This is a genomic window from Bacteroides sp. OM05-12, from assembly GCF_003438995.1.
Lineage (GTDB): Bacteria > Bacteroidota > Bacteroidia > Bacteroidales > Bacteroidaceae > Bacteroides.
Genome location: NZ_QSUN01000001.1, coordinates 346,028 through 403,698, shown reverse-complemented (window position 1 = coordinate 403,698; position 57,671 = coordinate 346,028). Strand labels below are relative to the sequence as shown.

Here is a 57,671-nt window from a genome sequence, read left to right as displayed (position 1 = left end):
CGCATTCTTCCCAAAAAGCGAAGCGGAAATAATAGCTGTTCATCCCGGATGGGCGGAGCAGCACCCGGAGGAATGGTGGAAGAATCTAAAGCTGGCAACACAAGCCGTTTTAAGCGAATCCAAAATCAATGTTAACGACATTAAAGGTATCGGTATCTCTTACCAGATGCACGGCTTGATATGCGTAGACAAAGAACAGAAAGTGCTTCGTCCGGCGATTATCTGGTGCGACGCACGCGGCGTACCCTATGGACAAAAAGCATTCGACACATTGGGCAAGACACAATGTCTTTCACACCTGCTAAACTCACCGGGTAATTTTACAGCCACAAAACTGGCTTGGATTAAGGAGAATGAACCGGACATTTTCGAACGGATATATAAAATAATGCTTCCGGGTGATTATATCGCCATGAAATTGAGCGGAGAGATATGTACTACCGTAGAGGGATTGTCCGAAGGTATATTTTGGGATTTCAAAAAGAATCACGTAGCAGACTTTTTGATGGATTATTTCGGATTTAACCCTTCCATCCTTGCCGACATCAAGCCGACTTTCTCCGAGCAAGGACGTGTTAATGCCCAAGCTGCAAAAGAACTGGGATTGGCAGAAGGTACTCCCATTACATACCGTGCCGGCGACCAGCCCAACAACGCCCTGTCGCTCAATGTCTTTAATCCCGGTGAAATAGCTTCCACAGCCGGAACGTCAGGGGTAGTCTACGGAGTAAACGGAGAAATCAACTACGATCCCAAATCACGCGTAAACACATTTGCGCACGTCAACCATACCGACAGCCAAACCCGGTTAGGTGTTTTATTATGTATCAACGGAACGGGTATTCTTAATTCATGGATAAAACGCAACGTTGCTCCCGAAGGCATTTCTTACGCAGATATGAATCTGCTGGCAGCCCAATCGCCCATCGGCAGCAAAGGCCTCAGCATCCTTCCTTTCGGCAATGGCGCGGAACGTATACTCGAAAACCGGGAAGTAGACAGTACAATCTATGGACTAAACTTCAACCAACATGGTAAAAACGATATGATACGTGCCGCACAGGAAGGAATCGTGTTCTCTTTTAAATACGGCATAGATATCATGGAAGAAATCGGTATTCCGGTAAAAAGAATCCATGCCGGACACGCCAATATGTTTCTCAGCCCTATCTTCCGCGAAACATTGGCGGGAGTAACCGGTGCCGTTATCGATTTGTACAACACGGATGGTTCGGTCGGCGCGGCAAAAGGTGCAGGAATCGGAGCAGGGATTTACAAAGATAACAACGAAGCTTTTGCCACTTTAGAGAAACTGGAAGTGATAGAGCCTGCCCACGAACAAGCATACACCGAAGCATATATCCGGTGGAAAACCTGTCTGGAAGAACGGATGAAACAAGATTAAATAATACGAAACAAACATTATCAACATTTATATAAATAGGAATTATGACAACAAAAGAGTTTTTTCCGGGAATAGGAAAGATTAAATTTGAAGGTAAAGAGAGCAGAAACCCGATGGCATTCCGTTACTATGACGCTGAAAAAGTCATCATGGGTAAAAAGATGAAAGACTGGTTGAAATTTGCCATGGCATGGTGGCATACCCTCTGTGCCGAAGGAGGCGACCAATTCGGAGGAGGAACAAAACAATTCCCTTGGAATGGTGCCGAATGCCCGGTTCAGGCTGCAAAAGACAAGATGGACGCAGGTTTTGAGTTCATGCAGAAAATGGGTATCGAATACTATTGTTTCCATGATGTAGACCTTTGTTCTGAAGCTGATACAATTGAGGAATATGAAGCCAACCTGAAAGAGATTGTTGCATATGCCAAACAGAAACAAGCCGAAACAGGCATCAAGCTTTTATGGGGAACGGCAAACGTATTCAGCCACGCACGCTATATGAACGGTGCAGCTACCAATCCCGATTTCGACGTTGTAGCACGTGCCGCCGTACAAATCAAAAACGCCATTGATGCCACCATCGAATTAGGTGGTTCCAATTATGTATTCTGGGGTGGACGTGAAGGATATATGTCACTCTTAAATACAGACCAGAAACGCGAGAAAGAACATTTGGCACAAATGCTGAAAATGGCGCGTGATTATGCACGTTCACGAGGTTTCAAAGGTACTTTCTTAATTGAACCGAAACCGATGGAACCCACTAAACACCAATATGATGTGGATACCGAAACGGTTATCGGCTTCCTGAAAGCTCATGACTTGGATAAAGACTTCAAAGTTAACATTGAAGTAAACCATGCCACACTTGCCGGACACACATTCGAACACGAATTGGCGGTTGCAGTAGATAATGGTATGCTGGGCTCTATCGACGCCAACCGTGGCGACTATCAAAACGGATGGGATACAGACCAATTCCCGATTGACAATTACGAGTTGACGCAGGCAATGATGCAAGTAATCCGCAACGGTGGTTTCGGCAACGGTGGTACCAACTTCGATGCAAAAACCCGTCGTAACTCTACCGACTTGGAAGATATCTTTATCGCACACATCGCAGGTATGGACGCAATGGCTCGCGCCCTGGAATCGGCAGCCGCAATCCTGACCGAATCTCCTTACAAAAAGATGCTTACCGACCGCTATGCATCATTCGATGCCGGAAAAGGTAAAGAATTTGAGGAAGGCAAACTGGCTTTGGAGGATCTCGTCGCTTACGCAAAAAACAATGGAGAGCCGAAACAGACAAGCGGCAAGCAGGAATTATACGAAGCTATCGTAAATATGTACTGCTAATATAATCAGAAAAACGCCTAAGGGAGTGATGTCTAACGCTCCAGTAGATGTAAGCTATCGCTCAAGGGAGCGTTGGCTGATGCTCCCTTGAGCGTTAGCCAACGCTCCCTTAGGCGATTTGTATAAACAATTTTGAACCTTTTCCACAAATACTACGATGTTTTTAACCATCCTAAAAACCGGAAGAAATCCATAAAAGCCGATAAACATCTACGTACGATTGCCTGGTCTCTGGTCTGAGAACCGGAACGTAACTTAGGTGAGAATCGACAGTATGATGAATTAAAAGATACTTCTACAACGCCGTAATTCTGCCCATCAGATCTATTCTATTCATGAACCTGATACACCCAAAGCAAAAGACACATACTACCAACGTAAGAAGAAACATAAACTGTTTTGCAAGCGTACAGGAATAGAACCAACTATCGCACATCTTAAGACAGATTATTGTTTAGGGCAAAACTTTCACAAAGGATTAGTAGGGAATGCTGGCAGCAGCTGCATATAACTTTAAAAGAGCCATGAAGGTTCTTGGGCTACTCATTAAAAAAATCAGCGAAACATCCTTTAAAGGAAAGGTCTCGCTGAAATGTACTTTTTAAGAGACGACTATTTTATGATGGTGAAGGCATAAATGTTACCCAAACTGCTACAACTCCAAAAAATCAGCATTTCCTATTATCAGGACACTGTTTAGGATAATAACGAAAGGAAGTAGACCTTTACAATTAACAAAAAATAATTTAGCAATTTTAACCGATCAAGATACATTACTTATTATAATAAGTATATATTTGCATATTATTATTCAAAACAACAAACAAATACGTATTTATTAAAGCACCCGTTTGTTTATTGCGAGATATAAATTGATTTGTTCAACTTGATCAATTAAATAAATATCAATCTAATAACAATAAATAATTATGAATCTAAAACTACTAATTAGCGCTTTTTTATTAGGGATAATAACAACTGTTCACAGCCAATCCCAAACATTTGTACAAAAGACTGAAATAGAACAGACAACATTAGGATACTGTTCTGATGAAATCTCCGCGAATGCTGACCCTATTGGAGTTCAAGGACAAGCCGTATCAATCGGTGCCGCTATTCGTATTCCCGTTTCCAAAATGGCGGGATTGAAAGGTGGGAAAATCACTAAAATACGTATTGGAACAAAGAGTGGACTAACCGGTATTTATGTATGGATACGCTCTTCTTTGGACGGGAAAGCAGAAGTTTTGCAACGGCTTGGAAACACGACCGATGGATGGAATGAAGTCGCGCTGGATACTCCCTATGAAATTACAGGAGAAGAAATCTACATCGGCTATAGCGGAAAACAACCGGCAGGAGTAATGGCAGTATTAGCTAATGAAGAAGAACAAAAAGGCGCTACTTACCTCAGCATAGAAAACGAGTGGACCGATTACTATGGAAAAGGATTCGGAGCATTATATATCCAGGCAATAGCCCAAGCAACTTTGCCGGAAACAGATCTTGCTATCGGAGATTTCACAATGGACAAAACTTTTTATAAAACAGATGAACCCTTAAACTTTTCATTCAATCTTAGCAATGAAGGAACAAAATCCATCAGCGGCTACTCCATTAGTTATCGCATCAATGATGGAGAGGAAATCACTGAAGACATAAACAAATCAATAAATGCAGGAGCTAAAGAAACCTACTCCAAAGAGATACCTGCAAATGATTATGGAGAAGGAACTCACCAGATCAAAGTTTATATAAGCAAACTGGCAGGCGGCGCTATAGATGAAATAGCACTCAATGACACATTGAAAGGTACATTCAGCATCTATGCGACAAGTTATCCACATAAAATTCTATTGGAACAATTCACTACCATCAACTGTGTCAATTGCCCCTATGGTGGTAAAGTACTTACCGCAGCTATATCCGAACGTGACGATGTAGTATGGGTAGCCCATCACGTAGGTTATGGAACAGATGAATTAACCCTCTCAGAGAGTGGAGATTATCTTAAATTTGGCGTATCAGGCGCACCGGCAGCCATGATTGACCGCACTAAAATACCGGCAGCAACTGATACCAGCTATCCTCCATTTGGTATTGGATATTCCAATACCATCGCAGGAGCTAAAATCGTAACATCCTATATGGATTATTGTGCAGCCATCCCGGCTTTCGTTTCTGTTTCCATCGAAAACGAATATGACCCACAAACACGTCAACTTAGTATCACAGTCAATGGCGAAAGAAATGCCATCTTTAATACATTCTATCCCAAAGCAAATATCAGCGTATTCTTAACTGAAAATGGTATTTTAGCCAAAACAGCCCAAAGCGGAGCAAATAAGAATTACGTTCATAACCATGTATTGAGGGCTATTTTAACCGAAACGTTTGGTAACAATATCGAATGGGAAAACAATAAGTTCACTTACACGACTACAACTACTCTTGATGAGGCATGGATAGCCGGCCGAATGAATGTGATTGCCATCGTAAACAAACCGTTTGACGCTCAAACCCCGAACGATGCACAAGTATTAAATGTAGAAGAATCTGCGATTGACGACCCAACTTATGATTCTATTACGGAGCAACAACTATCCGAATTAAATCTTCATGTGGAGAATGGACGAGTTGTCATAACAGGAAATCACGATTTGGAAATCTATACGACCAACGGTATGAGAGTACCAAACGAAGCATTGCCTAAAGGATTCTATCTTATCCGGATCATTGCCGGCGACAATACGACTCACACTAAAATATTTATTCCATAAAAAAGGGGGGACTCATACTCCCCCAATCATTTATTTACTAAATCATATTTAATATGAAGAAACAACTACTTACACTCGCATGTGCATCTTTTATAGCATGCACTTGCTTCGGACAGACAATGAAGAAGTACGAAGGTTTACTATTCGACAAAATGTCTCCTAACGGACAATGGACTACACAGGCTATGCAAGGCAGTGTTGTCATTTTCAACCGGGTCGACTCCGTGTTTTATGTATATGGTGATGGCGAAGGAGGAAGTGCTTATTCAATCGGTCAAGGCAATGCTATCAACAACGACGGAATTATCGTAGGAGGTATCAGCGACAGCCAACCCGCCTATTGGCAAGACGGAGAATGGAATTTGCTTCCATTAGCGGAAGCCGATACAGTTGTCTTTAACTCGGCAGACGGTATTACGCCTGACGGAAGACGTATCGCAGGAACTATGGCCTGCACTAAATGGGATCTTAATACAAGCGGGCAAATGTTGGCACCGGTAGTTTGGACCAAAGGAGAAGATGGTAAATACGGAATGTATCAACGACTGCCACAACCGACTAGAGATTTTTCAGGACGAATACCAATGTATATAACCGCACGTTCTATCTCAGACGATGGAAAAACTATTTTCGGGCAAATTAGTGATTATAGCGGCATGTACCCTTGTCTGATTGTCTACAAAGAAGATGCCGATGGAAATTGGTCTTACCAAACATTGGGAGAGGAACTCCTTTATAAAGAAGGAGCCGAGTTCCCCGCTTGGCCTAACTATGAGCCTAAACAGCCAAATATAAAAAATTATATGTCCGAAACAGAATTAGCCGAATACAATAACGCTATGGCGCTTTATGAAGATTCTACCGATCTCTACAATCAGGGCTTAATAGATAAATATCCGTCTTATCCTCTTTACGACGACTATCTCAAAAACGAAGCGAAGAAAGAAGAATACACACAAGCATGTGATAAATACGAAGAAGAAAACGAGGCATACCAAGATTCGACAGCTGTTTTCTATGACGTATTCTATGAAGCTTGTACTGAAAAAGCTTTCGCATTCAACGAAGTAATTACTTCAGAAAACGGACGTTACTATGTTTGCTCCCTTTCTTACCCGGATCCGGACGGAGATCCTCTGGCTTGGTCTCAGGAAACGATTACAGTACCTGTATGTTTTGATTTACAGGCAGAAGGAACACCTATGACTCAGCTCGATGGTAACGATGTTATCACCTGTTCTGTCTTGAATGACGGAACTGTATTTTTAGCAACTCCCAGCATGGAATATACTCGTAATGCTTATGTCATCCCTGCCGGAAGCAAGAAAGCAATGTCATTCTTCGACTGGATGAAAGCCAAAAATTTACCTGCCTATAATTGGATGACCGAAAATTTGTCATTTGACTATACTGGTGTAGAGTATGATGAAGATGGTAATGAAATCCTTGTTAGTGTACCGGATAGCTTAATAGCCGGAACGATTTCCGTCAATTCCGAAGGCACTGTTTTCTCCTCTTTCCTTTGGGATGCTTGGAGTTTGGCAGATAGAGGACAATATATCTCTTATTTTATTGATCTGAACCCGGCTTCAGGAGTTGCAGCTCCGAAAGCAGAAGCAACAGAAGTCAAAGTTTACCCGAACCCGACAACCGATATACTCTATATCGACGGTGATATTTGCAAAATAAATATCTTCGATTTATCGGGACGAGTTGTTTATGAATCATCTTCCGTTTCCTCTAGCATACCAATGGCATCCATCGCAGGTAGAGGCACTTACTTGGTGAAACTAACTACCATAGATGGAAATATAGTGGTTAAGACCGTTTCTGTCAATTAAGATAGAAGATAAATATCAATTTTAAAGGTGCTGACTAACCTTTGATTGTTAGTCAGCACCTTTCTCATTTAGTACAAAAAGGCTTTTATTCCACAATCGCCTTATTGTCTTTTCGGTTTCTTAATAAATCTTTACTTACAGATATTAGGATTATTCCTTGTTCAATATACGGTCGATTGTTTACAAACTCCTATCGTTTGCGAACAATCGACCGTATGCTAAAAATAATGTTGCTTTTCCGAATTAAGGAATGCTCTGATTATTCCTCATCATCCCAAAGAGAACGCCGTTTACTTCTAAACCCTCCATCGCCGGGCTTGATTTCATCATTACTCACACCAATGGAATTAGTCATTACAGGTGTTTCCACTTCCATTTCCAACGCTTCTATTTGCGGTTTCATATATTTTGTTTTCATATTCATATCGAATTAAGGGTCATATTTATTTTACTGCTACTTTTTGTTTGTTAATCAGATAGATACCTTTAAGTAAGCCATCGATTGTATTGTATCCTTCGCTTAGTTCCACAGTCTTCACTAAACGGCCGTCTATACTGAACAGACTGACGTTTTGTGCCTTATCTGTTATCACATGAATGGCATTGTCGCTACCGAATACTTTGAACGTATTTTCTGCGTTTATGGATGCTATTTCAGTTGCCCCACCTCTATGTAGGATTTTTAATGAAGCATTGCTTGAACCGGTAGCATCAAGATAAGCACGGAAAGATGGCACTTCCAGACCTGAAGCAGGTATTTTCTTGAACATTTCTTTACCTGTTGTTGCGTCAAGAACCAATCCGTAGCCTGAAGTCGCTGTTGTAGGGCTGATGCAAGCTTTAAATGTATAGTTCCCAGCAGACTTATCGTTCATTGTTGCAGAGGTAGGGATTGTAACACCGCTTGCGCTGAATGTCTTGTTCCCGCTTGCTGTAATATTTATCAGATACGGAGTATTCGCAGGTAACGTATTGCTTGTAGGTGCATCAAACTGTACATAAGTGTCTGTACCGTTTACCAATTCTTCTATATCGTCACTTCCTTTTTCTATCGGGAAAGGCAAACAGAAAGTATTCCATCCGGCAGCGAAATTGCGGGTGTAAGTGGCATTAGTAGCGGTAAATGATTCCGGACAATAGAAAGAAGCGGCATCTGTTAATTCCAGTTTACCAGAACCGGATACTATTACATTGTTCTCTTTTCCTGTGATAGTGTTGTTTGCATAAACCAAACAATTAGCACTTCCTTTAGCAAGAATATTATTTAAAATATCACTTGGGATATTTGCATCCGCATCGGTTCTCAGATCAATAGCTGTAAAACCATCTACTACAGTTGCATTATAAGTTTGTGCACTACGGGTATCTTGTTGATAAGTATATCCCGTTTTGTATATTGCTGCATGGTCTGCATCAGCAAAGATAGGATAGGTACCATTGTGTGACCAAATCCCGGAATTATCGGTTGAATTATTCGTTGTATTTAGGTTCCACGCAAATGCAACACCGGAAAAATCAGCCTTTGTTTTTATTAAATCATTTTCTGTAACGGACGTATTTCCTGCTTTGTAAGTCGTTCCTGCTGTAGTGTGAGTAAAATTATAATTTTTACCATCACTTTGCACCACATAGCAATTATTTATAGTACCGCCTTCTCCTTTCCCACAAAATAAACCTATAACATCACTAGTTCCTTCTCCAAAGGTAAGATCCATTGCATAGCAATTTATTATTGTTGCACCACCATTGGTAAGATTTGCGATGAATCCTCCTCTGCTGTTTCCATATCCTGCACCAAGAGATACATTTTTAACGTAACAATTGGATATTGTAGGAGCCCATACCTTACCTATCAATCCTCCGTACGTTGCATGTCCTCCTATTATTGTCACATCTTCGGCAAAACAATTGGACATTTCAGTACCGTCGAAACGTCCTATCAGACCTCCTGCATTTTGTCCTGTACCTGCATCTATATATATATTATTAACTCCGGTGTTCTTTAATGTTCCACCATTCATTTTACCAAAGAGTCCTAATCCTCCGTCACCCATTGTTGAATTATTGTAAACAACTTTAATATTCGAGACAACATGTTGTTTCCCATCAAAGTTCCCTGTAAAAGGGGCTTTTTCCGTACCGATGGGTAATAAAGTCGTGGCGTCGTTTCCTGCTAAGTTTGTTCCATCAGGATTAACTTTGATATCAGCTGTCAATTCAAAGTATTTTCCGGCATAAGTTGTTCCGCTGTTTACAGTAGAGGCTAAAGTTTGTAAATCTGCGAGGTTGGAAATAAGATAAGGGGTACTGCTAGACTCTCCGTTTCCTCCGGAATATTGCCCCCAAACACAATTTGCACTTAGCAAAAACATACTAATTAATAAGAAGTAATTCCTTTTCATTTTTTGTTTTGTATTAGATTAATAATTTCCTTGCAAAGGACACTATTTTATGTTTTAGGAGCTTTTACTATTATCCAAATGTTTTTTGATTCTTTCCAAATCTTCGATTTCATAAGGTTGCAACATAATATTTAGGCTCTTATGATGCTTACCAATCTACTTTATTGTATTTTTGCAGGCTATTAAATGCACATAGAATGGATTGTCAGACACATATATTAGAAAACGGATTGAGGATAATACAAATTCCTTCATCATCTCAGGTTACTTATTGCGGTTTTGCTGTCGATGCCGGCACGCGTGATGAACGTGACAATGAGCAGGGAATGGCGCATTTTGTGGAACATATTATTTTCAAAGGTACACAGAAGCGTAAGGCATGGCATATCCTAAACAGGATGGAGAATGTGGGCGGAGACCTGAATGCCTATACTAACAAGGAAGAGACGGTTGTTTATTCGGCTTTCCTTGCGGAACACTTTCCACGAGCTTTCGAGTTGTTGTCTGATATTGTATTTCATTCTACCTTTCCGCAACATGAAATAGACAAAGAGGTGGAAGTGATTCTTGATGAGATACAGTCTTATGAGGACACTCCTTCTGAACTTATCTTTGATGAATTCGAAAATTTAATCTTCAAAGGTCATCCTTTGGGTAGAAACATTCTCGGTCTGCCGGAACAATTAAAGAGATTTCGCAGTGCTGATGCGTTGGACTTTGTACGACGGTATTATCACCCTTCCAATATGGTGTTTTTCTTGAAAGGGAATATCGATATGAAGAAGATTGTACACCTTGCCGAGAAATATTTATCGGATTTACCTTCTTCCACGGTTATTTCCGAACGTACACCTCTACCGATCTATAAGCCCGAACAAGTCTGCATTCATAAAGACACCCATCAGGCACACGTAATGATTGGTTGCCGGGGATATAACGCCTATAATGAAAAGCGTACGGGATTATATCTGCTGAATAATATGCTCGGCGGTCCGGGTATGAACAGCCGATTGAATGTGGCACTCCGTGAGCGTAAAGGATTGGTCTATAATGTGGAATCGAATCTTACTTCTTATACGGACACGGGTGTTTTCAGTATTTATTTCGGCACAGACCCTGAAGATGTAGATACCTGTTTGAAATTGACCTACAAGGAACTCAAAAAGTTTCGGGAAAATAAGTTGACTACTTTGCAACTGATGGCTGCCAAGAAGCAGTTGATAGGACAGATAGGAGTTGCAGCGGACAATTTTGAGAATGAGGCTTTGGGAGTGGGAAAAACCTTTCTGCATTACAATCGTTTCGAATCACAGGAGGGTGTGTTCCAACGAATAGAAAGCCTGACAGCGAGCCATTTGTTGGAGATTGCCAATGAGATATTCGCAGAAGAGAATCTTTCATCCTTAATCTATAAGTAATGACCAGCATGGCGGTCAGCATGGAAATCACAGATTACGCATGAATTAGATCAGATTTATCATCCCTGTTTGTTTGATAATTGCTAATATTGCACAAACAAATTAATAAACAACTATGATAAACAGATTCGTATTAAACGAGGTTTCCTATTTCGGACCCGGCGCACGTGAAGTGCTTCCTCAAGAGATTAACCGTCTTGGTTTGCATAAGGCTTTTGTAGCTACGGATAAGGATTTGATAAAGTTCGGTGTAGCTGATAAAGTATTGAAAGTGCTTGAAAAAGCGAACATCCCTTATACCATATTTAGCGAAATCAAACCAAACCCTACGGTAAGTAATGTAAAGGCAGGTGTAAAGGCTTTTGCTGAATCCGGCGCAGACTTCATCCTGGCTATCGGTGGTGGTTCGTCTATCGATACTTCAAAAGCAATCGGTATCATTACCAATAACCCGGAATTTAGTGACGTTGTTTCTTTGGAAGGCGTTGCCCCAACGAAGAAGAAATCAGTTCCTATCATTGCGTTGCCCACCACTGCAGGAACAGCAGCAGAGGTAACCATCAACTATGTGATTACCGACGAGGTGAATGAGAAAAAGATGGTTTGTGTAGACCCGAATGATATTCCTGCCATAGCAATTGTGGATGCAGAATTGATGTATACGTTGCCAAAGAGCCTGACTGCTTCTACCGGATTGGATGCTCTGACACATGCCATTGAGGGGTTGATCACCAAAGGTGCATGGGAGATGAGTGATATGTTCGAGATTAAAGCAATCGAAATGATTGCCCGTTACCTTGAAACCGCCGTATTTGAGCCTACGAATGCCGAAGCACGTAACGGTATGGCAGTAGCACAATATATTGCCGGTATGGCATTCTCAAACGTTGGTTTAGGTGTTGTGCACGGTATGGCTCATCCGCTAGGTGCTATTTTTGATATTCCTCACGGTGTGGCAAATGCACTATTATTGCCTATTATCATGGAATTCAATGCCCCGGCTGCTCTTGATAAGTATGTAGACATTGCAAAAGCGATGAATGTTTATCAAACAGGTATGACGAAAGAAGAGGCTGCAAAAGCAGCCGTCGATGCAGTGAAGGCATTGTCTATAAAGGTGGGCATTCCGCAACATTTGACGGAACTGGGCATTAAAGAGAGTGATTTGGAGAAACTGGCAAACTCTGCTATCGCTGATGTTTGCACACCGGGCAATCCAAGAGAAGTGACGAAAGAGATTATTCTCGACTTATATAAGAAAGCATTGTAATCTATCTCTACGAAAGTTTAGAGAGGCTTATTTATAAATAGAGCGAAGGACTGTATTCTTGCTGTTTACAGTTCTTCGCTTTCTCTGTTTTTATCTAACCCTCCCTTTTTTATCCCCTCTATAAATATGATTTGATGATTCTAGTCTTTACATTTGCGTATCAATATGATTGGGTAATCCTCATTTACCTTTCAATTATTTACTAAATAACATAGCATATGAAAAAAGCAACTACTCACAAGAATCTGATGTTTCTTCTACTTTGTTTGTTCGGTAGTTTTCAAATCAGTTGGGCTGCATCGACTGCAGATAAATCGGAAATGCGATTGGATAGCATTATCCAATATAATAATAACATCGGGACGAATGTTAAATACCTGAAGACAGAGTACGCTCGTGATTTACAGCAGAATGTTACTCTAAAAATGGTTTATTCATGGAAAACAGCTAGCGACGGCATTACTACATTTTGGATGTATAGTCAAAAAGAGGATATGACGTATGATGACCGAAATCGTTTGGAAACCCGGCAGAACTACTCATGGAACTCAAATAGTGGAACATGGGACAGTAGTACAAGAAAAAATGAGCATTTCTTCTATAATAAGGATAACGGACGCATAGATTCCGTGTTTTATTATAGATGGGATGGCTATGAATGGCTGGATAATTATGAGAAAGAAGTTTATTCGTATTCCGATGATGGATTAAAATCTACTGCCGTGTGGTATAAGGACTTGGGTTATAATAATCCGAATTGGCCAACAGCATGGCAACCGGGTGAGAAACGTGAATTTGTTTATGACGAAAACCATCACTTGCTATCTCTGACTTTCTTTTATTGGGGTGGATATTATCCGAATGGAGATTGGGCTCCTTCAGATAAAGATGAATACACATACAATGAACATGGAGATGTTTTAACTTACTCAAAATATATGCCTACGTCTGACGGAGGATGGATAGAAAGTAGCGGTTACAAGTTGAAACATGAATACATATATGACGATAAAGGAAATATTATATCGGATATGACTTATCGTATGGAATCCGATAAATGGAATTTAGACACGCATTATACTTACGAATACTATTACAGTGAGATACCTGTTAATGTGAAAGATGTACCGTATAGCGAATCATTTGATACTGACGCTGCTATAAAAAATGATTATACCGTATGGAAAGCTAATACTACGGAAGTGGTAACTTGGCAATGGGAAAGTGCTTCTCAGGATGTAAAATGTACGCAGACGGAAGCCAATGATTATTTATTTACTCCGGCACTTTATTTACCGACAACACACCGCTATCTGCTGACTTTTAAAGCATGCTGTGAAAAAGCCGATGCTTTGGGTAAATTGAAAGTAGTTGCATGCAACGCACTGAAACCTAACATGTCAATTTCTACTTTGGTGGATACGAATATCACAAATACAGAAAACCAAACCTATACCGCTAAGCTGGTTGTCCCATTACAAACCACCTATTATATCGGTTTCTGTGCCTACACATCAGATGGATCTGCTATTTATCTGGATGATGTTAAAATGGAGCCGGAAAAACTAATCGATGTTCCTGTGGCTATTGATTATCTGATCGGATCACCGGCTGCCGGAGGTGTAAACCAAGTGACACTCCAATTCTACATACCGAACTCCAATCTAAGCGGACTGAGAATTAACGGTGTTGATGGATATGTGATTATGCGTGATGACATGGTAGAACCTATTTATAAAGTTGATAAGTTCCAGATTCGGGACGAAATGGTTACATGGGTGGACAATAATGCTAAAGAAGGAGAAAACACTTATAGCATATATACTTATAATGAATATGGGAATAGCGATGAGGCTACGATAACGATTGTTACAGGAACTGACTATCCGGGAAGGGTAAATAACCTAAAAGCAGAAGAACCTGAATTAGGCGTTTGCCGATTAACTTGGGAAGCCCCGACAGGAGGTGCAGCCGGTGGTAGTTTTACTCAGGAAGGTCTTACTTACAATATTTATCGCTATGAAGGAGTTCAGGATGAATTGATAGCAACAGGAATTACCGAATTGACCTACACGGACGATGGAATGGAAGTTGCCGACAGACAAGTACCTGTACAATATGCCGTTTCTGCCGTAAATGAGGCCGGAGAAGGTTTGCTTGCATCGACAGATGTTATCTTGCTTGGCAATCCGTATCCTATGCCTTTCAATGAATCATTTACCAATTGTGAATTTGAAAATTATCTATGGACTACAATCGGTATAAAAGGAGCGAGTTCATGGGCATTCGCAAGTACCGGAATAAATCCGGATGTAAATCCTCAGGATAATGACGGCGGTATGATGGTATTTACCAGCGTTCAATTCTTACCGGGTAATATGTCACGACTTACTTCGCCTAAAATAGATATCAGCAAGGGAGAAAAACCTGTACTTAGCTTCTGGATGGCACATTCTACTAATACAAATATAACAGCGATAGGAGACGATGCTTTAGTTGTCAAAGTCTCTGCAAACAACGGAGTTTATGAACGTATGGATTCTATTCTTGTCAAGTCTGATAAAGATGGCTGGATAGAACATACTCTTTCACTGGACGCTTATAAAGGCTGTGAAAATATTCGTTTAGGTTTTGTCGGAGTAGCAGGAAGAACAAATAACATCTATATAGACAATGTATCTGTCACAGATAAGGCCGAATCTTCTATATCAGCAACAGATGGCGGGCAAATCCGCATTTATAGCGATAATGGTTTCGTTATTGTTGAAGGAGCGAATGATGAGGCGGTAACTATTTGCACAGTGGACGGTAAAACGGTTTATTCTTCCAAGCAACTGAACGGAAACAGGATTCCGTTGCAAAAAGGCTTCTATTTAGTATCGGTCGGGAGCCGGAAAGCCGCCAAGGTCACAGTTAAATAGGAGTAAGTTTTCCGAGAGTTACATCTCACCTTTCTGAGTCGTACGTTTCACCGTTGTGAGTCGTACGACTCATCGTTTTGAGACGTACGTCTCAGAAAAATGGGTTATACGTCTCAGAAAAATGAAAGAAAGTCAGGCTAATTACACCCCGGCTCAAGCGGGGGAACTAAGATGCTTTCTACACATTTTCATTTAGTTTTAATGCTGTCTCTTAAAACTAACAAGCTTTCCGGCCCCATGTTGAATAGTAAATCGATAATGCTTAGATTGGGCAGAAAGCCATGTCTGGTTTCAAATACCTGATAATAAGGCTTGGGAGAGAATTCAACATCCAATGAATCATCTTTCTTGGGATGGATCATTTCACGAAAATCAACTTCATTTGTCTGAAACTCCTGTCTGTATTCTTCCGTCCTTTGTATGCAAGGTGTTATATCTATCAGCTTACAGACTGTTTCGCAGAGCTTCTCGTTGAAATCAAACAAGAATTCATATTTCTTCTCATAAAACGGTCGGAAATCATCTTGGTAATAGTCGAAGTACGGACTGGTCTTATAGGCTGATTCAATAGCCGTCCAATGCAGGTGTCGCCATTTGCCGTGGTCGGAGATACGCACGTCTTTCATCGGGCATTTTAAGGAATCCGTCCTCTCTGTAGGGATTGTCAATGCAAGGGGACCATCCGCCGAAGCAATAATACAACGATTGCGATAGGTCTGTTTTATATAATTGTCATGCTGCTCTACGTATATCTGCGGATAAGCATAAAGTTTTGTGTAATATTGCACAGGTGCAAGATAAGCAGAACTTAAATAAACTGATTCATTCATTATTTTACAGTATGAAAGAAACGATTCCATCGGAATCCGTCAAATATTTCCGCTTCCGGGTCTTTGGAGAACCAGATAAAAGAAGCTTTGCCGATAATATGGTCTTCCGGCACAAACCCGAACCGACGCGAATCGTTCATGTTTATAGAGTTATTGGATACCATCCAGTAGTAGTCTTTGGTGAAAAGATAAGAAAAAGCCTTGTGCCCATCTACAAATAATGTATCACCACGTACTTCAGCGTTTCTGCCTTCATGTTGCATGATGGCATTGCGCAGTAACTTCACGTTCCATGGATAGACACGCACACTACTGCCTTTCTTTGGTATGACAAACGGATGGATATTATTATTGTCTTTCGCTTGTAAAGAACAGAACACGACAGAATTGCCCAGCTCTTGTTTTAAAAGGTATATTTCATAGTGGCTGAAGCTACGGATGAAACCGTCCTCATTGAAACCTATCAACTCATTATTATCAATTCCCAACCGTTTAATTACCTTCAACAGCGTATCTTCCTTTTCTTTCGGATAAGAGTATAAAGACTTATAATCGGGACTGAGTACAGCTTGGGAAGTTACGGTAAGCTGATCGGTGAGCATAAGTGTATCTCCGGGCACACCGACACAGCGGCTAATGAATACTTCCCGCCTATCAACTGCTGTTTGCGGATTCACAGGACGAGGGTTGTTGAAAACTACAATATCACCTTCCCGGACCTCTCCATTGCCCCACCGGTGATAGGAGAACAACGACATGAACGGTGTTCGCAGGCCATAACTCCATTTGTTGACAATAATCCGGTCTCCCTGATACAATGAGTTCTCCATACCGGAGAAAGGTATTGTACAGGAAGTAAAAGCAAAAGTCTTTACCAACAGTACGATAATAATGGCAATGGCTAATGCTTTTATCCAGAAATAGAGTCCTTTGTTCATGAAAGGGGAATATTCCTATTTAATGTTGTCTACCATCTTGAAGATACGGTTCCAACGGATTTTTCCATCCAACCATCCTCTATCCTTGTCAAGTGATAACCATACGACGATAGGCTTTCCTACTACGTGGTCTTCCGGTACGAATCCCCAGTAACGGGAGTCAGCCGAGTTGTGACGGTTGTCGCCCATCATCCAGTAATAATCCATTTTGAACGTATAGGTATTGGTTTTCTCCCCATTGATGTAAATGCCATCATCCTTTACAACTAAATCGTTCCCCTCATACACACGGATAGGACGGTCATAGATAGGCAGGTTATCTTCTGTCAGCGTGATAGACTCACCCTTTTTCGGAATCCATATCGGGCCATAGTTGTTGCGGTCCCACTTCGTGTACAGGTTTTGCGGATAAAGTCCGCTTTCACCATACTCCGGTTGCATTTCGATATTTGCTATCAGGTCTTTACGTCCCAGTAACGCGTCATGTGCAGCTTTTGTCAAAGGCATCAGGTACATGGTTCCTTCCTGATTATGCTGGCGGGTGTCATCATCACTGATACCCAATTCGCGGAATAAATCCTGCGGAATAGGACGTCCTGTTGTTTCAATGATATAGTTGAACTGTACGTTCTCCGGTTGCTTTTGTGCTACGCCATTCAAATACACTACACAGTCTTTGATCTGAAGCGTATCTCCGGGAAGTCCTACACAACGCTTGACGTAATTTTCCCGACGGTCTACAGGACGTGTCATCACTTTGCCGTAGATTTGCGGGTTGTCAAGTATCTGTTTGCGTCCGGCATTATAGTAAAGGTCATAAACCACCTCCTGCTGTTTACGGCTAAGACTGTCCATGTTTACCCGGTTCGGATACATTTGCTGTCCGATGCCATAGCTCAACGAGTAGAAATCCACAGCTTGATAATCCGGTGCAGTGGCAACCGTGTCACCTGCCGGAAAGTTGAATACTACAATATCATTCAGCTTTACGTCTCCGAATCCTTTTACACGTTTATACTCCCATTGTGGCCATTCGATGTAAGATTTGGTATTCAGAATAGGCAATGTATGTTGTGCCAACGGCATAGATAGCGGGGTATTCGGCACGCGAGGTCCGTAACTCATCTTGCTGACAAACAGGAAATCGCCCACCAATAGGGACTTCTCCAAAGAAGAAGAAGGTATCTGATAGTTCTGGAAGAAATAGATATTCACAAAATAGACGGCTACCAAAGCAAAGACAATGGCATCCACCCAGCTCATAATACTGCGTACAGTCTTGTTCTTTGACTCTTTCCAGAAGTACCAAGGTATCTTTTTGGATATATAAGCATCGAAAATAAAGGGTACTACGATCAGTCCCCACCAACTCTTCACCCAAAGCAGGAAGAGAAGATAAAGGATGGTAACAATGCCGAAACTAATCCATTGTTTGCGTGTCGCTTGTCTCATAGGTAAATGGTATTTAGTTAGAATTTGAATAAATCGTTCATACCCAACATACCTTCATGGTCATGGGTATATTCTGCTGCAAGTACAGCGCCGAGCGCAAAGCCTTTCCGGTTCTTGGCATCATGCGTAATCGTGATACTATCTGCCACAGAATCATAACGAATAGAATGAATACCGAAAACTTCACCTTCACGAATGGAATGAATGGGGAGTTCGTCTGCTGTATGTGCTTCCTCTTTCACCCAACGGTCTTTGCGGTCTATATTGTCGAGGATACCTTCGGCAAGGGTGATAGCCGTACCGCTTGGAGCATCGAGTTTATGCACATGGTGCGTCTCGGTCATGGATACATCGTAAGCAGGAAATTGGTTCATGATGTGTGCCAAATACTTGTTTACAGCCGAGAATATGGCTACGCCAAGACTGAAGTTAGAAGCCCAAAAGAGGGTTTTCCCACCTTTCGTGCAGAGTTCGCGGATTTCATCACCATGCTCGCCCATCCATCCGGTACTTCCGGAAACTACCTTTACACCGGCAGCGAATGCTTTCATATAGTTATTATAAGCAGATGCGGGAGAGGTGAACTCGATAGCAACATCTGCCGAACGAAATGCGTCGGAATTAAAATCCTCCTGATTATTCAAGTCTATAATGCTAACGATTTCATGTCCACGGGTAGTAGCTATTTGCTCAATTTCTTTTCCCATCTTGCCATACCCAATCAATGCAATTTTCATAACAGGTTATTTATTGTGTTCAATATCAACGAACAAAGGTACTAAAAATGTAGTAACCTGTCCGTTTGTTTTATATTTTTTATGGAATACGCTCCCCTATCGTCTTCTTAGAAACGTTTAATCAAGAAGCTCGGATTAACACGGAGATACAGTCCTGCGGCAAAACTCATCGCATTGCCTTCCCGGTACCATCCGTTTGTGGCAGAGTGAGCATCGACAGCAAGATTATTCAAGACGTCGGCATGAATACCCCATGAAAAGCCTTTGGCTAATGATTGTGAATACTCTACACTTGCGGTCACCAGCTTAGGCTTGTTGTAGGTGAGTCCCTTTTCGAAAGTGGAAACTGTTCCGAAAAGCGGGTTGCCGAATACGGTAATGAAGTCTTTGCACTGCCAGTAACCGGCGTGTACTTGAAAACGCCATATATCAGCCGTTGCTTTCGCATAAACGCCGTATCCTTTGTCAAAGGGGAGCATTTCACCTTTCTGCTGACCGAAATAGGCGGCAGTGGTTTCCAGATTGAGCTTTGTGAATACACGGTTACGCAAATGAATATCCAGTCCTACCCCGGCAGCTGCATTCAACCATGTCTTTACGCTACGGGATTCGGCATCCGGGTTGATCTCTCCGCCACGATGTTGAAAAAGCATTTGTACGGGGAAGTAGACATGGGTACGGGCAGCAGGATTGTTTGCCTTGAAACGCGTGGATAATCCGAAGGTAAACGATTCCTGATGATCGTCGTCCTGGAAGATGAAGCTCTCCCAGTTTACCCACATATCGAAATCCATCGGACGAGTCTTCCAAAGTAATTGTATGCCCGCTTCGGGATCTCCTGTCAGTCCCATTTCTTTATTATATAGGGGGTCTATCAGGTTATGATTGTTTTTACCGTAGAGTGTTCCCAAAATGATATCGAATGTATTGGATAAAGCCAGTTGTACACGGAATACAGGCAGGCAATGGAAACCCGTCTGTGTCTGTCCGCCTTTCCATTCGGCAATATCGCTGTAGTTCAGGTTCGGGTATTTGTTGGCTCCCCAATAACGAAGCAGGTATACGCCTGCCTCCACTCTCAGATTACGGAGGGGTTGGTAACCGAAAGTCGGCTGTATCCAAAGCCCCGGAAGGGTATAGCCTTTCGTCAGTCTTCCATCATATTCGTTGTCACGGATGAAGTTAACGTTGTCGAGACTAAAGGTAAGTTCTCCTTTACCGCTGCGGTCTATGGCATAGTCTTCATGAAACAGGAGAGAATCCATCTGGGCGTATGTCTGTGTAGCAGGTATGAAAGTGAACACGCACATGCCTATCAGTAATTTGTGTAGAAATGACATTTTCATATATAATAAGATATATTTGTGCAAATGTAGTTAAAAATGGGAATAACTACTTACCTTTGACACAAAAAGATGGAGCAGTTACTGCATTATGTGTGGAAGCACAAGATATTTCCCTTGAAAGAGTTAAAGACAACGACCGGACTTCCGGTTGAGATTATAGATACAGGGCTGGCGAATACCGATGCCGGTCCTGATTTCTTTAACGCCAAGATAAAGATAAACGGCACGCTATGGGTGGGCAATGTGGAAATACATACCCATGCATCAGACTGGTACAAGCACGGACACGATCGTGATAAAGCATACGACTCGGTCATTCTGCATATTGCCGAGGAAGTGGATGCGAACGTTTGCCGTGCGGATGGCGAACCGATACCGCAAATGCAGCTTAGCTGTCCGGATTCCGTTTGCAATAACTTTAATGAGCTTCAACGGGCAGACAGGTATCCGGTTTGCCGGGATATAATCAAGAGCCTGCCAAAGCTGACCATCCATTCGTGGATGTCTGCACTCCAGACTGAACGCTTCCGGCAAAAGGCGGAACAGGTGGAGAAACGCTTAGAAAGGTGCGATGGTAATTGGGAGGATGCTTTCTTTGTGACGCTTGCCCGCAACTTCGGTTTCGGTCTGAACGGAGACGCATTCGAGATGTGGGCGGAGATGCTGTCACTCCGTGCCGTAGACAAATATCGGGATAACTTGTTCCAGATAGAAGCCTTCTTCTTCGGACAGGCGGGATTGCTGGAAGAGGAGATAGACGATGCGTATTATCATCGGCTGCAAAAGGAGTTTACTTATCTGCAACACGTATTCGACCTCCGGGTGACAGATGCCTCCCGATGGCGTTTCCTGCGTCTTCGCCCGGGTAACTTCCCGCATGTACGGATTGCCCAACTTGCGTTCCTTTATTATCAGGAACGGGGGTTACTGTCACGAGTAATGGAGGCAGAGAGCGTGAAACAGGTAAAAGCCATCCTCCGTTCCCGTGTATCGGAGTATTGGGAGACGCACTATCACTTTTACCACATTTCACCCTGCCGGGCTAAGTCCCTGAGTGATTCCTCGCTCAACCTGATCATCATCAATACAGTCGTAACATTCCTGTACGCCTACGGACGTTTCAAAGGTGACGAACGGTTGTGTGAACGGGCTACCGATTTCCTTGAGGAATTGAAAGCGGAAAACAATTATATCATACGTATGTGGAGTGAAGCAGGCTTGAAGATAGACAGTGCTGCCGATTCGCAAGCCTTGATACAATTGAAGAAGGAATATTGCGACCTCAAAAAATGCCTCCATTGCCGGATAGGATATGAATATCTGAAGAAAGGTCATGCTTAGCATTCGCGTGCGGTAACGCACCCGTATAACCGTGCGGTGATGCCCGCGCCTGTGCGTGCGGATGCGCCCGCACATAGCCGGGCGGTGGTGCCCGCACAGGCGCGGGCGGTAGTGCACGTGCATAAGGGTGCGGGTATCCTATATTATTTATAAAATACCTCCGTCCGCTTATTTGTTATTTCATCGGAATATCTATATTTGCACCCAGTTTACAAGCCATATTATTAAACTCTTACCCGTATGAAAAAGAGTCTGTTTGCTCTCTCCCTGTTTCTGCTTATGCAAGCAGTAAACCTATCGGCAGTAATGGCTCAGGATGAGCCTGATGCAAGTTTCGATGCTTTCCTGAAGAAGTTTACTTCCAGTGCCGAATTCCAGTATTCCCGTGTGAAGTTTCCTGTTGCCACGCCTATCTTCCTGATTACGGCAAACGGGGATGAACAGGAAGTTCCCTTTACACAAGAAGAATGGCCTTTATTGGGAGATAAGGAGCTGAAAGAGTTTCGGCAAGAGACGCAGGATGGCGTTTACTTTCGTCACTTCACTGTCAGGGACAAAGACCATGTGGAGTTTGAAGCCGGACTGGAAGAATCCGAACTCGATCTGAGCGTCATATTCGACCTGATAGACGGTAAGTGGTACGTCACCGATTGCTTCAACGGCATCTACGGCGGCATCCCGGTAGATGATTTTGATGCTACGGTTTACGAAGTGCAGCAGAAGAACGAACAGTTCATCAAGAAGCACCCTTAAAAGCCTCGTGCACGGCAGCGCAACCTGTCCCCCATGCTTTTAATAAGATGCAACAGGGCGTCATGAAAGCTATTTAACCGGAAGTCAAGTTAATTAGCAACGAAGCCTGTCAATATACATACCGAAAAACGCCCAAGGGAGCGTTGGCTAACGCTCAAGGGGGCGTCACCCAACGCCTAAGGGAGCGATAGCTTACATCTACTGGAGCGTTAGCCAACGCTCCCTTGAGCGATTTACAAACCCATCAATAGATAATAAAAATACGGTCGATTGTCAACAAACTCCCATCGTTTGTGAACAATCGACCGTATTTTTCACTATAACAATTCCCTCCTAAACTGTTTTATTCCGTCTTGCCCGTAAATAAGAACGTCGTCCATAGATAGTTACTACTACGAAACAGATGAGTGGCAGGATGAACGACAGGTTCACTGCCGGCATACCGGCAATCTCTTTCAGGTCGATAATGCTTGCCTGAAGCGGCGGCAGAATAGACCCTCCTAATATTGCCATGATAAGCCCCGCTGCTCCGAACTTGGCATCATCACCCAAACCTTCCAGTGCAATACCGTATATAGTGGGGAACATAAGCGACATACAGGCGGAGATACCTACAAGGCAATACATACCTAAAATATTAGTAAAACAGATTGTGCCGACGGTAAACAACCCTGCGGCGATGGCAAGAATCATCAGTAGTTTGCCCGGATTGAGGTACTTCAACAGGAAGGTACATACGAAACGGCTGATACAAAAGATAATCATCGCTACGATATTGTATTGCTGCGAAAGCACTTCGGCTGCCTTTTCTTCCATACCTGTCGACATGAAATAACGCGTACCGTACTGAATGATGAATGTCCAGCACATAATCTGTGCGCCTACATAGAAGAACTGTGCAATAACACCCTCCCGGTAGTGATGACGGCAGAAAATACGTTTCAATGTCGGTATGAAGTCTATTTTATGACTTTGGTCGCAGTTCTTCGGCATCTTGGTGAATCGTATCAACAGGAACATCGCAAAGATAACGATACCGATAATGATATAGGGGGTAATAAGTACCGTAAGGTCACTCTCCTTTACCGCTTCAAACTGTTGCGCATCAAGTGTGGCACGTTGTGCCGTATCCAGCGGGCTAAGGCGTGCCTGAATAAAGTTCATTGCCACATACATGCCCAACAACGAACCCATCGGGTTGAATGACTGGGCGAGGTTGAGCCGCCGGGTTGCTGTCTCTTCCGTACCCATCGAGAGGATATACGGGTTGGAACTCGTCTCAAGGAACGACAACCCACATGTCAGAATAAAATAGGCAAACAGGAAAGGATAGTATTCTCCTGTCATCTTGGCGGGCAGAAACAGGAATGCACCGAGGGCATAGAGTCCCAGCCCGAGCAAGATACCCGCTTTATAGGAATACTTGCGAATGAACATCGCTGCGGGAAACGCCATAGCGAAGTAACCGCCATAGAATGCCACCTGTACCAATGCACCGTCTGTCACGCTCATACGGAATATCTTGGAGAATGCTTTCACCATCGGGTTGGTAATATCGTTAGCAAAACCCCACAGGGCGAAACAAGAAGTGATGAGGATAAAGGGCAGCACGTAGCTCACACCGTTTTTGTGAAGTATAGATTTACTAGTGTCTTTCATTGGTTGTTCTTATTAATGTTTGGGATAATAGATGATGGGTTCCGCACTGCGGATGGCTATCTGCTTCAGCTCCTGCATGTCACGGATATCTCCTTTGGCAAGTGCCTGCATCAGGATATTACCGATAGCGGTTGCTTCTACGGGTCCTGCATAGACGGGAATGCCGAGTGCGTCGGCAGTCAATTGGTTGAGCAGAGCGTTTCGTGAGCCTCCACCGATGATATGCAACTGCTTTACCGGAGTGTTCAGGCAACTGTTCATTAATTCTACTGCTTTCTTGTAACGGGCAGCGAGTGATTGTAAAGTGACGCGTACATAATCAGCTTTCGTATGCGGTACACTCATGCCGTGAGTATGGCAATAAAGGGCAATAGCTTCTTCCATACATACCGGATTGAGAAAGTCCGCACTGTCTACGTCAATTACCGAATCTATGCCGGATTGTGCCGCTTGAGGCAGGATTACGTCGAAAGCCACCCCTTCGCCACGTGTTTCCCACTCTGCCATGAGACGTTGCAGTATCCACAACCCGGTGATGTTTTGCAGAAAACGTATCTTTCCGCCCACTCCGCCTTCATTGGTGAATCCGGCTAAACGGGCTTCTTCGGTGAGAATAGGCTCGTCGGTCTCAATGCCAAACAAAGACCATGTACCCGAACTGAGGAAAGCCTTGGCAGATTCGGAAGAGGGTACGGCAGCCACTGCGCTTGCCGTGTCATGCGAGCCTACGGCGATAACCTCCACTTCATCGTCAAGTCCCGTTTCCTGTGCCACTTCGGGTAATAACTTACCGCGTACCGTACCGGGCATCACTAGCTTGCCGAACAAGTGTTCGGGCAATCCAATCTGACGGATAAGCTCCCAATCCCAATCACGGCGGCGGGCATCAAGCAATTCTGAAGTAGAGGCAATACTATACTCATTATTAAATACTCCGGTAAGGTAGAAGCTGAACAAGTCCGGCATAAAGAGTAAACGGTTTGCCGTACATAAACGTACATCGTCAGCCAGTTTCATACTGTAAAGCTGGAACAGGGTATTGATTGACATCACCTGAATACCGGTAGATACATAGTGTTTGCTACGATCGATTTGACGAAACAGTTTCTCAGGCATACCGTCAGTGCGTGTATCACGGTAGCAGACAGGATTACCGAGCAAATTGCCGTCCTTATCAATCAGACCGAAATCCACTCCCCAGGTATCAATTCCTATGCTTTTTATGTTGTATGCTTTATTGGCGGCAGCCTTGCGCAGACCGTCCTTCATATCTGCAAAGAGCGAGAGGAAGTCCCAGTAAACATGATTGCCGAGCCGTACTTGACGGTTGGTAAAGCGGTGCACCTCTTCCAGGTGCAGTCTGCCGCTTTCCAATGTTCCCGCCATAACGCGACCGCTTCCTCCACCGAAGTCGGCTGCTAAATATGTGTTTCCCATGTGGTTGTTACTAATAGTTGCAGGCAAATATAAGACTTATTTCGTCTTCTTGCCTAATACATATACTTCTAAATCTTCTATCTCGGCAGGAGTAAGCACAGAATAATCTCCTCCGCTTTCCACGATGATACGGCAAGCCATTTCAAAGAAAGTGGCACGTTCATATACTTGATCGAAATCCTTACCGCAAACGACTTGTCCATGATTGGTAAGCAACACGGAGTTATGTTCTTGCATAGCCTCAACCACAGCCTTGGCTAATTCCGGAGAACCGGGACGATAGTAAGGGATAACGGGTATCTCGCTGCCTACGTGGCAAGGTATTTCGGCAGTCACGTTGAAATTGGCAGGCTTGTTTTTCATGCAAGCGATTGCCGTGGCATATTCCGATTGGAAGTGCAATACCACATTCACATCGGGACGGCTACGAAGAATACCCAAATGGAAGGTACTTTCCATAGATGGTTTCACGCCGTTCTGTGGCTGTCCGGTAGCAATATTGCAGATGGATACTTTCTCCCTTTGGAGATTAGGAACCCACGAACCGGTACCGGATACTAAGGCTTCTTCTCCGATACGCCAAGAGAGGTTACCACTGCTGCATAACATTAATTTGGCATCGCCATAGCGGTGTGCTTGTGCGATGAATAGTTCTATTTGTTCGTTAGTGATCATTACTGATTGAGTTTTGTTATTAGGTTGTTTATATGTTAGGTGATCTACTAGGGTCGGAGTGTATTATCCGTCTCCTTCCACAGTCTATGTTCTAGTTAGAACAAACATTTATTCTAATTAAAATAATCTTTCATTCTAACTAGCACAAAAAATTATTCTAACTAGAATATTAACTACATCCCTACTTGTATATGGGACCGTAAGTGGCGCAGGCACGGTAATCGGCACCTTCCTTGTCCATGCCGAATGCATTCCAAGCGGCAGGGCGGAATATCTTGTCGTCCTCTACGTTGTGCATGCAAACCGGGATGCGCAGGATAGAAGCCATTGTGATCAAGTCCTGACCGATATGCCCGTAACTGATTGCTCCATGGTTGGCTCCCCAGTTGTTCATTACCGAATATACATCTTTGAATGCCGGTTTATCGTTGAGGCGGGGCACAAACCAAGTGGTAGGCCAAGTACGGTCGGTACGTTCATCCAACAGTTTATGTATTTCAGGGTCAATCTCAACCGTCCATCCTTCTGCTATCTGGAGCACCGGGCCTAAGCCCTTAATCAAGTTAAGGCGCATCATAGTGACAGGCATACCCCCTTTGCTAAGGAAGTTAGATGAAAAACCCCCTCCACGGAAATAATCACGGTTGGCAGGATACCAAGTGGTAGCTTCGAGGCAATCTTCCACTTCTTTCTCACTTATTTCCCAATAAGGCTTCATCACCGGTTCGCCATTTTGAGTCTGGCAACCCGTTCCGTCCAATGTCGTAGCACCGGAGTTGATAAGGTGGATAATACCGTTAGCAGCCATGCCGGTAAGTTTCTTTCCGGTAACGCGCTCCACAGCTTCCGGACTCCAATAAGTACGTACATCCGAGAAGATCTGTGCACGGTTGGTTAACAGGTGCCCGAACAACATTGCCACACCGTTGCAGGCATCATTCTCCGTAGCTACTACGTAAGCCTCACGGATACCGTTCCAGTCGAAAGAGGTATTCAGCAATGCTTCGGAATAATCACCGTTCGGATAGAAGTCCGTCCATTGGCGTTGACCTTGGAATCCGGCTGCAATAGCGTTATGCCCCAAAGCTTCTTCCTTGAATCCCATTTCACGCAGTTTCGGATTGCCTTGCATCAAGTCGCGCATGATGATGGTCATCTTTACAATAAACTCCCAGTCTTCATCTTTCTGTGCACGGGTCTTAGTCTTTTCAGGCAGGTTGAAGTCTTTACCTTCGTTCTTCTTACAATATTTCTCCGTCCACGCCATGGCTTTCGCATATTCTTCTTTGTCGTAGATACCTTCTGTCATACGACGGATGATTTCGGTCAGATCGACAGACTCATTACGCATGCCCAGATATTCCTGGAAGAAGTCAGGGTTGACGATAGAACCGGCAATACCCATAGACACACTGCCCATAGACAGATAAGATTTACCGCGCATGGTAGCAACTGCTTGAGCTGCACGTGCAAAACGAAGAATCTTTTCCGCAACATCTGCAGGAATGGTATTGTCATTCAAGTCCTGAACATCATGCCCGTAGATGCCAAAAGCAGGTAAACCTTTCTGTGCATGGCCAGCCAATACGGCAGCCAAATAAACAGCTCCCGGACGTTCTGTACCATTAAATCCCCAAACAGCTTTCGGATAATACGGATTCATATCCATTGTTTCAGCACCATAGCACCAGCAGGAAGTTACAGTTATTGTAGAACCTACACCTTCACGCTCAAACTTTTCGGCACAAGCAGCACTTTCCGCTACGCGTCCGATTGTTCCGTCGGCAATCACACATTCAACTGGTGAACCGTCACCATTCTTTAGATTAGAACTGATTAATTGGGCAACTGCCTTTGCCAATGCCATTGTTTTGTCTTCAAGACTTTCACGAACACCGCCTTGACGACCATCAATGGTAGGGCGGATTCCGATTTTAGGATACTTCTTCATAATACGTTTGTTTTAAAATACTATATCTATAATATTGTTTTGTGACTGATGAACTCCATGCTGAACTGTGCTGATATATGGATATAAAAAATACTATAATGAATTTCTTAAACGAATTTCAGTCGATAGATATTCTTGTACCGTCTTTCCCGATAATACAAATTCGGCAGCACGCCTCCCCATCAATTCCCAATTGATACTTAATGCTGTGATACCTTCATCAATTACTTCATAAGAAGGTATATCATTATATGCCAGTAAGCCAAAATCTTTACCACACTTCAACTCTTGTGCACGACCCTGTTTAATAACAGCTACCACGTCTTGCTGCTTGATAACGATAAATACATCTCCATTTTCAATAGGAGTATTCATGTCCTCTCTGATCTCACAAAGAAAGTGATTGTCCTTGCAAAACTTATTGAAATAATCTTTAGTACTTTGAGGATGGTTGGATTCTTTTCGGAATACCATTATTATTCGTCTATATTTGAATAACTGTTCTTTCAGTTGCGTCAGTGCATTGTAGAATGATTGGTCAAAATCCTGGCACAAATATGAATAACCCTCTTTATCGAACTTGCCAAAATCCAGCAGTAATAATTTGGATGGATCGATACGTGAAAGACTTTTGCTAAGCTTTTCATTATGGAAGTTCATTACTATATACTTATTATATCTTCCTACGGATTCACGAATAATCGTATTAAAAAGACGCTCACTATACTGATGAAATAATAAATCTACCTTATAATTAATAGAAAGCCTTTTAATGAAACTATTATAAAGCGCATCTTTGAAAGGAGTATATTCATCCAGCAATAATAAAACATTGGTAAGCTTATTTGTTACATAATACCCTTTTCCCGGAGTAGAATCGATAAGTCCACGTTCACGAAGATCAAGAAAAGCCTTAAATACAGTGTCCCGTGAAACAGCATATTTAGCGCTCAACTGGTTGATGGATGGTAAAGAATCTCCTGTCTTATAGACGTTCATTGAGATTGCCTGTCCCAGAGTATCGGCTAATTGCTTGACTTTAGTAGTTTGTTGTCCAAACGTAATTTTCATACTCCTTTTGTCGCTTGCTATAAGTTAATTTACTATGCTGAACTGTTCTGATGCAAAGGAAAGGAATATATTTGGAATATAGATAATTACATGATATGTTTGAGAACATATTTTTATAAAGAAATGATGGATAAATCATAATAGTTTGTTTTCGTTGGTAACAAGTAGGTTATTCGAATATATTTATATCTTTGTAGCATTAAATATAAAAGAAAATACTATGAATGATTTGCAGAATATTGTGAGCCATTTCTCCATCGACGGAACTCTTTCTGATATAAAACCTTTAGGAACCGGACTTATTAATGATTCTTACCAGGTAACAACAATTGAAAAAGATAAGCCCGATTATGTGTTACAACGTATAAATCATACCATTTTTCAGAATGTGGATATGTTGCAGGAAAATATAGAAACTGTAACTTCACATATAAGGAATAAATTGGAAGAAAGGAAAGAAGAGGATATCGATCGTAAAGTCTTAAAATTTATTCCGGCAAAAAACGGTAAGCATTATTACTTTGATTCAAGCAATTATTGGCGTATTATGATCTTTATTCCTCATGCGAAAACCTATGAAACCGTTAATCCGGAGTATTCTTATTATGCCGGCGTAGCTTTTGGAGGTTTTCAATCAATGTTAGCAGATATACCTGTTCAGTTAGGTGAAACAATTCCTAATTTTCATAACATGGAATTTCGCCTTCATCAACTGCATGAAGCTACTGAAGTAAATATGACAGGACGTTTGTCGGAGGTACAGTTCTATATAAATGAAATAGAAAAACGAACAGATGAAATGTGTAAGGCAGAACGTTTTTATCGAGAAGGGAAATTACCTAAGCGCGTGTGTCATTGTGATACGAAAGTAAATAATATGATGTTTGATGAGGACGGTAAGGTACTTTGTGTAATTGATTTGGATACTGTAATGCCCAGTTTCATCTTTTCAGATTATGGAGATTTTCTTCGTACTGCAGCTAATACAGGAAATGAAGACGATAAAGATCTAGGTAAAGTTAATTTCAACATGGATATATTCAAAGCTTTCACAAAAGGCTATTTAGAATCGGCCAAATCATTTCTTACCCAAATTGAAATAGAGAATTTACCCTATGCTGCTATGCTATTTCCATACATGCAATGTGTACGCTTTCTTACCGATTACTTGAATGGAGATACTTATTATAAAATTGAATATCCCGAACATAATTTAGTGAGAACAAAAGCGCAATTTAAATTATTACAAAGTGTTGAAGCTCATGTAACGGAAATGGAAGAATATATTAAGGATTGCTTATAATACTGATACTTATGAAAACAATCACCATAAAAAAAATATCGTTGAAAGATATAAATGCTGAAAAGGTTCCGGCTTTGATGGATGAGAAAAAGATTCAATTCCATGCTATTGATCAAATAAATTGGGAGTCTTATCCTTATTGCCCGAAAGCATTGTTTCGAATTGCTTACACACAAGAGGCGATTTTGATAAATTACCGGATAGAAGAAAAGAGTGTTCGTGCAAAATATGAAAAAGATAATGATGCTGTATGGACAGATTCTTGTGCTGAGTTTTTTGTTATTCCCGCTAATGACGGAATTTATTATAATATCGAATCTAATTGCATCGGTACAGTGTTAGTGGGAGTAGGAAAAGAACGTCATAATCGCGAACGTGCCCCACAAGATGTTTTAGACAAGATTCAGCGTTGGGCTAGTCTCGGAAATAAATCCTTTGACGAACGTATAGAGGACTCTACTTGGGAATTATCTTTGATTATACCTTATTCTGTATTCTATAAACATCAGCTTAAATCGTTTGATAGTAAAACAATCAATGCAAATTTCTATAAATGTGGGGATGAACTTCAAACTCCTCACTTTATCTCTTGGAATAGAATTGAAGCTCCTAAACCTGATTTTCATCGTCCGGAATCTTTTGGGGAATTAGTATTCTGCCAGTAATATCTTAGTATTCGATAAGAGAAAAAAACGTAAAGAAAACAAACTTGAGAAAGAATTTGTTGCTATATCTATAGAAAGACGTATTTTTGCAGTATGTTATATAGCAAACCTAATAGAATGAAACAAACGATTTTCAGCATTTTGGCTTTTGCTTTGTTGTTTGTTGTGTTTTCCTGCGCTAATATTGGGCGTCCGGATGGGGGACCTTATGATGAACTTCCTCCTAAATTTGTGAAAAGTTCTCCCGCCCCCAGTGCTTTAAACAACTCTAAAAAGAAAATTTCCATAGAATTTGATGAGTTTATAAAACTGGAAAACGCTTCAGAAAAAGTTGTGGTCTCACCTCCCCAAATACAAATGCCGGATATAAAAGCAAGTGGAAAAAAAGTCCTGGTGAATTTACTGGATAGCTTGAAGCCGGATATGACTTATACAATAGATTTCTCAGATGCGATTGTAGATAATAATGAAGGCAACCCGTTAGGTGATTATACTTTTACTTTTTCTACGGGAGCAGTAATTGATACAATGGAAGTTTCGGGCACGGTGCTTGATGCTTCCAATTTAGAACCGATTAAAGGTATTCTTGTCGGTCTACACCATAATATTGAAGATTCTGCATTTGTGAAAATACCGTTTGATCGTGTTGCCCGTACAGATAGCCGCGGACATTTCACAGTGAGGGGTATTGCACCTGGTTCTTATCGAATATATGCTTTACAGGATGCGAATCAGAATTTCATGTTTGATCAAAAAAGTGAAATGTTGGCTTTTACCGATTCACTTATTGTTCCACATTATGAGTTTCGAATGCGCGAAGATACAATATGGAAAGATACATTAACCATTGACACCATCATCCAACGAGAATATACACATTTTCTGCCGGACCATATTATTTTACGGGCTTTTAAGGAAGATGCAACTGCACAATATCTGGTAAAGTACGAACGACTAATACCTCAAAAATTCACGTTCTATTTTTCAGCTCCCGTAGATACATTACCTGTTATAAAAGGATTGAACTTTAATTCAGATAATGCGTTTCTTATAGAAAAAAGTCTGAAAAACGATACGCTCAGCTATTGGATAAAAGATTCTCTCATCTATAAAAAAGACACATTGGATATGGAAGTCCGGTATCTTTATACGGATACATTGGGACAATTGGTTCCTACTACCGATACAATTTATGTAGCGACGAAAAAAGTATTTACTCCTGAAAAGAAAAAGAAGAAAAAGAAGGATGACGAACCGGAACCTACTGTCTTTTTGAAAGTTAATGTTTCTGCACCATCTTCTTTCGATGTATACAAAAATATAGAATTAGAATTTGAAGAACCTATTATTTGGTATGACAGTACGGCTATACATTTGAAGCAAAAAATAGATACGCTTTGGACGGATGTACCTTTTGCCTTTGAGAAAGACAGCATTCATCTAAGAAAATATAAGCTTCGCGCTTATTGGGAACCGGAAACCGAGTTTAATTTTACCGTAGATTCAACCGCATTTCATGGTATGTATGGTTTATTTACAGATAAGATTGAACAGAAATTGAAAGTGCGGGCATTATCAGAATATGGCACCTTATTCTGGAATATCACAGGGTTGGATACGCTTGCTGCTGTTGTTGAACTGTTAGATGCACAGGATAAAGTAATACAAAGTAGTCCTGTAGAAGACGGTAAAGCAGACTTTTATTATTTAAATCCGGGTAAATATTATGTCCGTTTGTTTATTGATTCAAATAAGAATGGTGTATGGGATACAGGGTTATATGCCGATAAACTTCAACCGGAAATGGTTTATTACTATCCTGCTCCGATAGAATTGAAGGCCTATTTTGAAGTAACACAAGATTGGAATATTAATCTCACACCGCCAGATAAACAAAAACCGGATGAGATAAAAAAGCAGAAACCAGATGAAAGAAAAAAAACAAATCATGACAGGGATCGTAACCGTTAAAAATAAACATCTTCTGTACTTTCTATTGGTTATATATCTGTTTGGAGGTACAAGTGGCAATTTATATGCTCAATGTCAAGCAAAAAATGAAGCATTTAATTCGGGAGAAGTCCTAGCTTATGATTTATATTTTAATTGGAAATTCATTTGGCTGAAAGCAGGTACTGCAAGAATGACAACATCTGCAGTGAATTTCCAGTCCAAACCATCTTTTAGCACACATCTATTGGCAATTAGCAGTAAACGCATAGATAAGTTCTTTCGAATGCGCGATACTTTGAATAGTATTTATACGGAAAGATTGGAACCGTTATATTTTCGCAAAGGAGCAGAAGAAGGAAAACATTATACGGTGGATGAGGCTCGTTTTTCCTATCGGGACGGATATTGCTTTATTAATCAGAAAAGGACACATCGGGATGGAAGTGTAGTATTAACAGAAGATGTGAGTGAACATTGTGTTTACGATATGTTGAGTATTCTCGCCCAAGCACGTTCTTTTGATCCGGATAATTATAAAAAAGGAGATCGTATTTATTTTCCAATGGCTACAGGAAGAAAAGTAGAAGAACAAATATTGATTTATAGGGGCAAAGAAAACTTTGAAGCAAACAATGATACAACTTATCGTTGTCTTGTCTTTTCTTTAGTAGAGATGAAAGGGAAAAAGGAGAAAGAAGTAATTACTTTTTATGTGACCGATGATAAAAATCATCTTCCTATACGTTTGGACCTGTTTTTAAATTTCGGTTCAGCAAAAGCATTTTTAAAAACAGCGCACGGTATCCGTCACCCGCAATCTTCTATTGTTACAAAGTAAAGGGTAAATCTGTGTCTTTGCGATATACAGTAGTATCGAAACAAGCTATTAATTCTCCGTTTTGATTTGTAACTTCAACTTGATAATATCCCGTTCTTTTATGGATATACTTTTCTTTAGCCTCTGCAGTTAAAACATCTCCGGGTTTGCTGATGCGGAAGAAATGAATACTTGAATTTAAAGACAATGAAAGTTTATCATGTGAATTCGCAGCCGCTGCCAATGCCAAATCTGCCAATGTAAAAATAGCCCCTCCCTGTGTTGTATTCCCTGCGTTCAAATGGCGGAAGTCAACTGTCATTTCCGTTTTTCCGTAACCGGGTCTTACTTCTTTTAATACAACTCCCGTTTCTTTGGCAAAGCGGTCATTTTCAAAAAAATCTTTAGCTGTCATATCCTTAAAAATAAGCTGTCATTTCCAATAAAATATTGAAAATGACAGCAATTCCATTTATTTATTCAGTTTCCACGAAAAACCATCCTTGGTATCCTTAATCTCAAAACCAAGCGCTGTCAATTCATTGCGGATCATATCGGAAGTAGCCCAATCCTTATTGGCTTTTGCTTTCATTCGCTGTTCAAGTAGCATATCCACAACTTTACCATATGCGGTTTCTCTACTATCCGAGGAACTTTTCTCTTCTTTTAACCCAAGAATATCATACGTAAATAGATAATATGTTGATTTCAAGTCCTCTAAATCTTCTTCACTAATAGTTGCATTTCCAGCAATAATATTATTTATGATTTTAGCTCCGTCAAACAATAACGATATCACAATAGGAGAATTTAAATCATCATTCATTGCTTCATAACACTTCTCACGCAGGTCTTTTATATTGACTGTCGAATTTGAAGAAGGAGTTATTCTATTTAGATTCTCAACAGCTTCCATTAAGCGTTGCAAACCTTTTTCTGATGCCTGTAATGCTTCATTACTAAAGTCTACTGTGCTGCGATAATGTGCCTGAAGTATGAAGAAACGGATTGTCATAGGACTATAAGCCTGTGTTAATAATGGATGCGTACCATTAAAGAACTCATCCAAGGTGATGAAGTTGCCTAATGATTTTCCCATTTTAGTTCCGTTTATAGTAATCATATTATTGTGCATCCAATAATGCACCATATCATCTCCCTGTGAAGCCACGGATTGTGCAATCTCACATTCATGATGCGGGAAGATCAAATCCATACCTCCTCCGTGTATATCAAAATGCTCACCAAGATACTTTTTACCCATAGCCGTACATTCACAATGCCATCCGGGAAAGCCGTTACTCCATGGAGAAGGCCAACGCATGATATGTTCCGGCTGTGCACATTTCCATAATGCAAAATCAGCAGGGTTATGCTTTTCACTTTGTCCGTCCAACTCGCGTGTTGTATTAAGCACATCATCCAGATTGCGTCCAGAGAGTTTTCCGTAATGATGGTCTTTATTATATTTTTCAACATCGAAATATACAGACCCTTCACTTACATAAGCATATCCGTTATCGAGAATCTCCTTTACTAATTCTATCTGCTCGATAATATGTCCGGATGCATGAGGCTCAATACTTGGTGGAAGAACATTTAATGCTTCCATTGCTTTGTGATAGCGATTTAGATAATATTGCACTACTTCCATTGGCTCTAACTGCTCCAAACGTGCTTTTTTCGCAATTTTATCTTCACCTTCATCTGCATCATGTTCCAAATGCCCTACATCTGTGATATTACGCACATAACGCACCTTATAACCTAAATGGGTAAGGTAACGGAACAATAAATCGAATGTAATAGCCGGACGCGCATGTCCCAAATGCGCATCACCATAAACCGTAGGACCACACACATACATACCTACATGGGGCTCATGTAAAGGTATAAACAGTTCTTTCTTTCTATCTAAAGTATTGTAAATTGTCAGTTTATGTTCCATGATTTTTGAAATTTTGAGCCACAAAGTTACAACAAAAAAATTATTGGGAAGTCTTTTATATTCCTTTTTTAATTATTATAGATATGCTTTATGAGAATTCAATTTACGATACTCTTCATAATAGGAGAACACATCCTGTTCCTGTCGGTTGTATAGAATTCAAATTTCGAAAGATTATAGGCTCTTATTTTTGGCCTCTGTATGAGTGTTTGTTATCTTTGCCTCAGATAAAAATAAAAAAATGAATAAACCGGAGGTCTTATTAGGTATGAGTGGTGGCACGGATAGTTCTGTGGCGGCCATACTATTGCAAGATGCCGGTTATAAAGTAACAGGGGTTACTTTTCGCTTCTACGAATTAAACAACTCTACTGAATATTTGGATGATGCAAGAGAGCTGGCCTCCCGTTTAGGTATAGAACACCTAACCTTTGATGCTCGTGATATATTCAAGAAAGAAATCATAGATTATTTTATTAAAGAATACCTCTCAGGTAACACGCCTGTACCTTGTACTTTATGTAATAACCGATTAAAATGGCCTTTGCTAGCTCGTCTGGCGGATGAACGAGGAATCCCTAACATCGCGACAGGACATTATGTACGCAAACAAATGATAGGCCCTTATCATTATATTACTTGCGGGAAGGATGAGGAGAAAGACCAATCTTTCTTCTTATGGGGGTTACCACAAAATATACTGTCTCGTATTTTATTACCAATGGGAGATTTGACTAAATCAGAGGTTCGCAGTATCGCTACAAAAAGAGGATTTTATAAGACCGCTACCAAGAAAGATAGTATTGGCGTATGCTTCTGTCCGATGGATTACCGTAGTTTTCTGAAACGGGAACTCCCGAAAGAATTTATCCAAAAGGGTGATTTCCTCGATGAAAACGGTACTTTTTTAGGCAAACATGAAGGGTATCCTTTCTATACAATAGGGCAGCGTCGTGGCTTGGGGATTCATTTGAATAAAGCTGTTTTTGTAAAAGACATATTACCAGAAACTAATCAGGTGGTATTGGGAAGCCTTGAATCATTAAATAAAAAGAAAATGCTACTTAAAGATTGGAACTTAATAAATCCATCAAGTATCCTGGAGCAAGAAGATGTAATAGTTAAAATACGGTATAGGAAACAAGAAAATCGTTGTAAGGTTACGTTGAGAGAAGATGGCCTATTACATGTATTTCTTTTTGAACCATTGTCCGCCATTGCTTGTGGGCAGGCTGCCGCTTTTTATCGAAATAATGTATTGTTAGGCGGGGGCATTATTTGTGGAGCAGAGAACTAAATGAATATCGGTATACAGTAGATTGATTATGAAAATACGGTCAATCGACCGTATGATAAAAGAATACCCAACTTATCTTCTCACTTCAACTGTTCGAACGTAGAACTTATCTCCTATTTTAACTTTCAATAGATATAATCAGCCATTAAAAGAGTTAGCAATACCCTCTTGATCCACTAATATTCAAGCAATTACATAATAATGCTTCTTATTTAAGCAAGTTATTCTCTCTAACGATTATTAAATTAACAAGAGTCTAACAAAAAGAATCCGTAGTATTTTCGTAAATTTGCGCTGTTAAAACAAAAAGAATCAATGGATTTTAAGTACGACGTTATAGTTATCGGCGCAGGTCATGCAGGCTGTGAAGCCGCTGCGGCAGCAGCCAATCTCGGTTCTAAAACGTGTCTGATAACAATGGACATGAACAAAATCGGGCAAATGAGCTGTAACCCCGCTGTCGGAGGCATTGCCAAAGGGCAAATTGTTCGCGAAATAGATGCGTTAGGCGGATATATGGGATTAGTCACAGACAGTACCGCAATACAATTCCGTATGCTAAATCGTTCAAAAGGTCCTGCAATGTGGAGTCCGCGAGCTCAATGCGATCGAAATAAGTTTATTTGGACTTGGCGAGAAATTCTGGAAAACATTCCGAATCTGCATATTTGGCAAGATACTGTACGAGAACTTATAATAGAAAATGGAGAAGTGACAGGTCTCACCACATTACTTGATGTGACTTTTCATGCAAAAACGGTTATCCTGACTGCCGGAACATTCCTAAACGGGCTAATGCACGTTGGGCGTACTAAACTCGCAGGAGGACGTATGGCAGAACCCGCATCTTATCTTTTGACCGAATCCATCGCACGTCACGGCATAAATTTCGGTAGAATGAAAACCGGAACACCTGTCCGCATCGACGGAAGAAGCGTTCACTATGAATATATGGATACCCAAGACGGAGAAAACGACTTCCATAAGTTTTCATTTATGAATACAGGAAAACGTCATCTCAAACAGCTACAATGTTGGACTTGTTTCACAAATGAAGAAGTACACCGCATCCTGCGTGAAGGTTTGCCGGATTCTCCCCTTTTCAACGGACAAATTCAAAGTATCGGCCCACGTTATTGTCCGAGTATTGAAACTAAAATAGTAACCTTTCCCGATAAAGAACAACATCAATTATTCTTGGAACCGGAAGGCGAAACCACACAAGAACTTTATTTGAACGGTTTCTCATCTTCACTTCCAATGGATATTCAAATTAATGCTTTAAAGAAAATCCCCGCATTCAAGGATTTGGTTATTTACCGTCCGGGATATGCTATCGAATATGATTACTTTGACCCAACACAATTAAAACATTCGTTGGAATCGAAGATAATTAAAAATTTATTCTTTGCCGGACAAGTAAATGGTACTACCGGATACGAAGAAGCAGGCGGTCAAGGCATCATAGCAGGCATCAATGCACACATTAATTGTCATGGCGGCGAGCCTTTTGTTCTAGAAAGGGATGAAGCATATATAGGCGTTTTAATCGACGATTTAGTAACAAAAGGAGTAGACGAACCTTACCGTATGTTTACTTCACGCGCGGAATACCGTATACTTCTACGACAAGACGATGCAGATATGCGTTTAACAGAGCGCTCTTATCAATTAGGATTAGCAAAGACAGACCGTTACGAATTGCTGAAGAAAAAGCGTGAAGCAGTTAATCGAATTATAGAATTTACAAAGAATTATTCGATAAAAGCGTCATTAATCAATCCTTCATTAGAAGTATTGGGAACAACTCCTTTACGTCACGGTTGCAAGCTAGTAGACATAATCAATCGTCCTCAAATAACTATCGAAAATATTTCAGAGCATGTTACTGCATTCAAGCAGGAGCTAGATAAAGTAACCGAAAGAAAAGAGGAGATTATTGAAGCCGCTGAGGTATTAATCAAATATCAAGGATACATTGATAGGGAACGAATGATTGCAGATAAAATACATCGTTTAGAAGCGATCCGTATAAAAGGAAAATTTGACTATAACAGTTTAAACTCTCTTTCAACAGAAGCAAGACAGAAACTCATTAAAATAGACCCTGAGACACTGGCACAGGCAAGTCGTATACCGGGGATATCCCCTAGCGACATTAATGTTCTTCTGGTTCTTTTAGGACGATAAACATGCTTAGTTCCACGTGAAACAAAAGATTCAAATTAACAACTTAAATAATTAATTATGAGCAAAGAAACGCTGATAAAGCACATTAGAAATGTGGAAGACTTTCCCATCCCGGGAATCCTATTCCGGGATGTAACAACCCTATTTAAAGATCCGAAAGATTTGCAGGAGCTATCAGACATCTTGTACAATATGTATAAAGATAAAGGTATTACAAAAGTTGTAGGAATAGAATCCCGCGGTTTTATAATGGGCCCTATCCTAGCAACCAGATTGAATGCCGGATTCGTTCCAATCCGCAAACCGGGAAAGTTGCCTTGTGAAACCTTAGAAGAAAGCTACGATAAAGAATATGGGAAAGACACCATTCAGATTCACAAAGACGCATTAAATGAAAATGATGTTATCTTGGTACATGACGATCTTTTGGCAACAGGAGGCACCATGGAAGCTGCTTATAAACTAGTGAAGAAATTTAATCCAAAAGATATTTATATAAACTTTCTAATAGAGCTGAAGGATTTAAACGGACGGGATATATTCAGTAAAGATGCAAAAATAGACGCCGTACTATCTTTATAATTAAAAACAGCAAAGAGAAAGCATTTAATAATAGAAGATAAGAACAATCTTCATATTATTCACATTGTTATCCGGAGCGCAGACGAAAGCCCATATTCCTTTCACTGCGCTCCAAATAAAAGAATAAAACTGTTTTCTACATGGGAAATGAGGAACTAAATACAAACGATTACCTGAAAGGAATAGTAAACAACCTTCCTTCCGGTCCGGGAATTTACCAATATCTTAATGCAGAAGGAAGCATTATTTATGTAGGAAAAGCCAAAAATCTAAAGCGTAGAGTTTCTTCATACTTCAACAGAGAACATGAGCCCGGTAAAACGCGGGTATTGGTAAGCAAAATAGCAGATATACGCTATATTGTGGTAAAGACAGAAGAAGATGCTCTCCTGCTTGAAAACAATTTAATAAAGAAATACAAGCCAAGATACAATGTACTGCTAAAGGACGACAAGACATATCCTTCTATTTGCATCAGCAACGAATACTTTCCGAGGATATTCAAGACAAGGAAAATCATTCGAAACGGTTCTAATTATTATGGTCCATACAGCCACATACCTTCGTTGAATGCATTATTGGACTTAATAAAGCACCTCTACCCTTTGCGGACCTGCCATTTGGCACTAACTCCGGAGAATATCCGTGCAGGAAAGTTCAACGTATGTCTCGAATATCACATCAAAAACTGTTCCGGCCCATGTATAGGTCTTCAATCACATGAAGAATACATGAAGAACATTACCGAAATCAAAGAGATACTAAAGGGCAACACACAGGATATAAGTAAGACTCTGCTTCAAAGGATGCAGGATTTGGCCGTTGATTTAAAGTTTGAGGAAGCACAAAAAGTGAAAGAGAAGTACGATTTAATTGAGAACTATCGTGCTAAATCCGAAGTTGTAAGCTCTATTCTTCACAACATCGATGTATTTTCAATTGCAGTAGAAGGTAGTTCTGCCTATATTAACTATCTGCACATCACAAACGGTTGCGTGAATCAAGCATTCACTTTCGAGTATAAAAAACGGTTGGAAGAGACAAAAGAAGAGCTTCTCGCACTCGGCATCATTGAGATGAGAGAACGCTACAAGAGCCTTTCACGTGAAATAATCGTTCCCTTTGAGGTAGATATGGAGTTAAAAGACGTAACATTCACCATCCCTCAAAGAGGCGAGAAAAAGACACTGCTGGACCTGTCTTTGCTTAATGTAAAACAATATAAGGTAGACCGCCTGAAACAACAGGAAAAGCTCAATCCGGAACAACGAAGCGTACGCTTGATGAAAGAGATTCAAGAAGAATTGCATTTGGCAAAATTACCCGTACAAATCGAATGTTTTGACAATTCAAACATACAGGGAAGCGATGCGGTTGCTGCTTGTGTGGTCTTTAAAAAGGCTAAACCATCTAAAAAGGACTACCGGAAATACAACATCAAAACAGTTGTCGGACCGGATGATTATGCTTCCATGCAGGAAGTGGTGAGAAGGCGTTATAAACGCGCTATCGAAGAGGGTTCCACCCTACCCGACCTCATTATAACAGACGGTGGAAAAGGGCAAATGGAGGTAGTAAGACAAGTTGTAGAAGACGAATTGCACCTTAATATTCCTATTGCCGGATTGGCAAAAGACAACCGGCATCGCACGTCAGAGCTTCTTTTCGGTTTTCCTCCTCAAACAATCGGATTGAGACAGACAAGCCCCCTATTCCGTTTATTGACACAGATACAGGACGAAGTACACCGCTTTGCCATAACTTTCCATAAAGACAAACGAAGCAAACGCCAAACAAAATCTGCTTTAGATGACGTAAAAGGCATCGGGGAAAAGACAAAAACAATGCTTCTGAAAGAGTTCAAAAGCGTAAAACGCATTAAAGAAGCATCACTTGAAGCACTCTCCCGCGTTGTAGGTGAAGCAAAAGCCAAAATTATACAAGAAAACCTGAAAGATTGACAGTTTATTTTTAACTTTGTAGTATTAATTCCTATCAAGTTCTGCTGATAATCAGAAGCAACAGGAATAATAAATCGAATTGAATCATGAGAGTAGTTATACAACGGGTAAGCAAGGCATCGGTCACCATCAACGGAATATGCAAATCGGCAATCCAACAAGGATTTATGATTCTAGTAGGCATTGAATATGCTGATAATCAAGAAGATATAGATTGGCTATGCAAGAAGATAGTAAATCTACGTGTTTTTGACGATGAAAACGGAGTCATGAATAAATCCATCTTAGACGCAGGAGGTGACATACTGGTAATCAGCCAGTTTACTCTGCACGCATCCACAAAGAAAGGAAACCGCCCTTCTTATATACGGGCTGCCAAACCGGAAATCTCCGTCCCTCTTTATAACACCTTTTGCAGTGAATTAAGCATAGCACTCGGCAAAGAAGTGAAAACAGGAGAATTCGGTGCCGACATGAAAGTCGAACTTTTAAATGACGGTCCTGTTACTATTATAATGGACACTAAAAACAAAGAATAATGACACTGAAAGAAGCACAAGAGGAAGTAGATAAATGGATTAAGACCTATGGGGTACGCTATTTCAGCGAACTTACAAATATGGCCGTGCTGACAGAAGAAGTCGGTGAACTGGCACGTGTAATCGCCCGGAAATATGGCGACCAATCTTTCAAGAAAGGAGAAGAATGTAACCTTGCAGATGAGATGACCGACGTGCTATGGGTGCTTCTTTGCCTTGCCAACCAAACCGGAGTGGATCTGACCGAAGCGTTCCAACGAAACCTCGAAAAGAAAACAAAGAGAGATAAAGAAAGACATATAAACAATCCTAAACTTACAGAAAATGGAAAAGCATGAGCATGTACATGAAGAAAAAAGTAAGTATGAAGTTGCTTTAAGCAAATATAATACAAACTTGAATGACGATGAAGTAAAAGCCAAAGTAGCCGAACTCATCGAGAAAAAAGTGCCTGAAAACAATACGGAAGAAGTAAAAAAACTCCTCTTCCACTGTATAGACCTCACTACCTTGAACACAACGGATACAGAGGAACACGTGATGCAATTCACTGAAAAAGTAAACCTGTTCGTTGATAAATATCCGGATTTGGACAATGTAGCAGCCATCTGTGTCTATCCCAATATGGCAGGAATTGTAAGCGACACACTGGAAGCCGACGACGTAAAAATAGCCGCCGTATCCGCAGGATTTCCTTCTTCACAAACGTTTATTGAAGTAAAGGTAGCAGAAACGGCATTAGCCATCAGCGAAGGGGCGAATGAGATAGATATAGTGATTTCCGTAGGTAAATTCCTTAGCGGAGACTATGAAACCATGTGCGATGAAATAGAAGAACTAAAAGAAGTATGCAAGGACAGACACATGAAAGTAATCCTTGAAACAGGAGCTTTAGGAAGTGCCTCAAACATCAAAAAGGCTTCTATCCTATCCATGTATGCAGGCGCCGATTTCATTAAAACATCGACAGGAAAACAACAGCCTGCCGCCACACCCGAAGCCGCCTACGTAATGTGCGAAGCTATCAAAGAATATCATCAGCTGACAGGGAGAAAAATCGGTTTTAAACCGGCAGGAGGACTCAATACCGTTCACGACGCATTGGTTTACTATACCATCGTAAAGGAAGTATTAGGTCAGGAATGGCTGAACAACGAACTGTTCCGTCTAGGCACAAGCCGTTTGGCCAACCTTCTATTATCCGACATATTAGGCGAAGAAACCAAGTTCTTTTAGACTTTCAAAAAGTGCCTTCACTTTATTCAACTGATAATCAACCATAAAGGGTGAAAGCGTGATAAGGTGAAGGCAGTTTAAACTAAATTCGTTAATAACTGAATCAGCAGAATAAACCAATCAAAAACGCCTAAGGGAGTGATGCCTAACGCTCCCGTAGCTGTAAGCTATCGCTCCCTTAAGCGTCAGTCAACACTCCCTTGAGTGATAGACAACGCTCCCTTAGGCGATTTCAAATGAGCTTGATGTTTTTTAAAAACACCCCGATGTTTTTTAAAATCATCAGGTTGATTAAAAAAAACATCGAGATGATTGTAGACAAACATACGGTCGATCGTAAGCAAACGTACGGTCCTTTGTCTACGAACTCCTATCGTTTGCCAACAATCGACCGTATGCTGAAAAGCAACCATTCCATCATAACCAATCCGCCCTCATAGACAAAGAGAAAGCCACAACAATCGGATATACACTTCTATATAAAATGCTTTAAGAAAGAATAAATAAAATGTAGGTAAAGATTTGAATCTTTTATCTATCTTTGCAGCGATTTATCATCAAGAGACAGATGCTAAATCGTTATATTAGAGAACGTTTCTTTTATTATCTTTTCTGCGGAATTCGGCAAAAATTCAATTTATGTGAAGATAATAAGCAAACGAGTCTCACGCACTTACATATATATACTTGTTATATATAGGCATTGAGCGTGAGACTGTTGCTTATACCTACATAAAGGCTTGCCGAAGCCCCGCAGAGGATATGAAGTAGCAGTCCTCACGCTCTTTTTATTAATCTATAAATGACAAGCAAGTATGAGCAAAAAGCGGGAAAATTCTCAAAGCACAAATGCGGAAAGAAGAAAGATTGCATTATCCATCAGTTATCCTCTTGCCATAGAATTAGGATTCGACACAGAACAACTATCCACAGGATGGGACACGGAAGAAGCACGGGAATACTTACTGAAGAAATGGAACATAAAAGAAAGGGATTTGGCAAAAGAACTGCTGCATTACATAGAGCAAGAAGGAGAAAGAGCCACCTATCAAATAATCTTACCCTACTTTTTACTTGCAGAGGATAAAGAAAACAGAAAAAAAATACTGGAAGAGCGATACATGGCGATAGACCGTTTTATCCGGTATTCCGATAATCTGTCAGACTGCCTGCCCTGTTTAAAAGATACCGGCATATTCTCACCCGAAAAATCAGATTATGAACGCGGAACACTGGCATGGGATATGGCACTGCTGGTAACCATAGCAAGAATCTCTTTCGATGCAAAATACATAGAAGAAAAAGAAGCCTTGCAATATATCGATACCGCCTATAAGCACTGCCGGAGAACATTTAGAAACTGGAACGAAATAGGCAAAAGTTTTGTTCTTGGAGAGGCCATGCGAAAAGGAAACGACCTGTCCTTTGCCAAGACATTAGTCCTCATACAGATTGCCCTGACACAAGACAACGGAATTTGGAATAACGATTCTTTCTAAGAACGATACTCCATAAAACAAAAGGAAGTTTATTAAGGAAGAACGTTTATTTCACCCGATTGACTACATAGTCCAAATAGCAAAACAGCGCATCTCTCACAGCGATATTCTTAATATCGGCAATCAAATCTTTTGCACGGTCTTTGTACGCCATCATAGTGCTTTTTGCATAATCTATACCGCCATTTTGCTTGGTATATTCAATTAAACGTGCGATTTCATCGCCTGTCACCTCACCGGATTTTACCTTTATTGCCAAACGAAACGCATCTGCATCCTGAGTAGAGTTTAAAGCATAAATGGCAGGAAGCGTCAACTTCCCTTCACGCATATCATTACCCGTAGGTTTCCCAATCTCAAGACTGTCATAATAATCAAAGATATCATCCTTAATCTGAAAGCAAATACCTACGTATTCACCGAACAAACGGGCCATTTCCACCTCCTCCGGAGAAGCATCCACCGATAATGCGGCAGCTTTGGTGCAAGCAGCGAAAAGAGCAGCTGTTTTCTTACGGATCACATCAAAATATACGTTTTCATCGAGTGTAGCATTGCTTACATTCGATAATTGCAGAATCTCACCTTCAGAAAGATCCTGGCCCAAACAGGCGATAACCTCTACAATCTCCTCATTTGAAGTACGACTGGCATGCATCAAACAAGTAGCAAGCAAATAATCACCTACCAACACCGATATCTTATTATTATAAATAGCATTAACAGAGGCTTGTCCGCGGCGCTTATCGCTTTCATCAACCACATCATCGTGTACCAGACTTGCCGTATGCAACAATTCCAGAGCAACAGCCGAATGATAAGTAGCATTCTTCGCTTTCCCGAAAAGTTTGGCAATCAGCAACACAAGAATCGGGCGCATCATCTTCCCTCCTCTTTGTTTGATATGAGTTAATACCTGATTAAGCAAAGGATCAGAACTAACTAAAGAACGCTCGAAAAGAGCTTTGAATTGTTCCAATTCTTCGGCAACAGGAGACGCTATCGCAGACAGTTTATCCATATAAATACAATTTAGGCACAAAAGTAATAATAAAACGTTTAATACGGCATTTTTTTGTACTTTTACCGTTGAAAAAACTAAAGAATATAGTAATAATGGAGAAACTTTTCTTACTGGATGCTTATGCACTCATATACAGAGCATACTATGCTTTCATCAAAAATCCCAGAATCAACTCAAAAGGATTCAACACTTCTGCCATCCTCGGCTTTGTAAATACGCTTGAAGATGTGCTGAAAAAGGAGAATCCATCACATATAGGAGTGGCTTTCGACCCTGCCGGCCCTACTTTCCGGCATGTTGCCTTCGAACAATATAAAGCGCAACGGGAAGAAACTCCGGAAGCAATCCGGCTCTCCGTACCTATTATAAAAGAAATCATCAATGCTTACCGCATTCCTATTCTCGAAGTTCCGGGCTACGAAGCCGACGACGTTATCGGCACGCTTGCCACCGAAGCCGGAAAACGAGGTATACAAACCTACATGATGACACCGGACAAGGACTACGGTCAGTTGGTGTCCGACAATGTTTTCATCTACCGACCTAAATACGGAGATAAAGAATTTGAAGTAATGGGAGTCGAACAAGTGAAAGCTAAGTTCGACATTCAGTCACCCTCTCAAGTCATCGATATGCTCGGACTCATGGGAGATGCTTCCGACAATATTCCGGGGTGTCCGGGTGTGGGAGAAAAAACCGCACAAAAATTAATCGCCGAATACGGCAGCATTGAAAACTTACTGGAACATGTTGAAGATTTAAAAGGTGCACTTCGTACTAAAGTAGAAAATAATAAAGAGATGATTACTTTCTCCAAATTTCTTGCAACCATTAAAATAGATGTTCCCATTGAATTGAAAATGGAAGAACTGGTAAGAGAGCAAGCGGATGAAGAAGCACTCCGAAAAATTTTCGAAGAGATGGAATTTCGTACTTTAATTGAACGCGTACTCAAAACAGAGAAAAAACAACCCGTTAATGCTCCCACTCAAGGCAATCTCTTTGATTTATTTACGGACGAGGGCACAGTTGAAGAAAAATATTCGAATCTCGCACGTTTAGAAACGTTAAACTACGACTATCAACTCATTGATACAGAAGAAAAAAGGAGCGAATTACTACAAAAGTTACTTACAAAAGAAATTCTCAGTCTAGATACGGAGACAACAGGTACAGACCCAATTACCGCAGAATTAGTAGGAATGAGCTTTAGCTATGCGGAAAATCAGGCATACTATGTACCCGTTCCGGCAAATCGTGAAGAAGCTATAAAAATCGTTAACGCATTTCGTCCGGTATTCGAAAATGAGAAATCGATAAAGGTCGGTCAAAATATTAAGTACGATTTGTTGATGTTACAAAATTACGGTGTCGAGCTAAAAGGAAAACTATTCGACACAATGGTAGCCCACTATGTTCTCCAACCGGAACTCAGGCATGGAATGGATTACCTTGCCGAAATCTATTTAAAATATGATACGATCAAAATAGAAGAACTTATCGGAAGCAAAGGAAAGAATCAAGGCAATATGCGAGACCTTGCACCCGAACAAGTCTACAAATATGCTTGTGAAGATGCGGATGTCACATTGAAACTAAAAAACATACTGGAGGATGAACTACGAAAGAACGGTGCAGAAGATTTATTCTACAACATAGAAATGCCGCTCGTACCGGTTCTCGCCTACATGGAACGTAATGGCGTACGCCTCGATACCGGAGCTTTACAGCAATCTTCCGAACACTTCACCAAGAAGATGAACGAAATAGAACAGGAAATCTATGCACTTGCCGGAGTAGAGTTCAACATCAGTTCTCCCAAGCAAGTAGGCGAAATTCTGTTTGAGAAGCTCAAAATCATCGAAAAAGCCAAGAAAACCAAATCCGGTCAGTATTCCACTTCAGAAGAAGTCTTGGAAAGCCTGAGGGGAAAGCATCCGGTTATAGAAAAGATATTGGATTACAGAGGATTAAAAAAGCTGCTGAGTACCTACATAGATGCCCTACCCTTATTGATTAATCCTAAGACAGGTAAAATTCATACCTCGTTCAATCAAACGATTACCGCCACCGGGCGTTTGAGCTCCAGCAATCCGAACCTTCAAAATATTCCTATCCGGGATGAGAACGGCAAGGAAATCCGTAAGGCTTTCATACCGGAAGATGGTTGTTTGTTCTTTTCTGCCGATTACTCACAGATAGAACTTCGCATCATGGCGCACTTGAGTGAAGACAAGAATATGATCGATGCTTTCCTTTCCGGTTATGATATCCATGCGGCAACTGCTGCCAAAGTTTATAAAATAGATATCAATGATGTGACCCGAGAGCAACGCAGTAAGGCAAAAACCGCTAATTTCGGTATCATCTACGGCATTTCGGTGTTCGGTCTGGCAGAACGTATGGGTGTAGACCGCAAAGAAGCCAAAGAGCTGATAGACGGTTATTTTGAAACTTATCCGGACGTAAAAAGATACATGGATAAAAGCATAGAGGTGGCCCGTGAAAACGGCTATGTGGAAACCATCTTCCACCGCAAACGCTTCCTTCCCGACATCAATTCACGAAACGCCATTGTGCGGGGATATGCCGAACGCAACGCGATTAATGCACCGATTCAAGGAAGTGCCGCAGATATAATCAAAGTGGCAATGATACGAATTTACGAACGCTTCAAACGGGAGAATATAAAGTCGAAGATGATTCTGCAAGTACATGATGAATTGAACTTCAGTGTCTATCCGGAAGAAAAAGAGATGGTAGGCCGCATCGTTATCGAAGAAATGGAGAATGCTTATAAAATGCATGTTCCTTTAAAAGCCGATTGCGGTTGGGGCACAAACTGGCTTGAAGCACATTAATTCCATGCCGGGCAGAATAATGAAATACATCGCTGTCCAGTTCGGTAATCCGCATGGATTCGGCGGACAGATATCCACTTTTATCATGAATTGCCTCAATATGAGGCAATATCATGCAGTGGAAAGATTACTGCTCATTGAACCCGGAAATAAAATACTGGATATTGGCTTCGGCAACGGATACCTCATCAGATACCTGAACAGGAACTATCCATCTACCCAACTATATGGCATCGACATTTCAGAAGATATGCTAAGAACGGCACTCCAAAAGAGTCACGAGGCCATCTCAAACGGGAATATGCATCTGACCATTGCCGATGTTGTTTCTTTACCTTTTGAAGACGAAAGTTTTGAAAGGATTTATACCGTTAATACACACTATTTCTGGTCGGACATAGACAAAGGATTGCAGGAAATCAGACGGGTGATGAAGCCGGACGCATTGTTCCTTATCGTAGGTCACTACAAAAAATATCTGGATAGACTGCCCATTGCCAAATATAACTTCAAGAAGTATGAAATAGAAGAGATTGAAGTTCTACTTCAAAAGAACGGATTGGTATTAGAAAGAAACATCTGCGTTGAAAAATACAAGTCCTATTGCCTGACAATCCGAAAAAAGTAATCCGCTTTTCCTGACAGCAGGCCTTTACTTCCCCGTAAATTAAAGTCCATCAACTTTACCATATAACACGGCACAACAGGTTACAGTATAGAAGATTCGGCTGTCTTTTCCTTTCATAAGGCCTAACTTTTCCAAGTAAAATAATTGTTTTCTTTAATTACTCAGGCAAATTATAAGCACATCAAGTCCCTTAAATCTAAAAAATATTTAAATAGCTATCATAATAACACTATAATAAAATATAATCCCTACCTTTGCACCGCAAAACAAAACAAGGTACACAATAACCAGATTATTTTAGCATCATAATGATAGTTACAATCTAAAATAGAAGTACATTTTTCTCTCTCTACATAACCTAACAATAAAAATTGGAAATTCCCTATTCGTCTGTCCATTACATGGAAACCAACAGATGGAAAGGGAAATTTTCTTTAGATACACTCCGTCCCCGTCCCCCGCTATCCGGCAAATCGAACTTACTATTATTCAATAAAACAGAACTATCTACTGCAGTAACCATTGTATCCGGTGTAGAATGTCCGGATGCCGGAATGGTATGATTACAACGCTTCGTCACGATCACCTCATGCACTACCGGGACTTCTTTATATACCGTATCCACACAACGCTCCGTAACAATGACCGTATCCACTTTTGCTATCAATGAATCTTTATCCGACCGTCCTTCGGGAATGAACCAGCCAATAAAAACGCCAACCACACAAGCTGCAGCCAATTTCCATAAAGAAAAAGTAAAACGAGACAATGGTGCAACATTACGCCTGTCTATTTCAGATTTCAGCTCTACAAAAGGTTTCGGCCTCATCTCGCGGTTTTCTTGCTCCATTAAGACCTTGGAACGTTCCAATATCCGCTTCACATTTGGAAATTCTTCCAGTTTTTCTAATTCATTATCTTCCATAATTCTCTAATTTTTCAAGTTATAAACTGCCATTGCCTGAGAAAGGAACTTCAAAACATAATGAAGTCTCGACTTCACCGTACCTTCCGGACAAGATAGTATCCGCGCAATTTCGGGAATAGAAAGCTCTTCTTCATAACGTAATGCAAACACCACAATCTGTTCCGATGTAAGTTTTCGAAGATTCTCTTTCAATTTCATATCAAACACCAAACGGTCATGATAAAGCTCATATTCAGGTTCAACAGACGGAGCCGGAGAAGCATTCAATTCGGCTTCATGAGCTTCTACCACCTCCTTATGACGATATTCATTCTTGCAAAGATTGTATGCCATCGCAAACACCCATGATGAAAAGGTACGACTGTGCTCAAAATGAAGTCGCTGTTCATAGACTTTAAGAAACAGTTCCTGAGTAAAATCCTCTGCTTTTGCCGTATCATAACCCAGCATCCTGAAGAAGAACCCTTGCAAGCGACGAGCATAACGGGTATATAACTCCTCAAAAGCCCGTATATCGTCCCTTGTCACCAACCGCATAAGTTCCTCGTCAGACGCCGAATCAATCTCCATTTGTGTATGTTTCATCCTTCAAATCTATGCAATCCAAATAACTTTGCCTAACGCTATCGCTTTCAAAATCGGTCTTTTCTATAATACCATGCAGGATATTATATAATTTGGTGTAATTATTCCGGTCTCCACTCTGTTTATAAAACGCCAGCAGTGAATGGAAACACGGCACATAATTCAAAGCAAAAGAACTGACGGAAGCGCCATAACTATCCGGAATAAATGTTTCTCTTACATAATCCATCAGATAAACCTCTTCGAAATTACGCTTTGTCACTGCCATATTATCATATAATTCTTTGGAATATCTAAATACAAGCCCTTCGGCATAAAGGCTGTCTTTGAGAAAATCATAATCGGCTGACCGAAAAGTTGTTGAGAAGTAGACAGGACGTTCCGTATGCTTGATAAAATGATTGAGTACCGCCCGATAAGCCTCATGCCAATCTTTATAATCCTTATTCAATTCTTCTTTTTTTATGCTGAACAAAGGAATACCCAACTCCTTTTCCAAACCTTCAACATAGGTATCACAAAGCAAAAAGCTCAGACAAATAATCTTTTTATCTTTAAACAGTCCTTTTCCATGCTGTAATAAAAGTTTAGAAAAGACCGAAGCGTCGCCATTCGTAAAAATAATCCCTTTATCCTCCATTCCGGACAGTTCATTATAGCTGTAGTTCATCAATGACGGGGAGTATTCACCGCTCTCATACCACTTCCTGCACGTCTTGGAAAGCAATGAGTCATTTCTGGAAATCATCAGGTACGCCACATAATCGGGATAACGGGAAACATCATCAGGACGCATGGAAATCGCCTTCGCCATATATCCGCCATATGCCAAATCTCCGGCGTGATATACGTATTTCATCAGATTGAAAGTAAACGTATTCGGAATTGCTCTTTCCATTTGCGCTATAATATCACCCAGCTTCGTATTAATCTCCGTACTGCTTTTGTCCGAACCGGACATCTCCAAACTATAGCGGGTAGCCCGGTAATAGTTTTCCCATGCTTCTTCATTCTTACGATTCTTCTTAATCTCTTTATTCCATGCATCCGCCTGTTTCTCATACCAGTCGGAATCGTGCCTTTCTTTTACGGGAGAAACGACTTTCTCTGCTTGCTGAGCAAGGCCCAACTGTGCCAAAAGCCAGCACAAAGTAAATATTGTAACGGTCAATGTTCTCATTTTTATACGATTTTAAACTATGAATATAAAGAACGTTCTGATAAAGCATACACTCCTATCAGGCAAACGTTCAAAGAAAATCGGATTATTTTGCAAGATACTTATTTCTTGATATAGCTCAAGCCTCATAATCCATGTATTTGATACTTTTGCACGCAATTTTGTTTTATAGAAATGAAAAAGAGTCTTATTGCATTGGCATTCGGAACACTCGGCTTGGGAATAGCCGAATTTGTCATGATGGCTATACTCCCCTATGTAGCCAAAGATTTACATGTCAGTATCCCTACGGCAGGACATTTGATTTCTGCCTATGCGTTGGGCGTATGCGCCGGAGCCCCCATGCTCACCCTTGCGCGTAAACTTCCGCTGAAGAATATATTACTGGGACTGGTTGCCCTGATGATGATTGGAAATACCTGTGCCGCCTTCTCTCCCAACTTTTGGACAATGATAGGAGCACGTTTCATATCCGGATTACCCCATGGAGCGTATTTCGGAGTAGCCTCCATCGTTGCCGAAAAGCTGGCAGATAAAGGAAAAGGTTCGGAAGCTGTTTCCATCATGATAGCCGGTATGACAGTGGCAAATCTGTTCGGTGTGCCTCTCGGAACATCCCTCAGCACGATGCTTTCATGGCGGTTGACTTTTCTGCTTGTAGGTATATGGTGCATTATCGTGCTGTATTATATATGGAAATGGGTGCCTCAAGTAGAAGGTCTGCCTGATACCGGGTTCAAAGGGCAGTTCCGTTTTATGAAAACCACCGCTCCGTGGCTTATACTCGGTGCCACCATGTTTGGCAACGGCGGGGTATTCTGTTGGTACAGCTACATCAATCCATTGCTGACAAAAGTATCCGGTTTCTCTGCCGAAAGTATTACCTTATTAATGGTATTGGCAGGATTCGGTATGGTAGTAGGTAATTTAATAGGAGGACGCCTGTCGGATAGATACACACCCGGACGTGTAGCGGCTACAACACAAATCATTATCTGCTTTGCGTTGCTTTCCATCTTCTTTGCAGCCCGTATAGACTGGCTCACAGCATTGTTAATGTGTCTTTGTACTACCGGACTATTTGCCGTTTCCAGTCCCTTGCAAATATCCATCATCCACTTCGCAAAAGGTGGCGAATTGCTCGGTGCAGCTTGCATTCAGGTTGCTTTCAACTTAGGCAATGCTATCGGCGCTTTCATCGGAGGATTACCGTTGGAAGCAGGTTTGGGATACCGGTATCCGGCATTGATTGGTGCTCCGCTCACATTTGTCGGCTTTGTCTTAATGATTATATTCTTCAAGAAATACGAACGGAAAGCAATAGAATAATTCGGATATATTGAGAAAAGAGCCTATCTTTGCAAACTGGAATAAACGATAATATATAAAACAACTGATATAATGAGTTTACAATGTGGTATTGTCGGACTCCCGAACGTAGGGAAATCGACTCTTTTCAACTGCTTATCCAATGCAAAGGCGCAAGCCGCCAACTTTCCGTTTTGTACTATCGAACCGAATGTCGGTGTTATTACCGTGCCGGACGAACGCCTTAATAAACTTGCAGAGCTTGTACATCCCGGACGTATTGTACCGACAACAGTGGAAATAGTAGACATCGCCGGACTTGTAAAGGGAGCAAGCAAAGGTGAAGGACTTGGAAATAAGTTTCTTGCCAATATTCGGGAAACGGATGCCATTATTCACGTATTACGTTGCTTTGACGATGACAACGTAACTCATGTGGACGGTAGCGTCAATCCGGTGCGCGACAAAGAAATCATTGACTACGAACTCCAGTTAAAAGACTTGGAAACCATTGAAAGCCGTATTCAAAAGGTACAGAAACAGGCTCAAACCGGTGGCGACAAGACCGCAAAGCAAACTTATGATATTCTGGTTAAGTATAAAGAAGCCTTAGAACAAGGTAAATCCGCCCGTACCGTGCAATTCGAAACCAAAGACGAGCAGAAAATTGCCAAGGAACTTTTCTTGCTGACTTCCAAGCCTGTGCTTTATGTATGCAATGTAGATGAAAGCAGCGCAGTAAGCGGAAATAAATACGTTGAAGCTGTACGTGAAGCCATTAAAGAGGAAAATGCCGAGCTGCTTGTTGTAGCAGCTAAAACGGAAGCGGATATTGCAGAACTGGAGACTTATGAAGACCGCCAGATGTTCCTTCAGGAGGTTGGATTAGAGGAATCCGGAGTAGCGAGACTTATCAAGTCCGCTTATCATCTTCTTAATCTGGAAACATTCCTCACCGCCGGTGAAATGGAAGTAAAAGCATGGACTTACCATAAAGGCTGGAAAGCCCCGCAATGCGCAGGAGTAATCCATACAGACTTCGAGAAAGGTTTTATCCGTGCAGAGGTTATCAAATACGAAGACTTTATCAAATACGGTTCCGAAGCTGCGGTACGCGAAGCAGGGAAAATGGGCGTCGAAGGTAAGGAATACGTAGTACAAGACGGAGATATCATGCACTTCCGATTCAATGTATAGACAAAAACTCAAATAAAAGAACAACACTATGAGCAGTTTACTAAATTTCATCGTATGGAATCCCGATCCGGAAATGTTTTCCCTGTTCGGTATCAGTATCCGCTATTATTCAATCATGTGGGCTATCGGACTGGGACTGGCTTACTACATCGTACGTTGGCTCTACAAAGACCAGAGAATCCCGGAAAAGCTCTTTGATCCGTTGTTTTTCTATTGCTTCTTCGGTGTTCTCATCGGTGCGCGTTTAGGACATTGTATCTTCTATGACTGGGATTATTATTCTTCACATATAGCAGAAATGATATTGCCCGTAAAATTTACCGATGCCGGAGTGCAGTTTACCGGATATCAGGGACTTGCCAGTCATGGCGGAACAATAGGACTTATTGTTGCCCTGTGGTTGTATGTACGCAAAACAAAGCTGAATTTCATCGATGTCTTGGATAACATAGCTATCGCAACCCCTGCCACGGCTTGCTTTATCCGTTTGGGAAACCTGATGAATTCCGAAATCGTAGGTAAGGTAACAGATGTGCCATGGGCATTTATCTTTCCTCGTGAAGGCATGGAACCACGCCATCCGGCACAACTTTACGAAGCACTCGCCTATCTTCTGTTCTTCTTTATAGAAATCTATCTATATAAGAAATACAAAGATAAACTGCATCGCGGTTTCTTCTTCGGACTGTGCCTGACGCTGATCTTCACATTCCGTTTCTTCATAGAGTTCTTAAAAGCTCCTCAGGAAGCATTTGAGGCAGATATGATGCTTAATATGGGACAATGGCTCAGCATCCCCTTTGTCATTCTGGGAGTAGCCTGTATGCTCTACGGTAAACGCTTGGACAAAGTGGGTAAACCAAAAGGAAAACTCTAATCATCCGACAAGACATTCCAATCGTTCAGGCATGGAAATCCATTCGTTTCACCATGCCTGAACGACAGGCTTCCCATGGGCAAACGACAGGATGAGCCGGGCGAAACGATTCAACCCTCCTGAAGAATATTTAATCCCTCCTTATCCCCTATCAAATCGTAAGGGAAGCAAAAGAAATAAGAAAGAATATTATACTCTCATCTTTCAAAATGATTTCCTAAAAAATAATATATTTGTAGAAGGTATAATAAACATTATTCCATTAATTATCAATACGTTAATTTTTTATTTGTAGTAGCAGAAACAGATAAAAACACCTGTTTGTAGGAGCAAATAAGCTCTTTGATTTTGCACATAATTCTTTGTGTTTGATAAATTTGTGTTTGAAAAATACGTATGTATCACTCTAACACCAATCTATTATGAAAGCAAAATTCTTCTCCTTAACAGCAGTCATTATTTTTACTGCTATCGTTTCTGCTTTTGCAACCTCACCGGGAAATGAAACTCCTGTGGTAAAAACAACTACAAAGGGATATGCAATGGAATTATCCAATAGCCCCGGAATCTTCTGTTTCGATATTAAAACTCCCAATAAACCGGAAATGTATTTCCCGCTAGAAGACAACGAAATAGCAAGTGCCGGTACTTATGCCAATGGAAAGTATTACACAATGATACTTAACAAGGAGCAAAAACCTCTCGGTATATATACATACAACCTGAAAACAGGAGACAGAAACCTGTTAAGGGATATGTCTGACGCTACTTCCTTTTTCCTGGACATGACTTATGACTATACCACCTCAACCTTATACGCAATATGGGAAAATTGGCCAAATACTACCCTGATTAAAGTAAATACGGAAAATGGAGATCCCACTCTTATAAAAGACATACCTAATGCCTCTATCTATGCTATAGCAGCAAGCCCGGAAGGAATACTCTATGCGATGTCTTCAAGAGGAGATTTATACACCGTAGATAAAAATGACGGAACGTTAACCGAACTTTTTCCAACAGATAATTATACCGAGAATTTCCAATCAATGGACTTCGACCACAACAGCGGACGATTATATTGGACGTATCAAACCTGGAGCGGAAGGTTCTTCAATGAAGTTGATTTAGAGAAGAAAGAAGTTAGGATGATTAACTCTTTCCCAGCTAATTATCTGGTGGGAGGATTATACATGGCTTTTACCGATGCCGTTCCTGAAAGTCCTAAAACGATTGATGACTTAAAAATCAAAGTAAATGAAAGCTTAGCTCCGGTGTTAAGTTGGACTAACCCAAGCAAAACACTCGATAATAAAGACCTTAACAACCTTTCTTATGCAGAAATCTATCGAAACGATACATTAGTACATAAACTGACAGGCATAACAAAAGGCTCTTCATCCGAATGGACAGACACCTCCGCTCCGAATCAAACGAATAAATATAAGGTCATAACTTATACGTCCGATAACAACGAAAGTATTCCCGCATGGATTTCCATTTTC

46 protein-coding genes and 1 pseudogene (2 of these 47 running past the window's edge) are annotated in these 57,671 nt (G+C 41.1%); 29 read left to right on the top strand and 18 right to left on the bottom strand.

From position 1 onward, the window contains the following. From DXB63_RS01510 to DXB63_RS01495, 5 genes and pseudogenes are all read left to right on the top strand, one after another. Positions 1–1,405, top strand: partial view of a xylulokinase gene (locus DXB63_RS01510; RefSeq protein ID WP_122124596.1) — the 3' portion only. Its footprint begins 83 nt before the window's first position; the window shows 1,405 of its 1,488 coding nt (coding positions 84–1,488); its start codon lies beyond the left edge, outside the window; it ends in the stop codon at positions 1,403–1,405. 44 nt (positions 1,406–1,449) lie between these two features. Continuing rightward, positions 1,450–2,766, top strand: coding sequence for a xylose isomerase (xylA, locus tag DXB63_RS01505; protein WP_122124595.1), 1,317 nt, complete (start codon positions 1,450–1,452; stop codon positions 2,764–2,766). A gap of 165 nt (positions 2,767–2,931) precedes the next feature. Beyond that, positions 2,932–3,371, top strand: a pseudogene (locus DXB63_RS18165) (hypothetical protein); the annotation flags it as partial. 324 nt (positions 3,372–3,695) lie between these two features. Next, positions 3,696–5,546 (top strand): Omp28-related outer membrane protein, encoded by a 1,851-nt coding sequence (locus tag DXB63_RS01500; protein WP_122124594.1) that lies wholly within the window; start codon positions 3,696–3,698, stop codon positions 5,544–5,546. 53 nt (positions 5,547–5,599) lie between these two features. Then, positions 5,600–7,387 (top strand): T9SS type A sorting domain-containing protein, encoded by a 1,788-nt coding sequence (locus tag DXB63_RS01495; protein ID WP_122124593.1) that lies wholly within the window; start codon positions 5,600–5,602, stop codon positions 7,385–7,387. Positions 7,388–7,646: 259 nt separating this feature from the next. Here the strand turns inward: DXB63_RS01495 and DXB63_RS17845 are convergent, their stop codons facing one another. Together DXB63_RS17845 and DXB63_RS01490 are read right to left on the bottom strand one after the other, a co-directional pair. Further along, complete coding sequence (locus DXB63_RS17845; RefSeq protein ID WP_158563610.1) at positions 7,647–7,805, bottom strand: hypothetical protein; 159 nt, start codon at positions 7,803–7,805, stop codon at positions 7,647–7,649. A 25-nt stretch (positions 7,806–7,830) separates the two neighbouring features. Beyond that, positions 7,831–9,789, bottom strand: a complete 1,959-nt coding sequence (locus DXB63_RS01490) for a hypothetical protein (protein WP_122124592.1) — start codon at positions 9,787–9,789, stop codon at positions 7,831–7,833. 197 nt (positions 9,790–9,986) lie between these two features. Here DXB63_RS01490 and DXB63_RS01485 point away from each other — a divergent pair, with 197 nt between their 5' ends. The 3 genes from DXB63_RS01485 to DXB63_RS01475 all read left to right on the top strand — a co-directional run bounded on the left by DXB63_RS01485 (position 9,987) and on the right by DXB63_RS01475 (position 15,398). Continuing rightward, a complete protein-coding gene (locus DXB63_RS01485; protein ID WP_122124591.1) occupies positions 9,987–11,207 on the top strand; it encodes a pitrilysin family protein in 1,221 nt (406 codons plus the stop codon). A 115-nt stretch (positions 11,208–11,322) separates the two neighbouring features. After that, positions 11,323–12,477 (top strand): lactaldehyde reductase, encoded by a 1,155-nt coding sequence (gene fucO, locus DXB63_RS01480; RefSeq protein WP_122124590.1) that lies wholly within the window; start codon positions 11,323–11,325, stop codon positions 12,475–12,477. Positions 12,478–12,695: 218 nt separating this feature from the next. Further along, the gene (locus DXB63_RS01475; protein WP_122124589.1) at positions 12,696–15,398 is read left to right on the top strand and encodes a DUF6383 domain-containing protein; all 2,703 of its coding nucleotides are present in this window, start codon (positions 12,696–12,698) and stop codon (positions 15,396–15,398) included. Between the two features lie 188 nt (positions 15,399–15,586). On the opposite strand, the gene DXB63_RS01470 is transcribed toward DXB63_RS01475, so the two are convergent. The 5 genes from DXB63_RS01470 to DXB63_RS01450 form a co-directional block, all read right to left on the bottom strand. Next, positions 15,587–16,228 (bottom strand): WbqC family protein, encoded by a 642-nt coding sequence (locus DXB63_RS01470; RefSeq protein ID WP_122124588.1) that lies wholly within the window; start codon positions 16,226–16,228, stop codon positions 15,587–15,589. Then, positions 16,228–17,166 carry a signal peptidase I gene (gene lepB / locus DXB63_RS01465; RefSeq protein WP_122124587.1) on the bottom strand — a complete coding sequence of 313 codons (939 nt, stop codon included), beginning with the start codon at positions 17,164–17,166 and terminating at the stop codon, positions 16,228–16,230. The genes DXB63_RS01470 and lepB (DXB63_RS01465) overlap by 1 nt, the downstream gene beginning before the upstream one ends. Before the next feature lie 15 nt (positions 17,167–17,181). After that, entirely contained in the window at positions 17,182–18,618 is a 1,437-nt protein-coding gene (lepB, locus tag DXB63_RS01460; protein WP_122124586.1) for a signal peptidase I, read from the bottom strand. 17 nt (positions 18,619–18,635) lie between these two features. Next, a complete protein-coding gene (gene dapB, locus DXB63_RS01455) occupies positions 18,636–19,355 on the bottom strand; it encodes a 4-hydroxy-tetrahydrodipicolinate reductase (protein ID WP_122124585.1) in 720 nt (239 codons plus the stop codon). A 107-nt stretch (positions 19,356–19,462) separates the two neighbouring features. Beyond that, positions 19,463–20,701 carry a hypothetical protein gene (locus DXB63_RS01450; RefSeq protein WP_122124584.1) on the bottom strand — a complete coding sequence of 413 codons (1,239 nt, stop codon included), beginning with the start codon at positions 20,699–20,701 and terminating at the stop codon, positions 19,463–19,465. Between the two features lie 69 nt (positions 20,702–20,770). Between DXB63_RS01450 and DXB63_RS01445 the strand changes: the two genes are divergently transcribed. Further along, complete coding sequence (locus tag DXB63_RS01445; protein ID WP_122124583.1) at positions 20,771–22,042, top strand: DUF2851 family protein; 1,272 nt, start codon at positions 20,771–20,773, stop codon at positions 22,040–22,042. A gap of 240 nt (positions 22,043–22,282) precedes the next feature. After that, entirely contained in the window at positions 22,283–22,795 is a 513-nt protein-coding gene (locus DXB63_RS01440) for a DUF4348 domain-containing protein (protein ID WP_122124582.1), read from the top strand. A 333-nt stretch (positions 22,796–23,128) separates the two neighbouring features. On the opposite strand, the gene fucP is transcribed toward DXB63_RS01440, so the two are convergent. The 5 genes from fucP to DXB63_RS01415 all read right to left on the bottom strand — a co-directional run bounded on the left by fucP (position 23,129) and on the right by DXB63_RS01415 (position 29,588). Beyond that, positions 23,129–24,454 carry an L-fucose:H+ symporter permease gene (fucP, locus tag DXB63_RS01435; RefSeq protein ID WP_122124581.1) on the bottom strand — a complete coding sequence of 442 codons (1,326 nt, stop codon included), beginning with the start codon at positions 24,452–24,454 and terminating at the stop codon, positions 23,129–23,131. A 12-nt stretch (positions 24,455–24,466) separates the two neighbouring features. Then, a complete protein-coding gene (locus DXB63_RS01430; RefSeq protein ID WP_122124580.1) occupies positions 24,467–25,891 on the bottom strand; it encodes a rhamnulokinase family protein in 1,425 nt (474 codons plus the stop codon). 36 nt (positions 25,892–25,927) lie between these two features. Next, a complete protein-coding gene (locus tag DXB63_RS01425; RefSeq protein WP_122124579.1) occupies positions 25,928–26,566 on the bottom strand; it encodes a class II aldolase/adducin family protein in 639 nt (212 codons plus the stop codon). Positions 26,567–26,747: 181 nt separating this feature from the next. Next, the gene (fucI, locus tag DXB63_RS01420) at positions 26,748–28,517 is read right to left on the bottom strand and encodes an L-fucose isomerase (protein WP_122124578.1); all 1,770 of its coding nucleotides are present in this window, start codon (positions 28,515–28,517) and stop codon (positions 26,748–26,750) included. Positions 28,518–28,610: 93 nt separating this feature from the next. Continuing rightward, positions 28,611–29,588, bottom strand: a complete 978-nt coding sequence (locus tag DXB63_RS01415; RefSeq protein ID WP_122124577.1) for a GntR family transcriptional regulator — start codon at positions 29,586–29,588, stop codon at positions 28,611–28,613. A gap of 220 nt (positions 29,589–29,808) precedes the next feature. Between DXB63_RS01415 and DXB63_RS01410 the strand changes: the two genes are divergently transcribed. The 4 genes from DXB63_RS01410 to DXB63_RS01395 all read left to right on the top strand — a co-directional run bounded on the left by DXB63_RS01410 (position 29,809) and on the right by DXB63_RS01395 (position 34,347). After that, positions 29,809–30,891 (top strand): phosphotransferase enzyme family protein, encoded by a 1,083-nt coding sequence (locus tag DXB63_RS01410; protein ID WP_122124576.1) that lies wholly within the window; start codon positions 29,809–29,811, stop codon positions 30,889–30,891. A gap of 11 nt (positions 30,892–30,902) precedes the next feature. Next, positions 30,903–31,556, top strand: a complete 654-nt coding sequence (locus tag DXB63_RS01405; protein ID WP_369869569.1) for a carbohydrate-binding family 9-like protein — start codon at positions 30,903–30,905, stop codon at positions 31,554–31,556. 93 nt (positions 31,557–31,649) lie between these two features. Then, positions 31,650–33,527: an Ig-like domain-containing protein gene (locus tag DXB63_RS01400; protein WP_178300952.1), complete on the top strand. Its 1,878-nt coding sequence runs from the start codon at positions 31,650–31,652 to the stop codon at positions 33,525–33,527. Beyond that, the gene (locus tag DXB63_RS01395; RefSeq protein ID WP_122124574.1) at positions 33,484–34,347 is read left to right on the top strand and encodes a DUF3108 domain-containing protein; all 864 of its coding nucleotides are present in this window, start codon (positions 33,484–33,486) and stop codon (positions 34,345–34,347) included. The genes DXB63_RS01400 and DXB63_RS01395 overlap by 44 nt, the downstream gene beginning before the upstream one ends. On the opposite strand, the gene DXB63_RS01390 is transcribed toward DXB63_RS01395, so the two are convergent. Together DXB63_RS01390 and cysS are read right to left on the bottom strand one after the other, a co-directional pair. Then, positions 34,337–34,741: a hotdog fold thioesterase gene (locus tag DXB63_RS01390; protein WP_122124573.1), complete on the bottom strand. Its 405-nt coding sequence runs from the start codon at positions 34,739–34,741 to the stop codon at positions 34,337–34,339. The two genes, DXB63_RS01395 and DXB63_RS01390, sit on opposite strands and share 11 nt — an antisense overlap. Before the next feature lie 57 nt (positions 34,742–34,798). Continuing rightward, complete coding sequence (gene cysS / locus DXB63_RS01385; RefSeq protein ID WP_122124572.1) at positions 34,799–36,274, bottom strand: cysteine--tRNA ligase; 1,476 nt, start codon at positions 36,272–36,274, stop codon at positions 34,799–34,801. Between the two features lie 214 nt (positions 36,275–36,488). On the opposite strand from cysS, the gene mnmA reads away from it, so the two are divergent. The 9 genes from mnmA (at position 36,489) to DXB63_RS01340 (ending at position 45,578) form a co-directional block, all read left to right on the top strand. Then, entirely contained in the window at positions 36,489–37,571 is a 1,083-nt protein-coding gene (mnmA, locus tag DXB63_RS01380; RefSeq protein ID WP_255419983.1) for a tRNA 2-thiouridine(34) synthase MnmA, read from the top strand. 315 nt (positions 37,572–37,886) lie between these two features. Next, positions 37,887–39,761 carry a tRNA uridine-5-carboxymethylaminomethyl(34) synthesis enzyme MnmG gene (gene mnmG, locus DXB63_RS01375; RefSeq protein ID WP_122124570.1) on the top strand — a complete coding sequence of 625 codons (1,875 nt, stop codon included), beginning with the start codon at positions 37,887–37,889 and terminating at the stop codon, positions 39,759–39,761. A gap of 57 nt (positions 39,762–39,818) precedes the next feature. Next, positions 39,819–40,343 carry an adenine phosphoribosyltransferase gene (locus DXB63_RS01370; protein ID WP_122124569.1) on the top strand — a complete coding sequence of 175 codons (525 nt, stop codon included), beginning with the start codon at positions 39,819–39,821 and terminating at the stop codon, positions 40,341–40,343. Between the two features lie 140 nt (positions 40,344–40,483). Then, complete coding sequence (uvrC, locus tag DXB63_RS01365) at positions 40,484–42,304, top strand: excinuclease ABC subunit UvrC (RefSeq protein WP_122124568.1); 1,821 nt, start codon at positions 40,484–40,486, stop codon at positions 42,302–42,304. 86 nt (positions 42,305–42,390) lie between these two features. Beyond that, complete coding sequence (dtd, locus tag DXB63_RS01360; protein WP_122124567.1) at positions 42,391–42,843, top strand: D-aminoacyl-tRNA deacylase; 453 nt, start codon at positions 42,391–42,393, stop codon at positions 42,841–42,843. After that, positions 42,843–43,181, top strand: a complete 339-nt coding sequence (locus DXB63_RS01355) for a nucleotide pyrophosphohydrolase (RefSeq protein WP_122124566.1) — start codon at positions 42,843–42,845, stop codon at positions 43,179–43,181. Before dtd ends, DXB63_RS01355 begins: the two co-directional genes overlap by 1 nt. Further along, entirely contained in the window at positions 43,168–44,079 is a 912-nt protein-coding gene (gene deoC, locus DXB63_RS01350; RefSeq protein ID WP_122124565.1) for a deoxyribose-phosphate aldolase, read from the top strand. Before DXB63_RS01355 ends, deoC begins: the two co-directional genes overlap by 14 nt. A 308-nt stretch (positions 44,080–44,387) precedes the next feature. Beyond that, positions 44,388–44,519 carry a hypothetical protein gene (locus DXB63_RS18330; protein WP_255419981.1) on the top strand — a complete coding sequence of 44 codons (132 nt, stop codon included), beginning with the start codon at positions 44,388–44,390 and terminating at the stop codon, positions 44,517–44,519. Positions 44,520–44,894: 375 nt separating this feature from the next. Next, the gene (locus DXB63_RS01340) at positions 44,895–45,578 is read left to right on the top strand and encodes a DUF1266 domain-containing protein (RefSeq protein WP_122124563.1); all 684 of its coding nucleotides are present in this window, start codon (positions 44,895–44,897) and stop codon (positions 45,576–45,578) included. Between the two features lie 46 nt (positions 45,579–45,624). Here the strand turns inward: DXB63_RS01340 and DXB63_RS01335 are convergent, their stop codons facing one another. Then, positions 45,625–46,599 carry a polyprenyl synthetase family protein gene (locus DXB63_RS01335; protein ID WP_122124562.1) on the bottom strand — a complete coding sequence of 325 codons (975 nt, stop codon included), beginning with the start codon at positions 46,597–46,599 and terminating at the stop codon, positions 45,625–45,627. Between the two features lie 95 nt (positions 46,600–46,694). On the opposite strand from DXB63_RS01335, the gene polA reads away from it, so the two are divergent. Next, on the top strand, positions 46,695–49,463 hold the full coding sequence (gene polA / locus DXB63_RS01330) for a DNA polymerase I (RefSeq protein ID WP_122124561.1): 2,769 nt from the start codon (positions 46,695–46,697) through the stop codon (positions 49,461–49,463). Between the two features lie 4 nt (positions 49,464–49,467). Beyond that, entirely contained in the window at positions 49,468–50,091 is a 624-nt protein-coding gene (locus tag DXB63_RS01325) for a class I SAM-dependent methyltransferase (RefSeq protein WP_122348117.1), read from the top strand. Positions 50,092–50,488: 397 nt separating this feature from the next. On the opposite strand, the gene DXB63_RS01320 is transcribed toward DXB63_RS01325, so the two are convergent. The 3 genes from DXB63_RS01320 to DXB63_RS01310 are packed head-to-tail and all read right to left on the bottom strand — an operon-like array spanning position 50,489 to position 52,784. Continuing rightward, positions 50,489–51,016 (bottom strand): hypothetical protein, encoded by a 528-nt coding sequence (locus DXB63_RS01320; protein ID WP_122124559.1) that lies wholly within the window; start codon positions 51,014–51,016, stop codon positions 50,489–50,491. A gap of 6 nt (positions 51,017–51,022) precedes the next feature. After that, positions 51,023–51,604 (bottom strand): RNA polymerase sigma factor, encoded by a 582-nt coding sequence (locus DXB63_RS01315; protein WP_122124558.1) that lies wholly within the window; start codon positions 51,602–51,604, stop codon positions 51,023–51,025. Then, entirely contained in the window at positions 51,579–52,784 is a 1,206-nt protein-coding gene (locus DXB63_RS01310; RefSeq protein ID WP_122124557.1) for a hypothetical protein, read from the bottom strand. The genes DXB63_RS01315 and DXB63_RS01310 overlap by 26 nt, the downstream gene beginning before the upstream one ends. A gap of 174 nt (positions 52,785–52,958) precedes the next feature. Between DXB63_RS01310 and araJ the strand changes: the two genes are divergently transcribed. The 4 genes from araJ to DXB63_RS01290 all read left to right on the top strand — a co-directional run. Continuing rightward, complete coding sequence (gene araJ / locus DXB63_RS01305) at positions 52,959–54,113, top strand: MFS transporter AraJ (protein WP_122124556.1); 1,155 nt, start codon at positions 52,959–52,961, stop codon at positions 54,111–54,113. A 72-nt stretch (positions 54,114–54,185) separates the two neighbouring features. Beyond that, positions 54,186–55,289 (top strand): redox-regulated ATPase YchF, encoded by a 1,104-nt coding sequence (gene ychF / locus DXB63_RS01300; protein WP_122124555.1) that lies wholly within the window; start codon positions 54,186–54,188, stop codon positions 55,287–55,289. Positions 55,290–55,317: 28 nt separating this feature from the next. Beyond that, the gene (lgt, locus tag DXB63_RS01295) at positions 55,318–56,166 is read left to right on the top strand and encodes a prolipoprotein diacylglyceryl transferase (protein WP_122124554.1); all 849 of its coding nucleotides are present in this window, start codon (positions 55,318–55,320) and stop codon (positions 56,164–56,166) included. Between the two features lie 422 nt (positions 56,167–56,588). Further along, positions 56,589–57,671 carry the start of a carboxypeptidase regulatory-like domain-containing protein gene (locus DXB63_RS01290; RefSeq protein ID WP_122124553.1) on the top strand. It continues 3,411 nt past the right edge of the window, so 1,083 of the gene's 4,494 nt are visible here — the first part of the coding sequence; its start codon is at positions 56,589–56,591; the stop codon falls past the right edge of the window.

Coding starts and splice junctions, on each gene's coding strand:
- DXB63_RS01500 (WP_122124594.1), top strand. CDS start 3,696: ATGAATCTAAAACTACTAATTAGCGCTTTTTTATTAGGGATAATAACA.
- dapB (WP_122124585.1), bottom strand. CDS start 19,355: ATGAAAATTGCATTGATTGGGTATGGCAAGATGGGAAAAGAAATTGAG.
- DXB63_RS01415 (WP_122124577.1), bottom strand. CDS start 29,588: ATGAAAATTACGTTTGGACAACAAACTACTAAAGTCAAGCAATTAGCC.
- DXB63_RS01425 (WP_122124579.1), bottom strand. CDS start 26,566: ATGATCACTAACGAACAAATAGAACTATTCATCGCACAAGCACACCGC.
- DXB63_RS01490 (WP_122124592.1), bottom strand. CDS start 9,789: ATGAAAAGGAATTACTTCTTATTAATTAGTATGTTTTTGCTAAGTGCA.
- DXB63_RS01485 (WP_122124591.1), top strand. CDS start 9,987: ATGGATTGTCAGACACATATATTAGAAAACGGATTGAGGATAATACAA.
- DXB63_RS01495 (WP_122124593.1), top strand. CDS start 5,600: ATGAAGAAACAACTACTTACACTCGCATGTGCATCTTTTATAGCATGC.
- mnmG (WP_122124570.1), top strand. CDS start 37,887: ATGGATTTTAAGTACGACGTTATAGTTATCGGCGCAGGTCATGCAGGC.
- DXB63_RS01450 (WP_122124584.1), bottom strand. CDS start 20,701: ATGAAAATGTCATTTCTACACAAATTACTGATAGGCATGTGCGTGTTC.
- DXB63_RS01390 (WP_122124573.1), bottom strand. CDS start 34,741: ATGACAGCTAAAGATTTTTTTGAAAATGACCGCTTTGCCAAAGAAACG.
- DXB63_RS01410 (WP_122124576.1), top strand. CDS start 29,809: ATGAATGATTTGCAGAATATTGTGAGCCATTTCTCCATCGACGGAACT.
- deoC (WP_122124565.1), top strand. CDS start 43,168: ATGGAAAAGCATGAGCATGTACATGAAGAAAAAAGTAAGTATGAAGTT.
- lepB (WP_122124586.1), bottom strand. CDS start 18,618: ATGAGACAAGCGACACGCAAACAATGGATTAGTTTCGGCATTGTTACC.
- DXB63_RS01325 (WP_122348117.1), top strand. CDS start 49,468: ATGCCGGGCAGAATAATGAAATACATCGCTGTCCAGTTCGGTAATCCG.
- DXB63_RS01445 (WP_122124583.1), top strand. CDS start 20,771: ATGGAGCAGTTACTGCATTATGTGTGGAAGCACAAGATATTTCCCTTG.
- xylA (WP_122124595.1), top strand. CDS start 1,450: ATGACAACAAAAGAGTTTTTTCCGGGAATAGGAAAGATTAAATTTGAA.
- DXB63_RS01475 (WP_122124589.1), top strand. CDS start 12,696: ATGAAAAAAGCAACTACTCACAAGAATCTGATGTTTCTTCTACTTTGT.
- DXB63_RS01370 (WP_122124569.1), top strand. CDS start 39,819: ATGAGCAAAGAAACGCTGATAAAGCACATTAGAAATGTGGAAGACTTT.
- fucI (WP_122124578.1), bottom strand. CDS start 28,517: ATGAAGAAGTATCCTAAAATCGGAATCCGCCCTACCATTGATGGTCGT.
- fucO (WP_122124590.1), top strand. CDS start 11,323: ATGATAAACAGATTCGTATTAAACGAGGTTTCCTATTTCGGACCCGGC.
- DXB63_RS17845 (WP_158563610.1), bottom strand. CDS start 7,805: ATGAAAACAAAATATATGAAACCGCAAATAGAAGCGTTGGAAATGGAA.
- DXB63_RS01355 (WP_122124566.1), top strand. CDS start 42,843: ATGACACTGAAAGAAGCACAAGAGGAAGTAGATAAATGGATTAAGACC.
- ychF (WP_122124555.1), top strand. CDS start 54,186: ATGAGTTTACAATGTGGTATTGTCGGACTCCCGAACGTAGGGAAATCG.
- DXB63_RS01440 (WP_122124582.1), top strand. CDS start 22,283: ATGAAAAAGAGTCTGTTTGCTCTCTCCCTGTTTCTGCTTATGCAAGCA.
- DXB63_RS01335 (WP_122124562.1), bottom strand. CDS start 46,599: ATGGATAAACTGTCTGCGATAGCGTCTCCTGTTGCCGAAGAATTGGAA.
- polA (WP_122124561.1), top strand. CDS start 46,695: ATGGAGAAACTTTTCTTACTGGATGCTTATGCACTCATATACAGAGCA.
- dtd (WP_122124567.1), top strand. CDS start 42,391: ATGAGAGTAGTTATACAACGGGTAAGCAAGGCATCGGTCACCATCAAC.
- DXB63_RS18330 (WP_255419981.1), top strand. CDS start 44,388: ATGATTGTAGACAAACATACGGTCGATCGTAAGCAAACGTACGGTCCT.
- DXB63_RS01395 (WP_122124574.1), top strand. CDS start 33,484: ATGAAAGAAAAAAAACAAATCATGACAGGGATCGTAACCGTTAAAAAT.
- DXB63_RS01340 (WP_122124563.1), top strand. CDS start 44,895: ATGAGCAAAAAGCGGGAAAATTCTCAAAGCACAAATGCGGAAAGAAGA.
- cysS (WP_122124572.1), bottom strand. CDS start 36,274: ATGGAACATAAACTGACAATTTACAATACTTTAGATAGAAAGAAAGAA.
- lgt (WP_122124554.1), top strand. CDS start 55,318: ATGAGCAGTTTACTAAATTTCATCGTATGGAATCCCGATCCGGAAATG.
- DXB63_RS01430 (WP_122124580.1), bottom strand. CDS start 25,891: ATGGGAAACACATATTTAGCAGCCGACTTCGGTGGAGGAAGCGGTCGC.
- fucP (WP_122124581.1), bottom strand. CDS start 24,454: ATGAAAGACACTAGTAAATCTATACTTCACAAAAACGGTGTGAGCTAC.
- DXB63_RS01320 (WP_122124559.1), bottom strand. CDS start 51,016: ATGGAAGATAATGAATTAGAAAAACTGGAAGAATTTCCAAATGTGAAG.
- araJ (WP_122124556.1), top strand. CDS start 52,959: ATGAAAAAGAGTCTTATTGCATTGGCATTCGGAACACTCGGCTTGGGA.
- lepB (WP_122124587.1), bottom strand. CDS start 17,166: ATGAACAAAGGACTCTATTTCTGGATAAAAGCATTAGCCATTGCCATT.
- DXB63_RS01315 (WP_122124558.1), bottom strand. CDS start 51,604: ATGAAACATACACAAATGGAGATTGATTCGGCGTCTGACGAGGAACTT.
- DXB63_RS01400 (WP_178300952.1), top strand. CDS start 31,650: ATGTTATATAGCAAACCTAATAGAATGAAACAAACGATTTTCAGCATT.
- DXB63_RS01470 (WP_122124588.1), bottom strand. CDS start 16,228: ATGAATGAATCAGTTTATTTAAGTTCTGCTTATCTTGCACCTGTGCAA.
- DXB63_RS01405 (WP_369869569.1), top strand. CDS start 30,903: ATGAAAACAATCACCATAAAAAAAATATCGTTGAAAGATATAAATGCT.
- DXB63_RS01310 (WP_122124557.1), bottom strand. CDS start 52,784: ATGAGAACATTGACCGTTACAATATTTACTTTGTGCTGGCTTTTGGCA.
- uvrC (WP_122124568.1), top strand. CDS start 40,484: ATGGGAAATGAGGAACTAAATACAAACGATTACCTGAAAGGAATAGTA.